The sequence below is a fragment of the Winogradskyella maritima genome (genome assembly GCF_042650215.1).
Classification (GTDB): Bacteria; Bacteroidota; Bacteroidia; order Flavobacteriales; family Flavobacteriaceae; genus Winogradskyella; species Winogradskyella maritima.
Map to the genome: position 1 here is coordinate 1 of NZ_JBHSAT010000023.1, position 57,671 is coordinate 57,671.

General features: G+C 37.5%; 61 protein-coding genes and 1 tRNA gene (1 of these 62 running past the window's edge). 41 read left to right on the forward strand and 21 right to left on the reverse strand.

Annotation, left to right across the window (positions count from 1 at the left end; all coding sequences use genetic code 11):
• Positions 1–482: 482 nt before the first annotated feature.
• The 6 genes from ACFOSX_RS13060 (at position 483) to ACFOSX_RS13085 (ending at position 5,780) form a co-directional block, all read left to right on the forward strand.
• Complete coding sequence (locus tag ACFOSX_RS13060) at positions 483–1,277, forward strand: DMP19 family protein (protein ID WP_386102000.1); 795 nt, start codon at positions 483–485, stop codon at positions 1,275–1,277.
• Positions 1,278–1,435: 158 nt separating this feature from the next.
• The gene (locus ACFOSX_RS13065) at positions 1,436–2,434 is read left to right on the forward strand and encodes a hypothetical protein (protein WP_386102003.1); all 999 of its coding nucleotides are present in this window, start codon (positions 1,436–1,438) and stop codon (positions 2,432–2,434) included.
• A gap of 382 nt (positions 2,435–2,816) precedes the next feature.
• Entirely contained in the window at positions 2,817–3,608 is a 792-nt protein-coding gene (locus ACFOSX_RS13070; protein WP_386102006.1) for a DUF6090 family protein, read from the forward strand.
• A gap of 38 nt (positions 3,609–3,646) precedes the next feature.
• Positions 3,647–4,363, forward strand: a complete 717-nt coding sequence (locus tag ACFOSX_RS13075) for a hypothetical protein (protein WP_386102009.1) — start codon at positions 3,647–3,649, stop codon at positions 4,361–4,363.
• Positions 4,364–4,558: 195 nt separating this feature from the next.
• A complete protein-coding gene (locus ACFOSX_RS13080; RefSeq protein WP_386102012.1) occupies positions 4,559–5,293 on the forward strand; it encodes a DUF6090 family protein in 735 nt (244 codons plus the stop codon).
• 139 nt (positions 5,294–5,432) lie between these two features.
• A complete protein-coding gene (locus ACFOSX_RS13085; protein WP_386102015.1) occupies positions 5,433–5,780 on the forward strand; it encodes a hypothetical protein in 348 nt (115 codons plus the stop codon).
• A gap of 96 nt (positions 5,781–5,876) precedes the next feature.
• Here the strand turns inward: ACFOSX_RS13085 and trxB are convergent, their stop codons facing one another.
• Positions 5,877–6,860, reverse strand: a complete 984-nt coding sequence (trxB, locus tag ACFOSX_RS13090; protein ID WP_386102018.1) for a thioredoxin-disulfide reductase — start codon at positions 6,858–6,860, stop codon at positions 5,877–5,879.
• A 161-nt stretch (positions 6,861–7,021) separates the two neighbouring features.
• On the opposite strand from trxB, the gene ACFOSX_RS13095 reads away from it, so the two are divergent.
• The 3 genes from ACFOSX_RS13095 (at position 7,022) to ACFOSX_RS13105 (ending at position 9,980) form a co-directional block, all read left to right on the forward strand.
• On the forward strand, positions 7,022–7,501 hold the full coding sequence (locus ACFOSX_RS13095) for a hypothetical protein (RefSeq protein WP_386102021.1): 480 nt from the start codon (positions 7,022–7,024) through the stop codon (positions 7,499–7,501).
• 226 nt (positions 7,502–7,727) lie between these two features.
• Positions 7,728–8,759 carry a helix-turn-helix domain-containing protein gene (locus ACFOSX_RS13100; protein ID WP_386102024.1) on the forward strand — a complete coding sequence of 344 codons (1,032 nt, stop codon included), beginning with the start codon at positions 7,728–7,730 and terminating at the stop codon, positions 8,757–8,759.
• A 171-nt stretch (positions 8,760–8,930) separates the two neighbouring features.
• On the forward strand, positions 8,931–9,980 hold the full coding sequence (locus ACFOSX_RS13105; RefSeq protein WP_386102027.1) for a helix-turn-helix domain-containing protein: 1,050 nt from the start codon (positions 8,931–8,933) through the stop codon (positions 9,978–9,980).
• Here the strand turns inward: ACFOSX_RS13105 and ACFOSX_RS13110 are convergent.
• Positions 9,957–10,661 (reverse strand): SOS response-associated peptidase family protein, encoded by a 705-nt coding sequence (locus ACFOSX_RS13110; RefSeq protein ID WP_386102030.1) that lies wholly within the window; start codon positions 10,659–10,661, stop codon positions 9,957–9,959. The two genes, ACFOSX_RS13105 and ACFOSX_RS13110, sit on opposite strands and share 24 nt — an antisense overlap.
• A 202-nt stretch (positions 10,662–10,863) precedes the next feature.
• Here ACFOSX_RS13110 and ACFOSX_RS13115 point away from each other — a divergent pair, with 202 nt between their 5' ends.
• Positions 10,864–11,916 (forward strand): helix-turn-helix transcriptional regulator, encoded by a 1,053-nt coding sequence (locus tag ACFOSX_RS13115; RefSeq protein WP_386102033.1) that lies wholly within the window; start codon positions 10,864–10,866, stop codon positions 11,914–11,916.
• 21 nt (positions 11,917–11,937) lie between these two features.
• Here the strand turns inward: ACFOSX_RS13115 and ACFOSX_RS13120 are convergent, their stop codons facing one another.
• The 6 genes from ACFOSX_RS13120 to ACFOSX_RS13145 all read right to left on the reverse strand — a co-directional run bounded on the left by ACFOSX_RS13120 (position 11,938) and on the right by ACFOSX_RS13145 (position 15,524).
• On the reverse strand, positions 11,938–12,477 hold the full coding sequence (locus tag ACFOSX_RS13120) for a hypothetical protein (RefSeq protein WP_386102036.1): 540 nt from the start codon (positions 12,475–12,477) through the stop codon (positions 11,938–11,940).
• A 51-nt stretch (positions 12,478–12,528) separates the two neighbouring features.
• Positions 12,529–12,663, reverse strand: a complete 135-nt coding sequence (locus ACFOSX_RS13125) for a hypothetical protein (protein ID WP_386102039.1) — start codon at positions 12,661–12,663, stop codon at positions 12,529–12,531.
• 143 nt (positions 12,664–12,806) lie between these two features.
• Complete coding sequence (locus tag ACFOSX_RS13130; protein WP_386102042.1) at positions 12,807–13,256, reverse strand: ferritin-like domain-containing protein; 450 nt, start codon at positions 13,254–13,256, stop codon at positions 12,807–12,809.
• 133 nt (positions 13,257–13,389) lie between these two features.
• On the reverse strand, positions 13,390–14,469 hold the full coding sequence (locus ACFOSX_RS13135) for a DNA topoisomerase IB (RefSeq protein ID WP_386102045.1): 1,080 nt from the start codon (positions 14,467–14,469) through the stop codon (positions 13,390–13,392).
• A gap of 13 nt (positions 14,470–14,482) precedes the next feature.
• Positions 14,483–14,917, reverse strand: coding sequence for a hemerythrin domain-containing protein (locus tag ACFOSX_RS13140; RefSeq protein WP_386102048.1), 435 nt, complete (start codon positions 14,915–14,917; stop codon positions 14,483–14,485).
• Positions 14,918–14,924: 7 nt separating this feature from the next.
• Positions 14,925–15,524, reverse strand: a complete 600-nt coding sequence (locus ACFOSX_RS13145) for a hypothetical protein (RefSeq protein ID WP_386102051.1) — start codon at positions 15,522–15,524, stop codon at positions 14,925–14,927.
• A gap of 192 nt (positions 15,525–15,716) precedes the next feature.
• On the opposite strand from ACFOSX_RS13145, the gene ACFOSX_RS13150 reads away from it, so the two are divergent.
• Positions 15,717–16,319 (forward strand): DUF2652 domain-containing protein, encoded by a 603-nt coding sequence (locus ACFOSX_RS13150; protein WP_386102053.1) that lies wholly within the window; start codon positions 15,717–15,719, stop codon positions 16,317–16,319.
• 50 nt (positions 16,320–16,369) lie between these two features.
• Here ACFOSX_RS13150 and ACFOSX_RS13155 read toward each other — a convergent pair whose 3' ends face one another.
• From ACFOSX_RS13155 to ACFOSX_RS13165, 3 genes are read right to left on the reverse strand one after another with little or no spacing between them, the layout of a single operon-like run.
• On the reverse strand, positions 16,370–16,573 hold the full coding sequence (locus ACFOSX_RS13155; protein ID WP_386102056.1) for a DUF6327 family protein: 204 nt from the start codon (positions 16,571–16,573) through the stop codon (positions 16,370–16,372).
• A gap of 3 nt (positions 16,574–16,576) precedes the next feature.
• Positions 16,577–16,912, reverse strand: a complete 336-nt coding sequence (locus ACFOSX_RS13160; RefSeq protein ID WP_386102059.1) for a hypothetical protein — start codon at positions 16,910–16,912, stop codon at positions 16,577–16,579.
• Complete coding sequence (locus ACFOSX_RS13165; protein WP_386102062.1) at positions 16,905–17,258, reverse strand: YtxH domain-containing protein; 354 nt, start codon at positions 17,256–17,258, stop codon at positions 16,905–16,907. The genes ACFOSX_RS13160 and ACFOSX_RS13165 overlap by 8 nt, the downstream gene beginning before the upstream one ends.
• A 166-nt stretch (positions 17,259–17,424) precedes the next feature.
• Between ACFOSX_RS13165 and ACFOSX_RS13170 the strand changes: the two genes are divergently transcribed.
• Together ACFOSX_RS13170 and ACFOSX_RS13175 are read left to right on the forward strand one after the other, a co-directional pair.
• On the forward strand, positions 17,425–18,789 hold the full coding sequence (locus ACFOSX_RS13170) for an NAD-dependent succinate-semialdehyde dehydrogenase (RefSeq protein ID WP_386102065.1): 1,365 nt from the start codon (positions 17,425–17,427) through the stop codon (positions 18,787–18,789).
• A 12-nt stretch (positions 18,790–18,801) separates the two neighbouring features.
• The gene (locus ACFOSX_RS13175; protein WP_386102068.1) at positions 18,802–18,954 is read left to right on the forward strand and encodes a hypothetical protein; all 153 of its coding nucleotides are present in this window, start codon (positions 18,802–18,804) and stop codon (positions 18,952–18,954) included.
• A 114-nt stretch (positions 18,955–19,068) separates the two neighbouring features.
• Here ACFOSX_RS13175 and ACFOSX_RS13180 read toward each other — a convergent pair.
• Positions 19,069–19,143: transfer RNA gene (locus ACFOSX_RS13180), tRNA-Pro, on the reverse strand.
• Positions 19,134–19,382: a GIY-YIG nuclease family protein gene (locus ACFOSX_RS13185; protein WP_386102071.1), complete on the reverse strand. Its 249-nt coding sequence runs from the start codon at positions 19,380–19,382 to the stop codon at positions 19,134–19,136. Before ACFOSX_RS13185 ends, ACFOSX_RS13180 begins: the two co-directional genes overlap by 10 nt.
• Before the next feature lie 323 nt (positions 19,383–19,705).
• Between ACFOSX_RS13185 and ACFOSX_RS13190 the strand changes: the two genes are divergently transcribed.
• The 18 genes from ACFOSX_RS13190 (at position 19,706) to ACFOSX_RS13275 (ending at position 39,792) form a co-directional block, all read left to right on the forward strand.
• Positions 19,706–21,883, forward strand: coding sequence for a TonB-dependent receptor family protein (locus tag ACFOSX_RS13190; protein WP_386102074.1), 2,178 nt, complete (start codon positions 19,706–19,708; stop codon positions 21,881–21,883).
• Between the two features lie 36 nt (positions 21,884–21,919).
• The gene (locus ACFOSX_RS13195) at positions 21,920–23,044 is read left to right on the forward strand and encodes a PQQ-dependent sugar dehydrogenase (protein ID WP_386102077.1); all 1,125 of its coding nucleotides are present in this window, start codon (positions 21,920–21,922) and stop codon (positions 23,042–23,044) included.
• 3 nt (positions 23,045–23,047) lie between these two features.
• Positions 23,048–23,491, forward strand: coding sequence for a c-type cytochrome (locus ACFOSX_RS13200; RefSeq protein WP_386102080.1), 444 nt, complete (start codon positions 23,048–23,050; stop codon positions 23,489–23,491).
• A gap of 47 nt (positions 23,492–23,538) precedes the next feature.
• Entirely contained in the window at positions 23,539–24,144 is a 606-nt protein-coding gene (gene udk, locus ACFOSX_RS13205; RefSeq protein ID WP_386102083.1) for a uridine kinase, read from the forward strand.
• Positions 24,144–24,470 carry an FtsB family cell division protein gene (locus tag ACFOSX_RS13210; protein ID WP_386102086.1) on the forward strand — a complete coding sequence of 109 codons (327 nt, stop codon included), beginning with the start codon at positions 24,144–24,146 and terminating at the stop codon, positions 24,468–24,470. The genes udk and ACFOSX_RS13210 overlap by 1 nt, the downstream gene beginning before the upstream one ends.
• The gene (locus ACFOSX_RS13215; protein ID WP_386102089.1) at positions 24,463–25,815 is read left to right on the forward strand and encodes a methylmalonyl-CoA mutase subunit beta; all 1,353 of its coding nucleotides are present in this window, start codon (positions 24,463–24,465) and stop codon (positions 25,813–25,815) included. The genes ACFOSX_RS13210 and ACFOSX_RS13215 overlap by 8 nt, the downstream gene beginning before the upstream one ends.
• Positions 25,816–25,824: 9 nt before the next feature.
• The gene (locus ACFOSX_RS13220) at positions 25,825–26,463 is read left to right on the forward strand and encodes a hypothetical protein (protein WP_386102092.1); all 639 of its coding nucleotides are present in this window, start codon (positions 25,825–25,827) and stop codon (positions 26,461–26,463) included.
• A complete protein-coding gene (gene scpA, locus ACFOSX_RS13225; protein WP_386102095.1) occupies positions 26,463–28,586 on the forward strand; it encodes a methylmalonyl-CoA mutase in 2,124 nt (707 codons plus the stop codon). Before ACFOSX_RS13220 ends, scpA begins: the two co-directional genes overlap by 1 nt.
• 79 nt (positions 28,587–28,665) lie before the next feature.
• A complete protein-coding gene (locus tag ACFOSX_RS13230; RefSeq protein WP_386102098.1) occupies positions 28,666–31,521 on the forward strand; it encodes a M16 family metallopeptidase in 2,856 nt (951 codons plus the stop codon).
• A 132-nt stretch (positions 31,522–31,653) separates the two neighbouring features.
• Positions 31,654–32,421, forward strand: a complete 768-nt coding sequence (locus tag ACFOSX_RS13235) for a ParA family protein (protein WP_386102101.1) — start codon at positions 31,654–31,656, stop codon at positions 32,419–32,421.
• On the forward strand, positions 32,421–33,323 hold the full coding sequence (locus ACFOSX_RS13240; RefSeq protein ID WP_386102104.1) for a ParB/RepB/Spo0J family partition protein: 903 nt from the start codon (positions 32,421–32,423) through the stop codon (positions 33,321–33,323). Before ACFOSX_RS13235 ends, ACFOSX_RS13240 begins: the two co-directional genes overlap by 1 nt.
• Before the next feature lie 37 nt (positions 33,324–33,360).
• A complete protein-coding gene (locus ACFOSX_RS13245) occupies positions 33,361–33,915 on the forward strand; it encodes a DUF5683 domain-containing protein (RefSeq protein WP_386102107.1) in 555 nt (184 codons plus the stop codon).
• Between the two features lie 2 nt (positions 33,916–33,917).
• A complete protein-coding gene (dapB, locus tag ACFOSX_RS13250) occupies positions 33,918–34,616 on the forward strand; it encodes a 4-hydroxy-tetrahydrodipicolinate reductase (protein ID WP_386102110.1) in 699 nt (232 codons plus the stop codon).
• Between the two features lie 68 nt (positions 34,617–34,684).
• Positions 34,685–36,325: a signal peptidase I gene (gene lepB, locus ACFOSX_RS13255; RefSeq protein WP_386102113.1), complete on the forward strand. Its 1,641-nt coding sequence runs from the start codon at positions 34,685–34,687 to the stop codon at positions 36,323–36,325.
• The gene (locus ACFOSX_RS13260; protein WP_386102116.1) at positions 36,318–37,622 is read left to right on the forward strand and encodes an AAA family ATPase; all 1,305 of its coding nucleotides are present in this window, start codon (positions 36,318–36,320) and stop codon (positions 37,620–37,622) included. The genes lepB and ACFOSX_RS13260 overlap by 8 nt, the downstream gene beginning before the upstream one ends.
• Positions 37,622–38,857 carry a tetratricopeptide repeat protein gene (locus ACFOSX_RS13265; protein WP_386102119.1) on the forward strand — a complete coding sequence of 412 codons (1,236 nt, stop codon included), beginning with the start codon at positions 37,622–37,624 and terminating at the stop codon, positions 38,855–38,857. Before ACFOSX_RS13260 ends, ACFOSX_RS13265 begins: the two co-directional genes overlap by 1 nt.
• Positions 38,858–38,860: 3 nt before the next feature.
• Complete coding sequence (locus tag ACFOSX_RS13270) at positions 38,861–39,484, forward strand: WbqC family protein (RefSeq protein ID WP_386102122.1); 624 nt, start codon at positions 38,861–38,863, stop codon at positions 39,482–39,484.
• A complete protein-coding gene (locus ACFOSX_RS13275) occupies positions 39,481–39,792 on the forward strand; it encodes a DUF6122 family protein (protein ID WP_386102125.1) in 312 nt (103 codons plus the stop codon). The genes ACFOSX_RS13270 and ACFOSX_RS13275 overlap by 4 nt, the downstream gene beginning before the upstream one ends.
• On the opposite strand, the gene ACFOSX_RS13280 is transcribed toward ACFOSX_RS13275, so the two are convergent.
• The 8 genes from ACFOSX_RS13280 to ACFOSX_RS13315 all read right to left on the reverse strand — a co-directional run bounded on the left by ACFOSX_RS13280 (position 39,781) and on the right by ACFOSX_RS13315 (position 46,797).
• On the reverse strand, positions 39,781–40,800 hold the full coding sequence (locus tag ACFOSX_RS13280; protein ID WP_386102128.1) for an endonuclease/exonuclease/phosphatase family protein: 1,020 nt from the start codon (positions 40,798–40,800) through the stop codon (positions 39,781–39,783). The two genes, ACFOSX_RS13275 and ACFOSX_RS13280, sit on opposite strands and share 12 nt — an antisense overlap.
• 2 nt (positions 40,801–40,802) lie before the next feature.
• On the reverse strand, positions 40,803–41,675 hold the full coding sequence (locus ACFOSX_RS13285; RefSeq protein ID WP_386102131.1) for a rhomboid family intramembrane serine protease: 873 nt from the start codon (positions 41,673–41,675) through the stop codon (positions 40,803–40,805).
• Between the two features lies 1 nt (position 41,676).
• Positions 41,677–42,441: a rhomboid family intramembrane serine protease gene (locus tag ACFOSX_RS13290; protein WP_386102134.1), complete on the reverse strand. Its 765-nt coding sequence runs from the start codon at positions 42,439–42,441 to the stop codon at positions 41,677–41,679.
• A 3-nt stretch (positions 42,442–42,444) separates the two neighbouring features.
• Entirely contained in the window at positions 42,445–44,316 is a 1,872-nt protein-coding gene (gene mutL / locus ACFOSX_RS13295; protein WP_386102137.1) for a DNA mismatch repair endonuclease MutL, read from the reverse strand.
• Positions 44,316–44,597 (reverse strand): riboflavin synthase subunit beta, encoded by a 282-nt coding sequence (locus ACFOSX_RS13300; protein WP_386102140.1) that lies wholly within the window; start codon positions 44,595–44,597, stop codon positions 44,316–44,318. Before ACFOSX_RS13300 ends, mutL begins: the two co-directional genes overlap by 1 nt.
• Positions 44,598–44,962: 365 nt before the next feature.
• Positions 44,963–45,523: a hypothetical protein gene (locus tag ACFOSX_RS13305; protein ID WP_386102143.1), complete on the reverse strand. Its 561-nt coding sequence runs from the start codon at positions 45,521–45,523 to the stop codon at positions 44,963–44,965.
• 20 nt (positions 45,524–45,543) lie between these two features.
• Positions 45,544–46,026 carry a 6,7-dimethyl-8-ribityllumazine synthase gene (gene ribH / locus ACFOSX_RS13310; RefSeq protein ID WP_386102146.1) on the reverse strand — a complete coding sequence of 161 codons (483 nt, stop codon included), beginning with the start codon at positions 46,024–46,026 and terminating at the stop codon, positions 45,544–45,546.
• Positions 46,027–46,029: 3 nt separating this feature from the next.
• Positions 46,030–46,797 carry a tetratricopeptide repeat protein gene (locus ACFOSX_RS13315; RefSeq protein WP_386102149.1) on the reverse strand — a complete coding sequence of 256 codons (768 nt, stop codon included), beginning with the start codon at positions 46,795–46,797 and terminating at the stop codon, positions 46,030–46,032.
• A gap of 139 nt (positions 46,798–46,936) precedes the next feature.
• Here ACFOSX_RS13315 and recF point away from each other — a divergent pair, with 139 nt between their 5' ends.
• The 10 genes from recF to ACFOSX_RS13365 form a co-directional block, all read left to right on the forward strand.
• On the forward strand, positions 46,937–48,016 hold the full coding sequence (gene recF, locus ACFOSX_RS13320) for a DNA replication/repair protein RecF (RefSeq protein WP_386102152.1): 1,080 nt from the start codon (positions 46,937–46,939) through the stop codon (positions 48,014–48,016).
• Entirely contained in the window at positions 48,013–48,441 is a 429-nt protein-coding gene (locus tag ACFOSX_RS13325; RefSeq protein ID WP_386102155.1) for a lipocalin family protein, read from the forward strand. Before recF ends, ACFOSX_RS13325 begins: the two co-directional genes overlap by 4 nt.
• A complete protein-coding gene (locus ACFOSX_RS13330) occupies positions 48,441–48,740 on the forward strand; it encodes a DUF721 domain-containing protein (protein ID WP_386102158.1) in 300 nt (99 codons plus the stop codon). Before ACFOSX_RS13325 ends, ACFOSX_RS13330 begins: the two co-directional genes overlap by 1 nt.
• A 68-nt stretch (positions 48,741–48,808) precedes the next feature.
• Positions 48,809–49,336, forward strand: coding sequence for a CIA30 family protein (locus tag ACFOSX_RS13335; protein WP_386102161.1), 528 nt, complete (start codon positions 48,809–48,811; stop codon positions 49,334–49,336).
• A 63-nt stretch (positions 49,337–49,399) separates the two neighbouring features.
• A complete protein-coding gene (locus ACFOSX_RS13340; RefSeq protein ID WP_386102164.1) occupies positions 49,400–51,802 on the forward strand; it encodes a penicillin acylase family protein in 2,403 nt (800 codons plus the stop codon).
• A gap of 6 nt (positions 51,803–51,808) precedes the next feature.
• Positions 51,809–52,162, forward strand: coding sequence for a hypothetical protein (locus tag ACFOSX_RS13345; protein WP_386102167.1), 354 nt, complete (start codon positions 51,809–51,811; stop codon positions 52,160–52,162).
• A gap of 82 nt (positions 52,163–52,244) precedes the next feature.
• A complete protein-coding gene (locus ACFOSX_RS13350) occupies positions 52,245–54,452 on the forward strand; it encodes a RelA/SpoT family protein (protein ID WP_386102170.1) in 2,208 nt (735 codons plus the stop codon).
• A gap of 37 nt (positions 54,453–54,489) precedes the next feature.
• Positions 54,490–54,942: a Fur family transcriptional regulator gene (locus ACFOSX_RS13355; RefSeq protein ID WP_386102173.1), complete on the forward strand. Its 453-nt coding sequence runs from the start codon at positions 54,490–54,492 to the stop codon at positions 54,940–54,942.
• A 13-nt stretch (positions 54,943–54,955) separates the two neighbouring features.
• On the forward strand, positions 54,956–56,230 hold the full coding sequence (locus ACFOSX_RS13360) for an adenylosuccinate synthase (protein ID WP_386102176.1): 1,275 nt from the start codon (positions 54,956–54,958) through the stop codon (positions 56,228–56,230).
• Between the two features lie 32 nt (positions 56,231–56,262).
• Positions 56,263–57,671 carry the 5' portion of an OstA-like protein gene (locus tag ACFOSX_RS13365; RefSeq protein ID WP_386102178.1) on the forward strand. Its footprint extends 460 nt past the window's final position, so the window shows 1,409 of its 1,869 coding nt (coding positions 1–1,409); its start codon is at positions 56,263–56,265; its stop codon lies off the right edge, out of view.

Here is a 57,671-nt window from a genome sequence, read left to right on the forward strand (position 1 = left end):
AGAGAGGGGATTTTCAATGTTGACGAAGTCTAGGCTTCTACGTGTATAATAACCTTGATCCTCTCTTTTGTCTTTTCTGTTTATAACTCTAAATTTAATGGATTGTAAACTTAAGACGTGTATAATTCATTGCTAGTTCTAGCCTACTTACGAAAGTCCTCGCGGACTTTCTATCTGTGATTTATTTGCTAACTTAGTGCCTAATGTCGTTTTTATCCTGTTTTATTCAGGATAAAAACGACAGAATGATTAATAAATTAGCTGAAATAGCTTATGCTTGTTTTATTTGTTACGTACAAAAAAGCTTACTATTATAATTACTAGCTTCAATCTCATTTGTCCAAATTTTGCTAATATTTTTAGCTTTTAATGCTACTTCTGTGATTTTTTTACTTTTCATAAATGCTACACCGAATTGCTTCATCAGCGGGAGTCATACGCACATCAGCCATCAACGGCGCTTGAGCACAAGGTAACTCAACATGTCTCTGGCTACCTGTCTGCCTCTGGCGGGAACGCTCCCGACGCTTCGGGATGGCACGACCCAATCTGTATTTGCGTTTTTATGTAACTTGCAGTTACAACAAACACAAATCCAGGGTCGCACTGCGCGTAGCCCTTCCGTTAGCCACAATGTAACCAAACCAATGAACAAAAGGATAATAACGATAATGATTCTAACATCTATTTTAAGTTTTTTCGGATGCAAAAAACAACCTGAAAAATCTAAAGACGAAATTGAAATGGACAAAATATTAGATGATTGGAACAATCGGAAAATATATAAAGTTCTTACATCTGAAATTATCAATAAAATTCCTGATGACGAACTTGAACAAGCTGTTTTCGATAATATCTATGAAAATATAAAAAATGACTTTGATAATGAATTTGAAAATCTAAATAAATTATCAAATGGACAACAAGCGTTTTGGTCAACTTGGATTTTAGAAGGAGAAGTTAATAATGGAGGATTTAACCAATTCTATTTTAATTCTAGTGGACAATTTTTTAAAATGGCTGAAATAGGATTTAAAACAATTGGAGCGGAAAAACATGCGGAATTAACTACTCGTGCGAATAAAATATATGCAGAGAATAAAGAGCGTTTAGAGGAATTTGATGACGGAACTATGGAAAGTTTCAGTGAATCTTATAAAGACAATCCTTTAAATAAACTTGATGATGAATTTTACGAATTAGGAGATATAGAAAGTATTAGCGATTTACGAATTAAATATATTCGAGAAAACGTAAAAGAATTTACAACTGAATAAATAACACAGTGGCTAAAACCGTGTATAATACATTTCTAGCACTCGCCCACCTACGAACCCCGAAGATTCGGGAGTCCCAAATTTTCTATTCAGTTAGTATTTACTAAATTAGTTACGGAAACCTGCAACACCATTAAGATGCATCTGAACAACACATTATGAATAAATTTTCAATAATCTTGCTAACGGTGTTTCTAAGCGTGAGTTGCAACGCACAACATATCCCAACCAAAGCTGAAATTGTTGAACATTACGGATTTCAACAAAAATCCATTAAGGCTAACAATGATGACATTGTCTTTTACACCTATAAGAAAGGTAATCAAGCAAAAACCAAACTTATCGTTTATCTACAAGGTAGCGACCCAAGTCCTCAATTTTCTTACCGAATTAAGGATGGAAACGTTCAGAAACTCTGCTGGCTTAATGGAGAATTTAAAACTATTTCCGAAGACTATCTATACGTAGTGATTGAAAAAATTGGTTTTGAAAAAGCTATCAATGAAGATGACATACCTAAACCAAAAATCTATCAAGAGAAGAATTCTTTAGACAATAGAGTGTCAAGAGCAAATGCTGTTATTGAACACCTAACATCCAAAACTGATTTTGAGAAAGTTATTGTCTATGGCCATTCCGAAGGTGCTCCGGTTGGCGCTAAATTAGCGAGCATAAACACCAAAATTACACATCTAGGGTTTTGGGCCGGAAATGCTTTACCAGATTATTACGATTTTATACTTGAAAATAGGATAGAGTATTACAAAGGCAAAATTTCTGATTCCGTAGCGCAATCTCGAATCGATAAGACCATTGACGCATTTAAAAACCTAGTTAAAGACTATTTAAATACCAGCGGTAGTGGATATACCAACCTAAGATGGTGGTCCTATGCAGAACCACCAATTAATAACTTGCTGAAATTAGACATCCCTATTTTCGTTCAGGTTGCAACAATGGATAAAAGCGCACCAATTGAAAGCACTTATCTTATTCCGTTGGAATTTGCACGATTGAAAAAATCAAACCTTACCTATAACGTTTGTGTAGGTTGTGACCACGGCTTTAATCTGAAACACAAAGATGGAAAGGTAGAACGAAAATGGGGCCAAATTTTTGAAGACTTTATTATCTGGACTGAGAAAAACACGCACTAAAACTGTTAAATTACTATTCGTTTTCATTCTATACCACCTTGTGGTTACATTACTTAAGTCGTAACAAATGTTTCTCTGAATTTTCCATTCAGAGGTGATGAAATTAAAAGATTCTTAGATGATTATGGGTTATTATGTGATTGATGATAAAGGTTAAAACTACGGTGGTTTAGAACTAATTAAGGTAATAACCCACCGTACTATCTATAACAAATTCTAATCTCTACATATACCTCTAATTTCATTGGCTTAGCACTACTTAAAACGCAGAGTTTTTAGAAGGCAGTTTGTATATGGTTTTTAGTACCTTGCAGTACAACAGACACAAAATCAAGGCTATACTTAGCTAAGACTTGTCGTTGTCATCAATACCAACCAACCAATGATTAAGTTTTTCCGAAACATAAGACTAAGACTCCTTTCTGAAAACTCGCCAGAAGGACGGACAAGCAGATTCAGCAAGTATCTACTTTATGCCATCGGTGAAATTATTCTCGTTGTCATCGGGATTTTGATTGCTTTACAGATTAATAACAACAACGAGTTAAACAAACAAAGAGCAAAAGAAGTACAGTTTTTAAAAAATCTTAAGGCAGATTTAGTTTTTGAAGAAAGCGAACTTGAACGCTATATCGGTATTAGAGAAAGTATAGTTAACTCCGCCCAAACGGCACTTGAACACTTTAATGGTAAGCCGGTAGAAAATATTCAAATGTTTAATTACCATACATTTAACGTGGGTATATGGCAAGAATTTCAGAGAAACAACAACACGTATTTAGAATTATTGAATTCTGGAAATTTAACCATCATTTCAAACGACTCCATTAAAAATGGTCTCCTAAATTTAGACTTAATTCACAAACAAATTATATCCTACAGAGACCATTTAAGACATGATTTAGAACACTATTTCTACAATCCTTGGTTCAATACTGTAGATTTAGACCCGTTGGCTAATAGCTTCCTGTCTTACGCCAATAATGGAGCCTTTGATAATACCATAGAACTTTCGAGACCTGAATTAGAACAACTTTTAAATAACAAGTTATTTAAAAACGGATTTGTTTTAGCCGTATTCACCAATGCCTTAATTATTGAAGATTACAAAAGCATGAAAGAATTAAACAAAACTGTAGTTGAATTGATTTCCAAAGAAATTACAAAAGACTAACAATGCTAAAATTCTTCCGAAAAATACGCTATGACCTTATGGAGAAAAATAAAACTGGAAAGTATTTGAAATATGCAATCGGTGAAATTATACTTGTAGTTGTCGGAATTTTGATTGCCTTGCAAATCAATAATTGGAATGAAGAAGTTGGTAAAACAAAAGTTGAAAAGGAAATTATACAAGAGATAATATCTGATCTAAAGGAAAGTAGAAAACAACTCATAGAACTGTCAAAAAAGGATAGCGGAACATTACCTAGATATATAAGGTCAATGAAGTTGGTTGAAGACTATTTTATTGACCAACCAGTTTACAATGATTCTATGGCTATTCATTTTACCCGAATCTTTAATTTTTCGAATATAGATTACAAAATAACAGGTTACGAAACACTTAAGTCCCTTGGATTTAATATAATTAAAGATAGACAGATAAGAGAGAATATAGGTATATACTTTACTCAAACTGTACCTCAAACTTATAGACAGTTTGAATTAGTGAAACAGGAACAATATGAATATATAACTGAACATCAAAAAAAAGACTTTAATACAATATTTTTAGAAAATTCTACTGGAAGTAAAGTTATTCATGTGCCCATTGACTACAAAAATTTAAGACTAAATAGAGATTTCAGACAAGCTGTAAAAATGTATCGTTTTATCACTGATTTATACTTTGAAAACACTATAGAATCTCTAAGTGAAACTAATAAACTGATTTCAACGCTAGAAGAACATCTCAACAACTATTGAAGAGATAAAATTTGCTTGTAAAATTCAATAAGGAAAGGAAAAATAACAAAAGTACAACCACTATCCAATGCTAAAATTCTTACGGAAAATACGTTATCGAAACACAATTTTGTTTAAGCAAAACCAAATGTCCACAGGACATTTGGTGGAGATAGCTTCCGAAACTTCGGGACGGAAAAAACAGAAACTATAAATATGATTAAGTTCTTCAGAAAGATTAGAAAATCGATGTTAGACCAAAACAAAACCTCACGCTACCTTAAATACGCCATAGGAGAAATAATTCTGGTTGTCATTGGTATTTTAATCGCTTTATCTATTAATAATTGGAATGAAAATAGAAAATCGAAAAAAGTAGCTAACGAAATCTATCTGAACTTACAAAACTCACTCGTTCAAGATTCAACTGAAGTTCAGCGTATAATTAAATCACAAAGTAAGAGCTTAAACGTACAGAAGGAGTTGATTTTAAATCAAGCGAGTCAAGAGTCCATTGCATTTGAAGACACTAATCTTAGTCAATTGATTTCAGATATAGGATCGGGAGTCTATAGTTTCTTCCCAAAGACTGGGATTTATAACTCAATCGTCTCCAATAACTCAATGGACCTCATTAAATCAAAGAAAGTAAAGGCCTCATTAGTCAATCTCTATGACCATCAGTATGAGAGACATGCCATCATGGATGCCACAATCGAAAATAAGTACCATTTCCAACTATTTCCTGTCATTTATAAAAAAATTGGCTATTTACAGAATGTAGATGAAAATCCTGACCCTTTATTATTCAAAGAACATTACGAAGAATTAGTTGCTGAATGTAGAAACGTTTATGGCATTTTAAATTCAAATAAAAATTTGCTCATTCAAATCAGCAAAGATATAGATGTACTGTTACAATTAATTAGAGCTGAACTTGAAAAAAACTGAATGTAACAGGCCAAAACCTTCACATTTAAAAAAAACAAACTACGCTTAAAATTAGATTTCAGTTAGAGTTCTTTGGGTTTTTAGAAACCCTATTGTGATGCTTTTTATCAAATAACTTATCTTTATAAAAAAACATATCATGAAAAAAGCACTCCTACTCTTGAGCCTAATGTTTCTTGGAAGTAACATAAGCCTTGCACAAGACATTATTGAATTAGAACCTACTGACAGTATGTCCATAGCAGGTAAAGGCCCTGGACAAGATGCCGCTATCAATCCCTATTTGGGAATGGATTCTGTAGCCATAGTAGAAAATATTGGTAAGAATGAATTTTCAATTCGGCTTCAAAAAAAGGGCGCAATTCTTAAAACCATAAGCATTAAGAAAGGCGAAAAGAAAAAGGTGGAGCTCTTAAAAGGTGTTGAAATGTATTTTGACGCTGAGGACTATGCCAAAGCAAAGGTGGAATTTAAACCTATCAGCTAGCGAGATAATTTATAATAGGATATCACAAAAAAACTGGGTTTTAAACACACTCATGATGTTTAAATCCCAGTTTCCTATTCTTTGTGTATAAGATGTTTAATTATACGTCGGCGTAGACACTTCAAAACTAGCATCCTTAGCTGCGAGGTAACGTTCAGCATCTAAGGCAGCCATACAACCTGTTCCTGCTGCAGTAATAGCTTGTCGGTAAACATGGTCTGCCGCATCGCCACTTACAAACACACCTTCAACATTGGTTTTACTGGTTCCTGGTGAAGCATTAATAATATAGCCTGTTTCATCCAAATCCAAGTAGCCTTTAAAAATATCGGTATTTGGCTTGTGCCCAATAGCCACAAAGAATCCAGTAGCGTCAATAGTCTGCTCCTCACCCGTCTGATTGTTCTTTACTCTTACACCAGTCACTACTTGACCATCTCCTAAAACTTCTTCAGTTTCAGTATTGAAAAGGATTTCAATATTTGCCGTATTCTTTACACGCTCTGCCATAATCTTAGACGCTCTAAAGACATCACGGCGCACCAACATGGTTACTTTTTTACAGAGCTTAGATAAATAATGTGCTTCTTCACATGCAGAATCTCCAGCACCTACAATTACAACTTCCTGATTTCTATAGAAGAATCCATCACAAACCGCACAGGCAGAAACACCACCACCAAGCTTTAAATATTTTTGTTCTGAAGGCAATCCTAAATATTTTGCTGAAGCGCCTGTTGAGATAATTACAGTTTCAGCATGAATCTCTTTGGTTTCGTTAATCCAAACTTTGTGGATTTCGCCGTTGAAATCAACTTTGGTCACCCATCCGTGTCGTACGTCGGTTCCAAAACGTTCAGCTTGCTTTTGCAATTGTATCATCATTTCTGGTCCTGTAATCCCATCCGGATAACCAGGAAAATTCTCTACATCATTGGTAGTAGTCAACTGACCTCCAGGTTGCTCACCTTGGTATAATACAGGAAACATGTTAGCTCTTGCGGCATAAATCGCCGCCGTGTAACCCGCAGGCCCAGAGCCTATAATTAAACATTTTACTTTTTCAATAGCGTCTGACATAATCGTTCAATTTTATACAAACAAAAGTAGGATTTTAGGTATAGAACTTACAGAGAAGTTATTAACATGGTCAATGGTAAAATCAATTCAAACTATGACAAAAATAGAATTGACAAAAATTTTGTAACTTATTGAAAATACCATCATTAAACTCACAAACCATGAAAACTTTAGTATGGATAGCATGTTGCCTAAGCCTTGTGGCTTGTCAACAAAACAAAAACACTGATTCTGATAGCACAATAACTGTAGATTACGAAGACACTGTTGTGAATGAATTATCTATTGAAGGCAACTGGGAAATGACTGGTTACTACAATTACAAGGACGACAAAGTTGTAGATTCTTTTGCCACCGATGCTGGGCACCGCCAAATTAAAATGTATAGTAAGGACAAAGTAATGTGGTGTAAATTGGTTCCAGCAGACTCTTCTGAATGGTTTGCCTACGGCACTTTTAAAACTACAGACAGTACGTTGGTTGAAACTATGGATTTTGGCTCACAGACGATGAACAATATTATTGCTGAGAATAATGAATTTAAATTCAGGTTGGTTTTGGATAATAACAAATTCTCCCAGATTGCTGTGGATGAAAGTGGGCATTTTGTCTATTCTGAAAATTATAAACGTATTAAATAAAAAAGCGAACATCAAAGTGTGATGTCCGCCTTTCTGGGTTACCAAGCCCTAACTAAACTAATAAATTTGTTGACTAAAAAAATTTATTACCGCTAAATTTGCTTTGTAAAATTAATGCAACTTATCGCCTCAAAAGTGCTGAATCGATATCAAAATTAACCTTATGCGTTTTTTTAGATATTTTCCCAAGAACTGTCCCTACCTTTAACTATAATTTTATAGCAAAATGTATACATCCATAACCGTAAAGGCTGATAACGCCAAGAATATTGTTAAGCAATTAGAGAAGGCTTTTGAAGGTTCCCTGGAGTCCGAAAACAATGAACATTGTCTAGAAATTCCAGAAAAAAGAGGTTCGGGTTATTTAAAAGCTACAATTTTTGAAAATGGCTTATCTGTAATAGAAGCTGATTTTCTCCTGAATAAATCACTAAAGATTGAATTGAAAAAAGAGAGTACCAACCCCCTTTCTATCCTTTTTAATTCTGAATCTTCAATTACCCATATAGAATCTTCATCCAACACAAAGACAGACATCAATAAGTTTGAAAGTATTATGTTCTCTAACGATATGAAGGATTTCAACACATTAGTGATTGATAAAGAAAAAGCCACGTGTTTTATCATGTTGGTGATTAACCGTAGAAAGTTTGAGCCTAAAGTGTGTGATTTTTTAGATTCCATGCCTCCAGAAATTGAAACTATTTTTCAAGATTTAAACGGAGTAAATCTATTCTGTTACAAAGGATTTTATTCCTTGGAAACTGCAGAGGCTATTGACAGTATAAAAAATACAGATAAAGAAGGGCTTCTGAAGTCTATCTTTATAGAAAGTAAGGCGTTTGAAATGCTGGCCTACCAATTACAGCAATTCTCCGATGACCAAAATGATCCTGAAAAACGGGAAATCTTAAGAAAGTCCACACTTGATAAAGTGGAAAAAGCAGCCGAATTGGTTAAAAACGATTTGGCAACAACTATGAGTGTTAACCAACTCGCCAAAAAGGTTGGGCTGAATCAAAACACTTTACAATCGGGATTTCAGCGCTTGTTTAAAAGTTCTGTTAACGATTACATCAAATCTAAACGCATCGTTAAAGCCAAGGAACTCATAGAAACTAGTGATATGAATATCACTGAAATCACCTATGCCGTAGGTATTAACTCCCGAAGTTATTTTTCCAAACTCTTCAAGGAAAAGTATAAAATGACCCCTAACAAATACCTAAAACAGAGCAGAGAAAATCGTTCTGCATAAGCTATTTTCTTAACTTTTGTTTAACCTTTAATACCTTCGGTTAGACACAAAACGAGTCTATTTTGTTATTCTTTGTTGCAAAATTGCTAAGGCATTTTTGACTATTCCTGTTTTTTTGTACTTCGAAATTAAAGGATAATAAAATCCATTAGAAATAGTATTGGGTAATTTATGAATACATATCATATTGATTTAGCACTCAATCAACCATATTTAGAACAACTAAATTTTCACTTAAACGGAGAACTTACCAGCTCCCAAAATGAAGTGGTTCTAACATTTAATAATAGTTTAGGAAAAGGAAAAGTACAAGCCACTTTTTTTAATAAGGGTATGGCATTGTATCGTTACCAGTTACAGTTTATTGATGATACTGAAATTATTTGTTCTGGCGATGCATCTAATCCTTTAGCCTTTATTTATATGACTGCAGGTTCAATATCTTACAATCCATATAGTGATAATGTAGAGCCAGTTTCTATTGAACAGTACCAAAACTGCATTCTTAGAAATAATATTAGTGCTCGCGACATATTTATTTTTCAAGGACAAACCACGGTTGAATTGACCATTGTGAAAGTCGTAGCTGAAACTTTTATACAACATAAAAATCTTGAAATATCGACTATAAATGACGAGTTAAAAGATATACTAGTCACTCCTGAAGAAGATTTGCCTCTTGTACATTTGGGCAATTTTAATCTAGGTCTTAAAGATATGATGGCTAAACCTGCGTCTATAAAAATGTCCCCTTCTGTAAGACAGCTCGATTTGGAAAGTAAATGCTACCGAATCATTGCAACGCAATTAAGTGACTACCAAAAGTCTTTGCAACAAAATAGTTATCCCAATTTCATCTCCAAGTCTGACCTTATTAGACTTAAAGCCATAAGCGATTATATATCGGAAAATATCAACGAATTTAAAACTGTAGCAGAACTCTGTTCTAAATACGGTTATACACAGCGCAAGCTTCAGGCTATGTTTAGATTATATCATGGTATGTCCATTAATTCATTTGTAAAGCTGAAGAAGATGGAAATGGCAAGAGACCTTATTGAAAACAGTAACTATTCTATTTCAGAAATTGTATATCAGATTGGTTATAAGAGTCGTAGTTATTTCTCAAAACTGTTTTTTGATAGCTACGGTATTCTGCCTATGAAGTACAGGGAGAAATTCAAAAAGCAAGCACAATCATTTCAGAGAAAGAAGCGGTAATTTTTGATAATGTGCCGGTTTTAGAATATCATCGAAAATGATGTTATTCTTAAAAAATTCTTTAGAAATTGGATGAGCCTTAAGCTCAGGACTAACAAAATCCTTCAATAGCTCACGGTTTATCTCACCTTTTCCCTGTAACCAAAACTGTGAGGTTATGTCATCTAATACTATCGGCATGCTGTTACCAAGATTGTGAATGCTCTTATACCTATTTTCCGTTTGGCTTGTTAAAACCGTAGTCGTAAAGAAACCATCCTCGAGTTTTGTATAAATTCCGGCTAAGGCAAAAGGATGTTTGTCTTTTCGGTATACATAGAATGGATAAACTTCGCCTTTATGCATAAAGCTGGTGAAAAATCCAGTAACTAAAATACTACAGCGATTATACTCAGAAATATCTTTTACCCATTGGCGCTTATTTAAATCATCAACGTCAATATTTAAGGTATTGTCTAAAGTTTGAAAATCCTCCCAATCTTCCCTAAAATCTGGAGGTAAGATTCCCCAGATAGCATGGTTTATTTCTTTAGGACTCGTATTTCTGATTATAGGTATGGATTGCTCCTGTAAGCCATTTATTATAGGTTCACTTTCATACAAAAACGGGTACTTGAACTTGGCATTGAACATCTGCTCAACGCGTTCTAATTCTGCCGTTATGGAAAGTTTATAAAACACACTATAATTTTAATGCAAGTACGGCATTGATGTGCTTTTAAATTGTTCATAAAGCACTAAAAAGTGACCCAATAAAAGTTTAACACAACCTTATTATTTTTTCACTTTGGCTGTAAACCGTTACAGATAACCTCAATCGTGTTACCGTCCTAGCTATCAATAGGTTAAATTTACAGTATAAAGAAATTAAACAAATATCATTATGAGTCAGCAATTATTTAATATGGAGTCCCAGCTCAAGACATTGGAGTTGAGTGATATAAGGGGTCCTAAGCCATTGGCTCATGTATATGACCATAGCTTAAGCCATGACCTTGGTAAAGGTCTAATTCGTTTTTTAAAATTAGATTTAGGTTTTAGAGTCGTTGAAATAGACGCACACTTTAGTAGCAACATTGAATTGAGATTATACGATTCTGATTCATTTCTCTATTTTATTTATGTGAACGAAGGTATTGTCTACCATAAATTTGAAGACCAAAACAAAATAGCTCATGTTGAAGAACTCAGCCCAGCTATTGTAGGAAGCCATAAATCCAGTACCAATGTACTTTATTTAAAAAATAACAGACCTGTGAAACTTAATATGGTCTGTATTGATAAGGAGGCGTTCTTTAAAGCACATCACCCAAGTCCGAATTTAATTACCACTAAAACAGATGACTTATTAAAGTCGCTCAACATGTTGCATGACTATTTGTATTTATGTTCTAGCAACCTCAACCTGTCTGAAAAATTAAGAGGAATAAGAACCCTAGAGCGTTCTGAAGAGTTTTTGGATTTATTGGACTTAAAAAGCCAGTACCAAATGGTATTGGGAATTTATCTTAATCAATTCTACCAAGAACTTTACGTAAAGCGTGTGAAATCGACTTTAAGTAACCAAGAGTTACAACATGTACGAAAACTAACGGAATATATTGTTGATAATCCTGAAGTACAACATACCATTAAAAAGCTCTGCTTTCAATCCACGCTTTCTCCTGCAAAATTACAGGAAGGATTCAAGTCTATGCATGGCACTACGGTATCTGACTTCATTAGAAACGTAAGATTGGATAAAGCAAAAATGCTGTTCAGTACCACGGATTACAATGTTTCTGAAGTCGTTTACATGATAGGAATTACAAGCCGAAGCTATTTCTGCAAAATATTTAAAAAACGATTTGGTATCAGCCCAAGTGTTTATAGAAACGAACACAAGGATGATATTTCCTTGAATGATTTAGTTACTATAGAAGATAATAACAGCTAAGAATTCTAAGCTTTTTTAATTTTATTCTTCTTCAGAATCAGCATCATCTAAAATAATATCGGAGGTTTCTTGATTAAGTCCAGCGACTCTAATCACGCGACCTACGGTATTATATAGCATAAGAATTACTACAACCATAAATCCACTTAAAAAAGAGGAACAAGCTAGAGTCAACCAATAAATAGTCACATACCAATTGGTAGGGACATTTTCAGATTCCACAATAGGAATATTAAACATCTGAAACAGAACAATTGCCGTGATAAACAATATGGTATCAAAGCGTGCCACGTTAATAATTCCGAAATAAAAGCTATCCTTCAATTTAGCGTCTAGTCCAGCACTTATACCGATAACGGTAAGCAACAATGCCAAAATAGTAGCAGAACCTAAAATAACTGTATTACAGAGCATATTGATACCCGGTATAGACGATTCCAATAAGTTTCGTGCTTCATAACCCGATAAATTTCCAAGGGAAAAAATACCGATACCAACAAACAACATTGTTAATAAACCTCCATAAATAGGGCGTTTATTTTGTAATAAAAATTTCTTCATAGCGCATAAAAAAAGGCCTTAATATCTTAAGACCTTTATGTTTTAATGTTTTTAATCTACTGCATCCTCAACATCATCCGCAACATCTTCGACATCGTCGGCAACATCGTTATTGGTTTCTCTACAGCTCGTTAAGGCTGTTGAAAACGTAAACATAAGGACAAATACTAAAAGTAATTTTTTCATATCAGTTGGTTTTAATTAATATAATTTAATAAATGTCGAAATTACTCCGTAGAATTCCGTGCTCTAAAGCAATAAGCATTGGCCTAAAAAAAGAAAGCCGAGCAATGCTCGGCTTTCTTCAATCTTTCTTTTTCAATATATTATTATCTGATGTCTTCCATTCTTTTAATGTTAGACAGATCATTCTCAATAGAATTTTTCTGAGTTTCCAACAAAGACTTTGTACTTGCTGGCAAGCTTGTCTCGTTTAAAATCTCACAATATTCCTCTACAGATGCTTTCTCGCCTCTAATGGCTTCTTCTAACATTGCTTCAGAATCTTCATTAGAAAATAATGCTTTTACATCCATCCAAGAACGGTGTAATGCACCTGTTACACTTCCGCCTTTATCAACTTCCTGTCCAAAGCTTCTAATTTCAGACTTTAACTCATGTCCAAAATCGTAACGCTCTTGCGCTTTTCTGTTGAAAAAGTTTTTCAATGCCGTTTCACTCGTGTTCTCGGCGGCCTTTTTATAGCCTTTTTCAGCGTCGTATGTTTTTTCTAATAATTCATTTAATTTGTTTCCTACTTCTTCTGTATATGTACTCATTTTCATAATTTTTAAATGTGACAATTAGATGATGCTTGTCACGTGGCATCTTTATCTTACACTACTAAAATACAATGATTAAAGCGTTGAGATTTGTTCTAAACCTTAGTCTATTGACGCTAAAAAGTTTTAACTAAATTTTGGGATGATAAGCCTTAATTAATTGAAGCATGGCTTTCTCAGAGGCAGAGAAATATGGGTCGTTTTCAATACTATCTGCTATATTGAATGCTGAAGCTATACTACCATCTTTGTAACTATTTACGATATGAGGATGTAAATAGTATTTCCGCAACACCGTGCGTGTATTACCTAATGCCTGGCGCGCTTCATCAACAGCGGCAAGTAAGTTTTTATCAATAGTCTTTTCATCTTTAGGTATGCCTAAGAATTTTAATGTTTCAAAGGCGATGATTGATGCACCCCAAGTTCTATAATCCTTTGCAGTAAATAATTGTCCTGTTAAGTCGTGAATGTATTGATTAACCATGGAGCTTTCAATGGTCTGCTTAGTTCCCTTTTCATCATAGAATTTAAATAGTTCCCAACCGGGAATTTCTTCGCACTGGTTAACTAAGCGGATGAGCTTTTTATTTTTCAATGTAATGCTGTGGGCTTTGCCACGTTTACCAACGAATTCAAACTTCAACTTATTTTTAAAAAGATTTACATGCTTGGTCCGCATGGTAGTGAGACCATAAGTTTTATTTCGCTTGGCATACTGTTCATTTCCTATACGTATATGCGTTTCTTCCATTAATCGAACTACGAGTGCCAAAGTCTTCCGTTGTGTCCATTCTTTTAAAGCCAAATCTTTATCAACTTGTGCTCTAATTTTTGGAAGCTTAGCGCCAAACGCCGACATCTTAAAGAATTTTGTTTTATTCCGTAAAGCATTCCAACGTGGATGGTAACGATATTGTTTACGGTTTTTGGCATCACGCCCAACGGCTTGCAGATGGGCCCGTTCATCATAAGCAATCCTCACATCGGTCCAATTTGGAGGAATGACCAATTGATTGATTCTATCGAGAATTTTCTTAGAACTTATTTTTCGTCCAGAGTGTCTATAAACAAAAGACTTGCCTTTCCGTTCTCGGGTAACGGTAAGCAAGTCGTCTGATGTATATATTAAATCAAAGCTATCAACCATATCTTGTGGCTCCTTATAAAGTTGCTTCACAACATCTAGATTGATAGCTTCGGTGTTCATAATTTTGACTATTCTATCGGTGTTCTTTCATATAGTTTGAATAGGATTTTGCTAATTCCGATTTCTGGGTTTCAGACAATGTCTTACCCGCCAATTGAAAAAACGTATGTTCCTCATCTTCCAAATGATGCTCCACCTTGTGTTTAAGGTCTTTTGCAATTTTTAACCAAGCTGAGGAATCTTGCTCAGTATCTTCAAGCTTTGCAATTAACTCATCAATTTCATGATGCTCTGCAATACCATGTCTGGAGTGCTCTTGCATCATGTCGGTAGAAATTAAAGGTTTGTAGAAATGGCGCTCCTCTGCATTGGCATGGACTTCCAGTTCTTGCTTCACTTTCTTAAAAAGCTTTGTACGCTCTTTTGTGTCTCCAGATGTTTCAACGAGCTTGTCTAATAAGTCGCGCTGAATATCATGGTCGTGTCTAATGGCTTCAAAAATAGTCATCCGTAATTTACTTATAGATTACTGTAAACCCGTCGTTTCCTAAACGTGCTTTTAAATCATCCATATTTTTAAAATACGTATATCTTGTATTGAAAATACGGTCTGGTCTTTCACCAACAACGTAATACTTCACGCCTAAATCCGGAGCATTAATAGTTACTTGGTCAGATACTCTCATCTTTTTATCATCAATTGAGGTATCACCTTTTTCCAATTCAGAAATAACGTAAAGGTTATCGCCTTTAGCCCAAATCTGCTTGATGTCAAGATTGTGCTCAAAATCGGTAACTTCAGCTTCAACAGCTATTGTACGCTCCTCTTTTTCACCCCAATCGTTATCGTCATCTTCTGGCATATCTACATCGATATAAGGTACTTCAATCTCTTCTTCCTCCATTACAATAACCACTTTTGGTACTTCAACCATTTTAGTTGTTGTGCCTACATTAACGTCTGCCCAATCTACATCGAAGGTTGGTAGTTGTCCTGCTTCTGCATCAATGTCAACATCGACGTCTGGCAATTCCATTTCTTTTTTCTGGTCAATATTACAACTGGTTACAAAGGCACCCATTGCAAGTATCATTAGTGTGTGTTTAAATTTCATGTTGTTTAATTTTTTTGGTTGCTGTCAATAGTTTTTCTAATGACTGATGTAAATGTACCAAGGTTAAAGCCCACCCCTTAGCGCAAATAGAGAGATTGTTAACTTTAAAAATATATAAGATGATTATAGTGTCAATATTGGTTAGCTTTGACTGATAACGCGATGTAACTATATATCGAAACACTACCAATTATGTTGATTTGTATACCAGACATCAGTGGATTTACCAAATTTATGAGTGAGAATGACAAGGGCTTAAGTTCTAAAGTCATTCCATCCTTACTAAATGATATTATTTACTCTAATGAAATTGGCTTAAAGGTTTCAGAAATTGAAGGTGATGCCGTCCTCTTTTTTAAACAAGATGAATTACCTTCTATAACAGAGTTAATGGCGCAGTGCTCAAAATTTTATCTTAATTTTTACGCCAAACTAAAAGTGTTGGGACATCGGCTCGAAGGTATCGAAGGTTCCGATGATTTGGCTAAAGCTTTGGGCTTAAAAATTATTTGCCATCTGGGGACCGATATTGAAGCGGTAACCATTGGCAAGCATATAAAACTTATGGGAGAAGATGTAATCATTGCTCATAAGCTTTTAAAGAATAATATTGAAAGTGATGATTATGTGTTATTATCGGAATCACTTTACAGCAAATATTCAGAACAACAACTACAGGAGGCTATTGATTGGACAAATGAAATCAAAGATGGTGATTACGAGTATGAACACATCGGCATAAAACATTTTAAATATATCGACCTTAAGAGTCTTCGGGTTAAAAAGGCCATGTAACAAAAAAGTGGGCTAATGCCCACTCTCAAATTAATTTATTTCATACTTACTTACCTAAAGAATCGCTTTACTAACATCCATATACCATATTTTCCTACAAATTTGGCAATGGAAGATATCCAACCCGAAGGGCTAACATCCTCGACCAATTCATTCTTAGTCAGTTTTAATTCTTCCCAGGCAATCTGACGTTCTAGATTGAGACGTTTTAGGTCAACTTCAATTTCACTAAAATTTTTATACCGTTTCATCATCGCCTAAAATTTATCTGCCATTTTATTAAGAACTAGTGTGTTGATTCGCTTGCGCATCAAATAAATAATGACCCCAAAAACCAAGGCAATTCCACCAACCGCTAAACATCCTTTTGTTGTACTACCAAAAGCTTCACCCAGTTCTATGGCTCCTGCAATGGCAAAAAATATAAGACCTATAAATACAAACGCACCAATAGCCAGCAACTTTACCATCATACTGATGGAAACCGATAACTGTTGAAAGATTTTTAGCTTTAGATATTGGCGTGTGGTATTTACATACCTTTCACCAATATCCATCGCCTTATCTGATGTCTCATTAAGGGAATTAAGCATTATCTCCTTGGACTACTTTATTTTTCTGAAGTCTTTTGTTTCTTGCTTTCAAATCCTGAAGTTTAGACTCTAATGAAGTAATTACATCTTCAGCTTTGTAACTTGCGCTTGTTAGAATTGAATCCATTTTTTCATCAAAAGTCCCTTTTTTATCTACGTAAGTTTCTGCTACTTTAGAACGTACTTCAGTTGCCTTTGTTGCTAAATTATCTTTAGCGTTAATTGCTTCCTCTGACAAACGCTGACGTGTAATACTTCCTTTATCTGGGGCAAACAAAATGCCTAAAGTTGCGCCAATGGCGGTTCCTGCCAATAATCCTAGTACTGTATTGCTACTCTTGCTCATTATAATATATTTTATTGTGTTAATCAGGTACAAAGATGACAAAAACCATACAATTGGGTTGACGCAGAAGAAAATTAGATTAACTGTTTTACCTAGGCTTTTTCAGCTAATTTAAATTTGAATTGAACTAAGCCGATATTTTATTCTGAAGTAAATTGCTATCCATATGAAAAAGACCATAAAAACGCAGAACCCTTATTCAGGCAAAACGCTTGAAACATACAAGTATATTTCAGACAAAGAGCTAGATGAAAAATTAGCTTTAGCACAAACTACGTTTGAAGAATGGCGACATACAGAATTAGAAGAGCGCTCTGCCCTTTTGCTAGATGTTGCCGAACTTCTGGAAACCAAAAAGCGAACTTATGCCGATTTAATGACGGCCGAAATGGGAAAACCCATAACGCAAAGTATCGCAGAGATTGAAAAATGCGCCTTACTCGCACGTTTTTATGCCAAGAACGCTGAAAATTTTCTTGCGGATGCCATTATTGAAACCGATGCACATGAGAGCTTTATCAGCTATGACCCACTAGGCATAATTCTCGCAGTAATGCCATGGAATTACCCCTTTTGGCAGGTATTTCGGTTTGCATTACCAACACTAACGGCAGGAAATACAGCCGTTTTAAAGCATGCATCCAACGTTACAGGATGTGCCTTAGTGATTCAGGATATTTTTGAAGAAGCGGGCTATCCTAAAGGTTGTTTTCAAACTTTATTGGTCGACCATGACCAGATTGAAACCGTCATCAAAGACGAAAGAATCAAAGCCGTATCTTTAACAGGAAGCGAGAAAGCCGGTAAAAGTATTGCGGAACAAGCCAGCGCTCAATTAAAGAAATCGTTATTAGAATTAGGCGGAAACAACGCCTGCCTAATTTTAGGAGATGCAGATCTCGACAAATATATGGATACCATTTTCAAAGCACGTATGCAAAATACAGGACAAAGCTGTATCGCCGCAAAACGCTATATTGTAGTGGAAGAAATCTATGATGAGTTTATGGAGCGTCTCAAGTCAAAATTGAAGAAGCTAAAAATAGGCGACCCTACAAATCCTGAGACAGAACTTTCGGTATTGGCACGACCAGATCTTGCTGAAGATCTCAAGAAGCAGGTTGACAAATCCATTGAGATAGGCGCTGAACTCATTTCAGGTAACACTATGGACGGTGCATATTTTGAACCGACCATACTGACTAACGTTAAGCCAGGAATGCCTGCCTTTGATGAAGAAACCTTCGGTCCGGTTGCATCTATCATTAAAGTAAAAGATGAAGACGAAGCCTACAAAATGGCAAGCACTTCAAAATTTGGACTAGGGTCAATGGTGTTCACCAAAGACTTTGAGTCGGCACGCTATCGTATTTCAGACATAGAAGATGGTGCATTTTTCATAAACGATATGGTAAAGTCGGATCCGAGACTGCCCTTTGGAGGCACCAAGATATCGGGTTATGGACGGGAGTTATCCAAAGAAGGAATTTTAGAATTTGTAAATAACAAAACCGTATATATAAATAAATAAATTAACACGACTATGAAATTTGTAAAAGAAGACGACGAAGAACGCAGAGACTATATTCTTCAAAAAGATGAAAAAACAAAAAAGACAGCCACCTTTGTAATCATTGCATTAGTAATTTTAATTATTGCTGTGATTGCATCTGGTATCCACTTTGAGTATTTTTAGAGCTATAAAATTAGGATTAACTTCTTATATCCTATTTGATGTCTTTACTCAATAAAAATCTTTTGACATCCCTAAATACAAAAAGCCAACAATATCAAATGTTGGCTTTTTTTGTCGGGGTGGCAGGATTCGAACCTGCGACCTCCGCGTCCCAAACGCGGCGCGATAACCGGGCTACGCTACACCCCGAATTGGTTATCTTCTAAATATCTTTTGGCTCCACGTTTTTTAATTCGCTTTTCCAAAAGCAGTGCTTCAGACCGTGTTTCGACTAAAATAGTCACTTTAAGAGTCCAAGGAGCACGTGATTTAGTGGACTTTACTAGTCCATTATTGTGTCTTATCAATCTATCATCGATATCCTGTGTTTGACCCACATAATATCTTGAACGTTTCTCACTATATAATATGTAAACTACATAATCCATAGTTTTGGGTGGTCACGCCTCTAGCGTGACGACCTCCGCGTCCTCCCGAAGCTTCGGGACGGCGCAATAACCATTTTGGTGAGACTTGCCACGTTTAGCGTGGTACACCCCGAAATGGTTATCAAATTAGGATTGCAAATATAGAGATATTATCTACTTTAGCAATAAGATTCATCTAAAAAATAGTACGCCTCATCAAGACTTCGTTTTTTAATTATTACCTACTCATTTTCATACTGTTTGCTAGCTTCTCAAGTCTCAATGCTCAAACCGAAATACGAGGAAAAATTACAGAAGTCCTAAATGACGAACCTTTATCTGACGTGGTGATACTTAAAGATGACAGACAAGTGTCCCGCAGTGATGCTAATGGCCGTTTTAGTTTGAATGATTTCGGGACATATAAATTCCAACGTAGCGGATACGTCACAAAATCGATAAACATTCAATCCCCAGCGTTCATTACCGTAGAGCTACAACCACAACCCGAGAATTTGGATGCTGTGATTGTAAATTCTAGTGTTATTCCGCAAGCCCTAAAAAAGTCTATCGTGGCGACTTCGGTTATTTCAAAAGCTGACCTAGAACGAGGGAATAACATCAATTTCAATGAAGCCCTAAATCGTGTTCCTAGCGTATTTATGCAATCGGGAGCGCTGAACACAAACCGTATTACAATTAGAGGCATCGGAGCACGGAACCTTTTCGGCACTTCAAAAATAAGAGCTTACTTCAAAGATATACCGTTGACCAATGGCAATGGCGACACCACCATCGAGGATTTTGAACTGGCCTCCATCGGAAAAATTGAAATTGTAAAAGGTGCGTCCTTCAACGGTTTCGGTGCAGGTTTGGGCGGGACTATTCAATTATCTCCAAATCCATTAGAATTTAATTCTCAAAGCACCAATGCCGAGTATTCCTTTGGCTCTTTTGGGCTTTCAAAATATGTGCTCAACTATAATTTAGCTAATCAAACCAACAGTTTAAAAGCCATTTACAGTTCAACAAAGAGTGATGGTTATCGGGACAACAATGATTACAACAGACAGACCATCAACCTATTTTCAGACCATTACTTCAACGATAACAATCAGATATCAGTACTGGCGAGTTATGTAGATTTAAAAGCTTTTATCCCAAGTTCTTTAAGTCTGGATGATTTTCAAAATGACCCTACCAAACCCGCCTTTACTTGGGGCCAAGCGCAAGGCTTTGAAGACTCACAACGTTTTATTATCGGCGCCAATTGGACTCATAATTATAAAAGCAACCTCAAACATATTACGAGTGTTTTTGGCTCAACTCGGGAAGCTTACGAGCCTCGCCCTTTTAATATTTTGGAAGAAAACACCAATGGTTTTGGCCTGCGATCTAGGCTTCTAGGAAAACTTAATTTTGAAAAGACCAAATTGCAATACACATTAGGAGGTGAATATTTCAAGGATAATTACACCTCAAAAACCTTTGAAAATTTATATCAGGATTTCCCAGTAGGAACAGGTTCTGTGCAAGGTGACAACCTTTCAAACTTTAAAGAAAAGCGAAGTTATTACAACCTCTTTACCGAAGTACTTTTTGAAGCCACACCGACAACTAATATCGTCGCAGGATTAAATTACAACCAAACACAATATACGTTAGACGACCGTTTTCCGACTTCAGAAGGAAATCCATACCAATCGGGTGAGTTTAAATTCAACGGTATTTTGTCCCCAAAACTCGGTGTGTCGCAAGAGCTCTCAAAATCAGTGACAGCATATACCAATATTAGCAGAGGATTCTCGCCTATTACACTTGCTGAAACCTTTTTGCCAGATGGACAAATAAATCCCGACTTACAACCCGAAATTGGATGGAATTACGACCTTGGACTAAGAGGTTCTATTCTAAAAAACAGGTTGTATTTTGATGTTACCGTCTTTAGATTAGACATCGAAAATCTGCTTGTATCAAGGCGTGTGGCCGAAGACCAATTCATTGGCATCAACGCTGGAGAAACAAAACACGATGGATTTGAAGCACTACTAAATTGGAAGGTTCTTAACAATGAAAACTTCAAAATGACTGCTTGGACAACATACACGCTAAACAACTTCAAGTTTAAAAGTTTCATCGATGGCGACACTGATTTTTCAGGGAATGAGTTAACGGGCGTTCCTGACCAAGTTTTCAATTTTGGGGTGGATGTCTCATCAGTATTCGGAATATACGGGAATATTAATTATCAGCATGTCGGCGAGATGCCGATTACCGATTCAAATTCCATTTATTCGGATGCTTATAACTTAACCAATCTTAAAATCGGGTTTCAAAAAGACATCCTTCAAGATTTCAATTTGAATATATTCGTTGGCATCAACAATCTTTTCAATGAAAAATATGCATCTCAATTATTGATTAACGCTCGGGCTTTTGGCAACAATCAACCACGATACTACTATCCTGGATTACCCATAAATTATTTTTCTGGGATAAATCTTAGCTATCGTTTTCCATAAATAATGGTTAACTTTAACCTTTAAATCCTGAGCATCATGAAACATCGATTTGTCTTATTCTTTATATGCATCATAGCATTGAGCGCCTGTGCACAGCAAACGCAATCTACTGTTACAGCTGATGAACCAACTGAGGTTAACTATGATATTGAGGTCGTTGTTCCTGATTTAAACATTGCCTGGGGCATGGCTTTTCTACCCGATGGCGGTATGCTTATTACCGAAAAAGCCGGAGAGCTTCTCCACTTTAAAGATGGAGAAACCACAACTATAGATGGTCTTCCAGATGTATACCTTCGTGGGCAAGGCGGATTGATGGATGTAGAATTACACCCTGATTACGAAAATAACGGCTGGATTTACATTTCGCACGCTTCAGAAGAAGGTGAAGAAGATGGCGGTAATACCGCTATCATCCGTGCTAGGTTAAACGGCACAGCCTTAACCGACGTTGAACAATTGTATAAGGCTGGACCGAATTCTAAACGTGGTCAGCATTTTGGTTCTCGTATTCGGTTTGATGATGAAGGTTTTATGTATTTCTCCATTGGCGACCGTGGTAATCGTGATGTGAATCCGCAAGACATCACGCGCGACTGTGGTAAAGTGTACCGCTTGCATGACGATGGTAGTATTCCGGAATCCAACCCATTTGTTGATAACGCCGACGCTAAAAAAGCGATATTTAGTTACGGCCACAGAAATCCTCAAGGTATGGTAAAACATCCCGAAACCGGGAAAATTTGGGTACATGAGCATGGCCCGCGCGGAGGTGACGAAATAAACGTAGTGGAAAAAGGTAAAAACTACGGTTGGCCAGTTATTAGTTACGGCATTAATTATGACGGTACTTCGTTTACGGACAAAACAGAAATGGAAGGCATGGAACAACCCTTATTTTATTGGGTGCCGAGTATCGCACCAAGCGGTATGGACTTTGTCACTTCAGATAAATACCCAGCTTGGAAAGGCAATCTTTTAGTGGGTTCCCTAAAATTTGAATATATCGAACGCCTCGTCATAGAAAATAACGTAGTTACCAAACGCGAAAAACTGATTGAAGGCGAAGGCCGTGTAAGAGACGTTAAGCAAGGACCCGATGGATTTATTTATGCAAGTTTAGAAGGTGTGGGTATCGTAAAAATTGTTCCTAAATCGTAATCAATGATAAAGAAATCTCTAATTGCAGTAGTCTCTATTGCATCTTGTGTTGTGTTGTTTCTCAACTGTAAAAATGACAAAGACCTTAGTGTTGTATCATCAGATGACGCTCAAAATCTTAAAACCAGTATTGCCAGAGGAAAAGCTGTTTATAACGATTTCTGCGTCTCGTGCCACTTACCAAATGGCATGGGCGTAAAACGCACTTATCCTCCATTGGCAGGTTCGGATTATCTTCAAAATAAACAAGAAGAAAGTATTAAGGGCATTAAGTTCGGGATGAAAGGTGAAATCACTGTAAATGGTCAAACCTACAACAATGTCATGGCTCCGATGGGTTTAGCAGATGATGAAGTTGCAGATGTGATGAACTACATCAACCATTCTTGGGGCAATGATTTTGGGGAAATGGTTACCGAGGCAGAAGTTTCAAAAATCAAGAAATAATACCGTCGCTTTCCTTAACTTTGTCGCATAATATTTAAGACGTTTTAATGCTTATTATCGGAATTGCGGGCGGAACAGGAAGCGGTAAAACGACCGTAGTCAATACTATTGTCAACGAGTTGCCCGAAGGTCAAGTGGTAGTGATATCACAAGATTCGTATTACAAAGACACATCTCACCTGAGCTATGAGGAACGTGTAAAAATCAATTTTGACCATCCAAGGTCTATAGATTTTGACTTACTCGTAGAACATTTGGCGGATTTACGTGCCGGCAAGTCTATCAATCAACCCGTTTATTCCTTTGTAAAGCACAATCGCACAGGAGACACCATTTTAACCAAACCGAGAAATGTAGTTATTGTTGAAGGAATTTTAATCTTGACCAATCCTGAAATCCGTGAGCTTTTTGACATCAAGATTTTTGTGCATGCCGATAGTGATGAACGCCTTATAAGACGTTTAAAACGTGATATTTCCGAACGCGGACGTGATATTGACGAAGTATTGACCCGATATCAAAACACCTTAAAACCGATGCATCAGCAGTTCATAGAACCCATGAAAGAATATGCGGATATCATCATTCCATACAATAAATACAACACTGTTGCGGTTGAAATTGTAAAAACCATCATCAACGAGCGTTTATAATGGCCAAATTGAACAAAAAATACCTTAAACCTTTTAAGAACATCTTTGTTCTGGCCCTTATAGGCTTTGCGGTTTGGATGATTTTTTTCGATGCTCACTCTTGGCTCCTTCATCACGACCTAAATCAGGATATTGACGCCCTAGAAAATGAAAAAGCCTACTACCGAAGCGAAATGGCAAAGGACAAAAAAGCCATTAAGGAATTGAGTACCGACGACGGTGTGGAGCGTATGGCACGTGAGACCTATTACATGAAGAAACCTAACGAAGATATCTACATCATAGAATACGAAGACAGTATCGCCAAACAGAAAAAAGATGAGTAAAACACTGTTTGATGAGTTTAATCCCGTTTCAGCAAAAGCGTGGAAGCAGAAGATTCAGGTTGACCTTAAAGGTGCTGACTATAATGATGACCTAATCTGGAAAACACCCGAAGGTATTGATGTAAAGCCTTTTTACCATTCTGATGATTTTGAATCGCTACCAACACCGACCAACACAAAGGCGACGCGTTGGAGTATTTGTCAAGCCATCGAAGTCCATGATACCAACACAGCCAATAAAGAAGCCTTAGATGCCATCAATCGTGGTGCCGAAAGCATTTTGTTTGAAGTACAGTCCGAAGATATATCTATCTCAGAATTATGTAGAAATATATCTGAAGATATAGATATTCACATCAAATTCAATGGCCTTTCTGAAACCATAGCAGATGCATGTGCAACACTCAAAAATTGCATTTTACACACAGATATCATTGGCCATCTGGCAGAGACCGGTAACTGGTATAATAATTTAAAGGACGACCATGCTAAGTTTGAAACTATAGTTTCTAAAACAAAAACGGTCAGTATCAGTTTGGGCCTGTATCAAAATGCTGGTGCCACTATGGTACAGCAATTGGCATACAGCTTGGCACACGCCAATGAATATTTAAATCATTTTGAGCAAAACGGAACAAAACTGGAGGACGTTAATTTTATTTTCAATGTTGCCGTCGGTTCAAATTACTTTTTTGAAATATCAAAACTCAGAGCACTTCGGCAACTTTGGGCGACCTTGGCTTCAGAATATAATGCCAATGAAGCGTGTCAAATATTCGCTACCCCAAGTCGAAGAAATAAGACCATTTACGATTATAATGTGAACATGTTGCGCACCACAACCGAATGTATGAGTGCCATTTTAGGTGGTGCAAACACGGTTTGTAATTTGCCGTATGACGCGCTTTACCACAACCCAAATGAGTTCGGGAATCGTATCTCTAGAAACCAACTTTTAGTTCTTAAAAACGAAAGTTATTTTGATGCCGTAGATAACCCTTCAGACGGGTCGTATTACATTGAAAAATTGACTGAACAACTTGCTGAAAAAGCATTAGATATTTTCAAGTCGATTGAAGCTTCTGGCGGATTTTTAAGTCAGTTGAAAGATGGAACAATTCAAAAGAAAATTAGCGAATCTGCACGTGAAGAACAGTCTGAATTCAACTCAGGAAAGCTAACACTTTTAGGCACAAATAAACATCCGAATCCACAAGATAAGATGAAAAACGACCTAGAAAAGTCACCGTTTCTTAAATTTGAAAAACGAAAAACATTGATTCAACCAATTATTCAGAAAAGATTACCTGAATCTTTGGAATACAAAAGATTAAAAGACGAATAAAACATGGTATTGAAAAAATCTATAGTGCCTTTTTTGGCCATTTTTATGGCAGTATCCGCATTGTCCTGTAAAGATTTAGAAAAAGACATTGACGACATAACAAACCCTGCTCCAACTTCCGAAAATATCGGCTCAACGCACTACCTCAATGAAGATGGTATTAAGATTGTTTTGCCAGATGGTTTCAAAAAATTATCAGCTTATGAGTATGAACAAATCCTTAAAAAAATTGCTCCGAAAAAGCAGTTAGATGCGGAGCTGAAACGACTCAAAGAACAACGCACAATGGACGGTAATTTTTACCTGTTTTTTGATGAAGCTTCGGGTTCAACTTATACGGCAAATACAATTCCCTACACGCCGATTTCAAGAAAGGATGCGACCAACTTATTGTCACTCATTAGAAAGAATCAAGAAGAGTTTCTCGAAGACAAAAACACTAACGTTATAAAAGTAACAGCAAAATATAGTGCTGGTGTAAGTGCAGAGGTTTTTAAGGCCATTTTTAAAGTGGACAATACCAAAACGAAAACGTCATACCATCAAACAGGATACTTCATTTCTTCCAACGACAAAACCGTGATGATTAATTTAACCACCAGAGACTTGGTGGATTTTGACCCATACATTCAAAAAATGGTCTTTTAATGGGACGGAAGAATCTTCAACATATTGCTTTAAAATCTAATATTGCTCAGGCTGATATTATTTCAAATGCTACCTTTAAAAGTGCCGAGGATATTGATATTAAACAATGTTATTCTCCCGATGATATCAAAAATCTAGAACATCTGGATTTTGTAGCTGGTATCGCCCCCAATTTGAGAGGGCCCTACTCTACCATGTACGTACGTCGCCCTTGGACCATTCGCCAATATGCAGGATTTTCAACGGCTGAAGAAAGCAATGCCTTTTACAGACGCAATCTGGCCGCTGGCCAAAAAGGGTTGTCTGTCGCCTTTGATTTAGCAACACATCGAGGCTATGATTCCGACCATGAGCGTGTCGTTGGCGATGTTGGAAAAGCTGGTGTTGCCATTGATTCTGTAGAGGACATGAAAGTACTATTCGACCAAATTCCGTTGGATAAGATGTCCGTATCCATGACCATGAACGGTGCCGTATTGCCGATTATGGCCTTTTACATTGTGGCCGCTGAAGAACAAGGCGTAAAGCCTGAAGACTTGGCAGGAACCATTCAAAATGATATTCTGAAAGAATTTATGGTAAGGAATACTTACATTTATCCGCCAACACCTTCTATGAAAATCATTTCGGATATTTTTGAATACACAAGCAAAAACATGCCGAAATTCAATAGTATCAGTATTTCTGGCTACCACATGCAAGAAGCTGGTGCCACCTGCGATATTGAATTGGCGTATACCTTGGCGGACGGATTGGAATACATAAGAAAAGGACTTGAGGCTGGTATGGACATAGACAGTTTTGCCCCTCGCCTTTCGTTCTTTTGGGCCATTGGCATGAATCATTTTATGGAAATCGCCAAGATGCGCGCCGCTAGGATGCTTTGGGCTAAGTTGGTAAAGCAATTCAACCCGAAAAATCAAAAATCGTTGGCGTTACGAACACATTGCCAAACCTCGGGCTGGAGTTTAACAGAGCAAGACCCATTTAACAATGTGGCCAGAACTTGTGTTGAAGCCTCTGCCGCTGCCTTTGGAGGCACACAAAGTTTGCATACGAACGCGCTAGATGAAGCGATTGCACTTCCTACCGATTTTTCAGCACGCATTGCAAGAAACACACAAATATACTTACAACATGAAACCCATATTACCAAAACGGTTGATCCTTGGGCCGGTAGTTATTATGTCGAAAAACTGACCCATGATATAGCCGAAAAAGCCTGGTCTTTAATCGAAGAAGTAGAAGAACTTGGCGGCATGACCAAAGCCATTGAAGCTGGAATCCCAAAATTGCGTATTGAAGAAGCGGCCGCCAGAAAACAAGCGAGGATAGATTCTGGTCAGGATATTATTGTTGGCGTCAATAAATATGAATTGGACCAAGAAGACCCACTTCATATTCTAGAAGTAGACAACCAAACGGTTAGATATCAACAACTTGAAAGTCTGGCGTCAGTAAAGGCTTCAAGGAACACCAAAAATGTTCAAGATGCACTCGCTAAATTGACGGATGCTGCTAAAACAGGACAAGAAAATTTATTAGCTTTAGCCGTAAATGCAGCGAGGGAACGTGCCACATTGGGCGAAATCAGCGACGCATTAGAAAGCGTTTTTGGACGTTATAAGGCGCAAATAAAATCCTTTTCAGGCGTGTACAGCAAAGAAATTAAGAATGACAAGAGCTTTCAAAATGCGAGAGCATTAGCCGACCAATTTGCTAAGCAAGATGGACGTCGCCCACGTATTATGATTGCTAAAATGGGGCAAGACGGACACGATCGTGGTGCAAAAGTCGTTGCTACTGGCTATGCAGATGTTGGCTTTGATGTAGATATCGGCCCGCTGTTTCAGACACCCGAAGAAGCCGCAAAACAAGCGGTAGAAAACGATGTTCACATTTTGGGTGTTTCATCTTTAGCTGCAGGCCATAAAACATTGGTGCCAAAGGTGATCGAAGAACTAAAAGCCTACGGTCGTGACGATATTATGGTTATCGTTGGTGGTGTTATCCCTAAACAAGATTACCAATTTTTATTTGATGCCGGTGCAGTCGCAGTATTCGGTCCTGGCACAAAAATCAGTGAGGCTGCCATTCAGATTTTGGAGATTCTTATTGATTAAACTAACTTTTTAGTTTTCTTAACAGCATAGCTCTAATTTTGTAGTATCTTTCGGATAGTACAAAACTCAATCATCAACTATGAAAAAAATGAATCTTAGGCTTACAAGCCTAACCTTGCTTCTTGTGGCTTTTGTTTTTACAGCAAATGCCCAAACAAAAAAGAATCCTGAAAATCAGTCGAGCGGGAACGTTCCTTCCGACAATCTTCCGATTACTCCAAAAGTAAAAATTGGAAAGCTATCTAACGGACTGACATATTACATTCAGAATAACGGAAAACCCGAAGACAAAGTAGAACTACGATTAGCCATAAAGGCCGGTTCTATCTTAGAAACCGAAGACCAATTGGGCTTGGCTCACTTTATGGAGCACATGAACTTTAACGGTACGGCAAATTTTGAAAAAAACGAACTTGTAGATTATTTACAAGGCATTGGTATTGAATTCGGAGCGGACCTTAATGCTTATACCAGTTTTGACGAAACGGTCTATATTCTTCCTATTCCTAGTGACGATCCTGAAAAGTTAGATAAAGGCTTTCAGATTTTAAACGATTGGGCAGGTAATGCCTTATTGACTGATAAGGATATTGACGAAGAACGCGGTGTGGTTATTGAAGAATACCGTACCCGATTGGGCGCAGCAACACGGATGCAGAACAAGTATTTGGATAAAATTGCCTATAAATCACAGTATGCACAGCGTCTTCCAATTGGCACCAAGGATAATTTGGAAAATTTTAAATATGAAAGTTTAAGACGTTTTCAAGACGACTGGTATCGCCCGGATTTAATGGCCGTTATTGCTGTTGGTGATTTAGATGTAGAAACATTAGAACAAAAGATTAAAGATAATTTTGGTGGATTGACCAATCCCGAAAACCCTAAACCACGACCAGAATTTGGATCTGAAAATCACGAGGGCACTTTTGTTGCCATCGAGTGGGACGAAGAAGCTACGGCCAGTCAGGTTCAGATTTATTATAAGGACAAAGGTGAGCCTCAAAAAACCAAAACGGTTCAAGATTACAGAGACAATTTAGTGCAAGGCTTATTCAATCAAATGATAAATAACCGTTTGAGAGAATATAGTAACAAGCCAAACCCACCATTTATTTTCGGGTTTTCTTATCACGGACAGATCATCGGTAATAAGGAAGCTTACCAGTCGTTTGCGCAAACCCAAGAGACAGGACAAATGGATGCCTTACGTGTTTTGCTGGAAGAAAACGAACGTGTAAAACGTTATGGTTTTAAAGCTTCAGAATTTGAACGTGCCAAAAAAGATAACCTTGCGCGTTTAGAAAACTTTTACAAAAACAGCGATAAACTTGAATCGAATAGAATCGTGAATAGTTATGTTCAAAATTTCTTGAGGGAAAGTCCAATTCCGTCCGAAGAATGGCGCTATAATTACGCTAAGGATGTTTTTCCAACGATTTCTTTATCCGAAGTCAATGCCTTGATTGCAAAATATCTGCATGACGATAATAGATTAGTTGTGATGACTGGACCAAAGAAAGACGGTTTGACCAAAGTCACGGAACAAGAAGTAGTCGATCTTTTAGACGAAGTTAAAAACGCTGATATTAAAGATTATGAAGATGAAGCGGTCAGAGCAGAATTAATGCCCGTAAAACCAGCTAAGGGAACTGTGGCTAAGAAAGAAGTGAATGATGAAGGTGAATTGATTGAAACCACTACCTTAACCCTAAGCAACGGTGCAAAAGTCACCTACAAAAAAACTGATTTTAAAAACGACGAAATCCTAATGAGTGCCTTCAGTTATGGTGGCTCATCACTCTACCCGGATGACGTATTCAAAGAGGTAGTCTATGCCAACGGCGGCTTAACGGAAGCTGGTATCGACGGTCTGAAGAAAAATGACATGACCAAAATGATGTCTGGTAAAATCGTGAATGTCAGGCCTTCAATCGGTGCCTACAGTGAGAATTTCAATGGTTCAGCAGCCCCTAAAGATTTTGAAACTATGTTTCAAATGATTCATTTATACTTTACAAAATTAGACAAGGACGATGAAGCTTTTGCCTCTTTTGTAAGCAAACAAAAAGCGTTTTTGGGGAATCTTGAATCCAACCCAAATATTTCGTTTCAAATTGCATTAGGCAAATTTCTAAATGAAGGCAACCCAAGATATTCAGGCTTACCATCTGCTGAAGATTTAGACAATGCCAATTACGATTTGGCCTATAAAAAATATCAAGAGCGTTTTGCCAATGCAGGTGATTTCCATTTCTACTTTGTAGGTAATGTGGACGAAGCCCAAATTGCCGACTTGGCATCAACTTATATCGCTTCCCTTCCAGCTACGGATAAAAGAGAAACGTATAAAGTTCCTGGTTTTAGACCAAAGACTGGCTCAAACGAATTCATCTTTAATAAAGGAACAGAACCAAAGAGTCAAGTGAGTTTACAATGGTCGGGAGAGACAAAATACGATGCGGACGAAGCACGTGCATTAAATGCTTTAGCCGAAGCGCTGAGCATAAAATTAATTGAAAAATTAAGAGAAGAAGAAGGTGGCGTTTATGGCGCTGGAGCAAGAGGCTCTATTTCTAAAATCCCTTACGGAAGCTACAACTTTAGCATCTCCTTCCCATGTGCACCAGAAAACGTCGATAAGCTGATTGATGCTTCTATTGCTGAAGTCCAAAAACTCATTGACGAGGGCCCAACGGCAGAAGATCTAGATAAAGTAAAAAAAGCCAAGCTTTTATCACGAAAGGATCAATTGGAACAAAATCGTTTTTGGTTGAATACCATCAGAAGTGCGGACTATAATGATTCAGACCTGGATAATGTCTTAGAGTACGAAGAAAATGTGAATGCATTGACCAGAGACGACCTTCAAGATGTAGCTAAAAAGTACCTTTCAAAAGGGTATTTAAGAGCGGTTTTAATGCCTGAAAAGTAAAAAATCAATAATTAAAATTCAAAAAAGAGTGGCCATTTCGCCACTCTTTTTTGTTGACCGAATGTTAACAAATCGGCTTTCAATCCTCATAATAAATCGTATTTTTAAACCCTAAATATTCCAAATCGATTAATGGGTAAAATAATAGCAATTGCCAACCAAAAAGGCGGTGTCGGTAAAACTACGACTTCCGTAAATCTCGCGGCCTCTTTGGGTGTTTTAGAAAAGAAAGTCCTGCTTATTGACGCAGATCCTCAAGCCAACGCCAGCTCTGGTTTAGGACTTGATGTTGATGCTGTTGAAATAGGCTCGTACCAAGTTTTAGAGCATACCGTTGAAGCCAAAGAGGCCGTCAGAGCATCCAATGCGCCTAACGTGGACATCATCCCTGCACATATTGATTTGGTAGCCATAGAGATTGAATTGGTAGACAAGGAAGAGCGTGAGTATATGCTGAAAAAAGCGATTACCGAGCTTAAGAATAACTACGATTACATTATCATTGATTGCGCACCGTCCTTAGGCTTATTAACCCTAAATGCACTGACAGCCGCAGATTCAGTTATCATTCCTATTCAATGTGAATATTTTGCTTTGGAAGGCCTAGGTAAACTGTTGAATACTATAAAAAGTGTCCAAAAAATACACAACGTCAATTTAGATATTGAAGGCATGCTCCTAACGATGTTCGATTCGCGCTTACGCCTATCCAATCAAGTGGTGGAAGAAGTTCAGAAACACTTTAGTGACATGGTATTCGACACCATTATCCAGCGTAATGTACGTCTTGGGGAAGCCCCGAGTTATGGCGAAAGTATCATTAACTATGATGTGAGCAGTAAAGGCGCAGCGAATTATTTGAACTTAGCGAAAGAAGTTATCAAAAAGAACGATAAGTAATGGCGAAGGCAACAAAAAAACAAGCACTGGGACGCGGGCTTTCGGCCTTGTTGAAAGATCCCGATAACGATATAAAGTCTGCTGAAGATAAAAATGCAGACAAGGTCGTCGGTAATATAGTTGAATTGGATATTTCAGATATTGAAATGAACCCGTTTCAGCCACGAACCAATTTCAATGAAGAAACACTTCGAGAATTGGCCTCTTCCATTCGTGAGTTGGGCGTTATCCAACCAATCACAGTTAGAAAAATGGCCTTCAACAAATACCAATTGGTATCTGGAGAACGTCGTTTTAGGGCTTCAAAATTAATTGGGAATAAAACCATTCCGGCGTATATACGTATTGCGAATGACCAAGAATCCCTGGAAATGGCTTTGGTGGAAAACATACAACGCCAAGATTTAGACCCCATAGAAATTGCCCTGTCTTACCAACGTTTAATTGATGAAATTCAATTAACGCAAGAACAGATGAGTGAGCGAGTGGGTAAAAAACGTAGTACTATTGCCAATTATTTACGTTTGTTGAAATTAGACCCTATTATTCAAACCGGAATGCGAGATGGATTTATCTCCATGGGTCACGGACGCGCGATGATTAATATTGAAAACCAGATCGACCAACTTGAGGTTTACGAAAAAGTCATTAGTAACAAACTTTCGGTAAGAGCCACTGAAGCCTTAGTGAAACAAATAACGGATGGTAAAGTTTCTGCTTCTAAACCAGACGCACCACAAATGCCAAAATACGTTAAAAAAGGTGTTAAGGAATTTTCGGAGTACTTTGGCCACAAAATAGACGTTAAATTGGGACGTAACGGTACGGGTAAAATTGCCATTCCGTTTCATTCTGAAGAAGATTTCAATCGTATTCTCAAATTGATAAAAAGTGCCAAATAACCGTTTCTTTGTTTTATGTCTGGCATTTTGCCTATCCATGCTTTGTTATTCTCAACAAACTCCAGACAGTACGGTTGTTGCTACACCCGAGGATTTAAACATAAAAACCAATACTACCGTTAGAGAAGCTATTGATCCTTTGGCACCCTCTAAAGCCGCATTTTATTCAGCCATTCTACCTGGATTGGGACAGGCCTACAACAAAAAGTATTGGAAAATCCCAATCGTTTACGCCGCGCTCGGTACAGGGATTTATTTTTACATCGATAACAATAATGAATTGAACCGTTATCGAGACGCCTTCAAGCGACGTTTGGCAGGGTTTAAAGATGATGAGTTTTATGGTAACGGACCAACGCCTTTAATTTCCAACGACGGATTAATTAGGGCGCAACGGCAATTCCGAAGAAACAAAGATATTTCACTCTTAGTTACTGTTGGTCTTTATGCACTAAATATTATCGACGCCAACGTCGACGCCCATTTGTTGCAATACAATGTCGACGAGAATTTATCGCTACGACCTCATATTCGCTATAACCAATTGGAAAGTGCGTCGGACTTAGGACTAACGCTCAATTTTAAATTCTAAGGATGAAAATAGCATTATTGGGCTACGGACGTATGGGAAAAATCATAGAGCAGTTGGCTCTAGATCGTGGTCATACGATTACTTTAAAAGCGGATAGTAAAACTGAGCATTTGGGTTTCGGAGACGCGGATGTTGCTATAGATTTCAGTCTTCCACATACTGCGGTGAAAAACATCAAAAGCGCTATTGACGCCAATGTTCCTGTCGTTTCAGGGACTACAGGTTGGCTAGATAATTACAATGACATCGTTGACCATTGTACTTCAAAAAACGGGGCATTTCTTTATGCTTCCAACTTTAGTTTGGGCGTGAATATTTTTTTTGAAGTCAACCGTGTTTTGGCGCAATTAATGGGAAAACAAAACGATTATCAGCCCTCGATTGAAGAAATCCATCACACTCAAAAACTCGATGCGCCAAGCGGAACGGCCATAACTTTGGCTGAGGCTATTATTGAAAATTCAGATTATTCAAATTGGACTTTAGACCCTAATTCTAAAGATCTTCATATTGAAGCCAAACGCATTGAAGGTGTTCCTGGGACGCATAGTATCATTTACGATTCTGAAGTCGATAGCATTGAAATAAAACACACCGCCCACAACAGAAATGGTTTTGCTTTAGGTGCCATTGTTGCAGCCGAATGGATTCATGATAAAAAAGGCGTCTTCAGTATGAAAGATGTGTTAAACATTGGTTAATTTGCGGAAATTCTGAAACGATTTTAAATAGTTTGCTTCTTATAGCCAACCCTATCAAAACTTAGATTATGACTTGGACAGAATGGTTCATCTTTTTTTGCATTATACAAATCATCCACGGCTTAGGGACTTGGAAATTATACATTAAAGCCGGTCGACAAGCTTGGGAGGCTTTTATTCCGATTTATAATGCCGTAATGCTCATGAAAATTATCAATCGCCCTTGGTATTGGGTGATTCTAATTTTCCTACCCATTGTTAACCTAATTATGTTACCCGCTGTTTGGGTGGAGACGGCAAGAAGCTTCGGGAAAAATTCTGGATTAGACACCTTCTTGGCGATAGTGACTCTAGGATTCTATAATTATTATCTGAATTACGTTGCAGACGTAGAATACATCGAAAATAGAGATCTAAAACCAAAGACAGCAACAGGCGATTGGGTGAGTTCCATTCTCTTCGCAATCGTAGCCGCTACAATTGTTCACACCTATTTCTTTCAACCTTTTGTCATTCCATCATCGTCTTTGGAAAAGTCATTGTTGGTCGGTGATTTCTTAATTGTAAGTAAAATTCATTACGGACCGCGCGTACCTATGACGCTAGTCGCAGCACCCATGGTTCATGATACAATTCCTGTTATTAAGAAGAAGTCCTATTTGTATGATGACCGTTATGAAAGGCGAGAAAAATCATGGAAAAACAAGCTGCAACTCCCCTATTTAAGACTTCCAGGCTTTGAGGATATAGAACGAAACGATTACGTCGTTTTTGGGCAGCCCGCGGATACCTTGCGCGACATGAATGACTTTAGGCCAGACCGTAACTACTACAAACCAATTGACAAAAAAACCAACTTGGTAAAGCGTTGTGTTGGTATTGCTGGAGACACTTTAGAATTGAAAGACGGATGGGTCTATATTAACGGCGAAAAGAATGTATTGCCTGGCAGAGCACAATTGCAATATGCTTATAACGTAAAATTTAAACGACCAATTGAGTCTGACGCTGATGTTAATAGAATAATGGATCTGTTAAAGCGTGCTGATATTGACGATGGACTTGGAAGAACCCAAGACCCAGAGGTATACCTTATCTACGCCGCTTCTGATGATGCCGTTGAAAAGCTGAAGGTTCATCCAGAAATTGCGTCTATTGAGCGTTCTGTGCTTCCTACAGACTATTATGAACGTGATGCCTATGGTCGACCACAGAATTTCCCACAAGACGCTAACTATCCTTGGAACATTCATCATTTTGGTCCCATATACATTCCTAAAGCAGGAACAAGCGTTGACTTGACCGCAGAAAACTTACCGATTTACAAACGACTCATTCAAGAATATGAAGGACACTCTGCGTATTCCAAAGGCAATAAAGTCTACATCGATGGTGAAGTCGCACAAAACTACACCTTTGAAAAAGACTACTATTGGATGATGGGTGACAATAGAAATAACTCCATTGACTCTCGCTTTTGGGGCTTTGTACCTTTTGATCATGTTATCGGAAAACCTGTGTTTATTTGGTTTAGTATTGATGGGATTAATGATGGTTTAAAAAATTGGAAAGTGCGTTGGGATCGTGTCTTTACCACAGCAAGTGGTGAAGGTGAGCGTACGTCCTACTTTATTCCATTTGTATTACTCATTTTGGGTATTACCATTTTTAACCGATGGAGGAAGCGTAAAAAAGCAAAGAATGAATAACGAATTATTGAACAATCTTCTTGAGGCTTTAGAAGTAACACCAAGCAATATTGCTTTGAGGCGTCAAATTGCCAAATTATATATGGATAGCTTTGAGTTTAGCCAAGCTGAGTTGCATTTAAAGGAAATACTTAAAACCCAAGACACTGACGAAAATAAGATTCTATTAGCCAAATGCTACTTTGAACAGTCCAAATTCACATTATCGGAAGTTATTCTAGAGTCCTTGATTTCTGAAAATAGTCCTAAAGTTCATCTAGAACTATATGCAAAAACATTAATCCGTTTAAATCAGAATTCAAAAGCCAGAGAAATTTATGAGAGGATTATAAGTTTAGATCCTAAATATTCAGATGAAGAACTCGATTCGTTATTTAGGTTATCCCACGGCGCAAATGATAGTGATTTTATAGACTCTGATGCAATTAATATCATAAAAAACTTAGGATTGAATTTCGCTGATGTGGGAGGAATGACCGATGTAAAAAAGGAAATTGACTTAAAAATTATCAAGCCTCTTTTGCACAAAGATCTCTATAAAGCATACGGCAAAAAAATCGGCGGAGGTATTTTACTTTATGGGCCTCCTGGATGCGGAAAAACGCATATTGCAAAAGCAACAGCTGGAGAAATTGACGCCAATTTCATCAACGTTGGTATCAATGATATCTTGGATATGTGGCTTGGTAATTCTGAAAAGAATCTACACGAAATATTTGAAAGTGCCAGAAAACATAAACCTTGTGTGGTATTTATTGATGAAATTGATGCTCTTGGCGCAAATAGAAATGACATTAACAAAACAGCTGGACGAACGGTTATCAACCAATTTTTGGCAGAATTAGACGGTTTAGAAAGTGATAATGATGGCGTGTTAGTCATTGGTGCGACAAATGCCCCATGGTTCATAGACCCTGCGTTTAGAAGACCCGGAAGATTTGACAGGATTATCTTTGTTTCACCACCTGATCTTGATGCTAGGAAAAATATCTTTCAACTTCAATTGAAAAATAAACCGACAGATTCTCTAGATTTTGTAAAGCTCTCAAAAAAGACAGAGAAATTTTCTGGAGCTGATATAGCTGCGAGTGTTGATAGAGCTATTGAAATTAAGTTAGAAGAATCCTTTAAAGATGGTATTCCAAAACCATTGACCACCAAGGATGTCTTGAGAGCAATTTCCAAAACCAAACCGTCAACTACTGAGTGGTTTTCCTCTGCCAAAAACTATGCACTCTATTCCAACGACTCTGGACTGTACGATGACATACTTCATTATTTAAAAATTAAAAAATAATGCATGGTAATCCAAATTTAGAAAGAGGAGAGCAGCTCTACAGCATGGGTAGGTTTTCTGATGCTATTCCTTTTCTTAAAGATGCCATGGTTGTTGAAGAGGACAGATTTGATGCTCAATATTTACTAGCCTATTCTTATTTTCAAGTTGATCATATTTCTGAAGCAGAAAAAATTGGTCACGAATTAAGGAAACAACAACCAAATCATAGCGGTATTCTTTCCTTATTGGCCAATATAGAATTGAACAAAAATAATTCAGACCAAGCTTTAAAATTGATTGATGAAGCAATTTCCATAACACCATATGAAGATGATTATTTCGGCATCAAATCTTATGTATATATCCAGAAAAAGGATTTTAAAACTGCTTTAAAATTCGCCAACGACGGTCTTTCCATATATGCAAAAAGTCTAATTTGTTTAAATGCCCGGGCCACCGCACTTACAAAATTAGGCAAGAAAGAAGAGGCAGCTTTAACGATTGAGTCAATATTACAAGACAACCCTGAAAACTCTTATTCTCACGCTAACACCGGCTGGAGTTTTTTAGAAGCGAATAATATCCCAAAAGCATTAGAGCATTTTAAAGAAGCGCTCAAAATTGACCCCAATGATGATTACACAAGGGATGGCATGCTGACAGCAATAAAAGCCAAAAACAAAATTTACAATCTATATCTTAGATACGCATTTTGGATCGGCAATAAGTCTGATAAATATCAATGGGGATTTATTATTGGTATATATGTCATTTACAGGTTTGCCCTTAAAGCAATCAGTGCTTCTGGCTTGTCTGTTTTAGCGGTACCTCTAATCATAATTTATTTGCTCTTTGCACTTGGCAGTTGGCTGATGGAACCACTTTCCAATATGCTTTTACTCATGGACAGCTATGGAAAATATCTCTTAGATCGTAACTCCAAACTAAGTGGGCAGATTTTATTGACCTTATTGGTTGTATCATTGGCAAGCTATGGTATCAATTTTGTCGTGGATTCAGATTTACCGATACTCTTGAGCATTGGATGTTTGGCGAGTATTTTACCACTAACGAGAGCATCATTATCATCTCACAATCAATCTAGAATATTAGGGTTTTCTTACGGAGGTTTAATTTTGCTTATATCTATTCTTGGGCAACCTCTCGGCTATTCTTTTGGTTCCGTTACCTTAGCCTTAGTAGTACTATTTGTAGCGTTTACTTGGCTAGGCAACTTCATCATTAAGTACTAGAAAATGAAAGCTTTAATATCATTAACCGCTTTCCCTAATCTTTCTCATTACTCAATCTATTCAAACTTTAATGAGGTTGAAATTGAAGCTCAAGGCACTTATCAGAAACAAACCTTTAGAAATAGGTATGACATCTTTGGGCCCAACGGGAAGCTACCACTGACTATCCCGGTAATTTACAGTAGTAAGAACAAACAACTTTACAGAGACGTCAAAATATCAAATGTTGAAAAATGGCAGAGCCAACATTTAAAATCTTTAATGACAGCTTATAATTCTTCTCCTTTTTTTGAATATTATATTGATGATTTAATGCCATTATTCAATACGACTTATAATTTCTTATTTGAGTATAATCTTATTTGCAATGAAACACTAAATGCGTGTGTTCAAATCGATAAAGATTTGGAATTAACAACTCAGTTTAAAAATCAAAATGGAGCGACCTTCGATTTCAGAAATCTAGCAAAACTCAAAACTGTAATACCTTATAACTTTAAAAGCTATACACAAATGTTTTGTGTGAAACACGGTTTTCTCCCTAACTTAAGCATCCTCGATTTACTCTTCAACGAAGGCCCAAATACGCTTAATTATCTAGAGCAACAAACCATAAAAACCGAATGACACGTTTTGCCATTCATTACGGGATTCATTTTTTAGTGCCTTTGGTCATTGCGCTTAGCCTTCAAAAAAAGTGGTTGCGCTATTATCTCATTATGCTCGCTGCCTTTGTTATTGACCTTGACCATCTTTTTGCCACACCCATTTTTGATGCCAACAGGTGTAGTATAAATACCCATGTTTTACATAGTTATTATGCCATGGTAGTTTATTTAATATTACTTATTCCGAAAAGAACACGGTGGTTTGGAATTGGTTTAATCATCCATATTTGTGCAGATTGGATAGATTGTGCACTCCTAAATCTTTAAGGTCGCCTCAATGGGAAAATGATCCGATAGCTTGGTATCAGAGTAAGTCTTAAAACCATTAACGGAAATGGACGGATCAGCAAAAATAAAATCGATCCGGAGTGGGAAAAACTTTAAATTATAGGTTTTACCAAAGCCGTTACCAGCTTCATCAAAGGCATCTACTGCTTCCCCCTTTAATTGGGAATAGATGTAAGAATAGGCCGTATTATTTAAATCCCCACTAATTACCGTTTTGTATGTACACTTGGCTTTATGCGCCAAAAACTGCTTCACCTGCATTTCCTGAGTTAAAAACGTTTCCTCTACCTTATTGAATAAATGCTCCGAAGATTCCTTCTGAAGTTCTTCCACTTCAGGATTAATTTTTGAAGATTGTAAATGAATATTATAGACTCTCAAGGTATCACTTCCTTTTTTGATATCCACATAAATCGCATTATTCGCCGTATCCTTAAAATCAACAGAACCCGCATCGACAATAGGAAATTTTGAATAAATGACCTGCCCTACTTTGAGTCCAGCATCGGTCAGTTCTTCATGTTTATAGTAATCTGGAAGACTAAAATCCTCATGGTTTTTATACTCCTGAATGCAAAGTACATCTGGTTGCGTTGTGTCTACAAACTGCTTGATGTCAGACGCCACATTCTCATTGGGCAACCAATCGTAAAGATTGAAGAGTCGTACATTATAATTCATGACTTTAAAATTGCCTGAATCTTCAATCTTTTTGGAGCTGGTGAATTTATAAAGCGAAAACACATAGCTATAGCCAAGGAGCAACACGATGAAGGACAATAGAAGTTGGCGTTTTACTTTTAAAAGCCAATACACCAAAAATAGAATATTGATAATAATAAGTATCGGAACCCCAAGGCTCAATACAGATAATAAAGTAAATTTTGAGGGCGATACAAAAGGCAAGAGATAAGAGAGCAATAGCAAGACAGCAGCCACCGAATTGGCGAAAAACATCAACTTATCGTACCATTTTAAGCCTTTCATAATTAGTCTTTGCCTGCCTTGAATAAAAATTCCTTTTCCTTCGCCGATAAACTATCATAGCCACTTTTGGAAATCTTATCCAATATCTCATCAATTTGCTTCTGCTTGTCCAACGCAGAACTTGTGCCTTTATTTGCAGTTGTACTTCGTTTTGGCTGTGATTTTCGATGTACGGTTTTTAAATTAGATTTTGGTTTAAACCAGCTCGCCACGTTGTCTGCCATACGCTCAAAGCCTTTACCGATATCTGTTCCTTTGGCCAATCTAGACGCATAGAGATAGCCTAAAAAGTAACCGCCAAAGTGCGACATAAGTCCTCCTACATTGACTCCCATCAGTATCCTAATCAAGTCATAAGCCACAAAACCCATGGCAATGTGTCTCCACTTTACGGTAATAATATTAAACAGACGTATTTCCGAATTCGGCATATAAACTGCAATAAACATTAGCATAGCAGATACACCAGCGGAAGCTCCAATCAAAGTGCCTCCAAAACCTAGACTTACTGGCAATAAATTAGCGAATGTTATGAAAAACATACCACCAGATAATATTCCTAGAAAGTAAATATTTAAGGCCAATCTCTCTTTAAACAAATTCACAATTGTTCTAGAGAAATAGAATAGAAATAGCATATTAAAAATTACATGAAAAAAATCGGCATGTAAAAACCCGTAAGAAAGAATGCTCCAAGGTTGGAAGATAAAATTGGACAATTCTGAAGGCAAACTGAAATATCTAGAAAGCCAATCAATGCGAAGCACATTTACAAGAATCAAATTCAAAATAAATAGCACAGCGTTAATCACTATGATTTTACCAAAAGCATCAAGTCTATTGAATTTGTATTTTAAGTCTGAAGTGCCGTTCATCTTAGTTCCAACGATATTTGTCCATACTATTTTTTTTCCAAAATAAATAAATGAGTGCTCCCACAATCGCACCTCCTAAGTGAGCTACGTAACCAGTACCTGTTGACCCTATCAAAGAAGATCCTGTGAATATTGCCATAAAAAAATCTGAACCAATTAGACCAACAACTAAATACTTTATTTTAATTGGTATGGGCGGGAAAAGAAGCATAATTTTTCTTTCGGGAAACATTAAACCAAGAACTGCAAGTATACCCATCACTGCTCCTGAAGCACCAGCACTTCTACTATTAAAATTAACGACTAAATGTTTGAACTGTGTTTCACTTAAAATATTTTGCCATCTAAGGTCGTATCGACCTAGTTTCGAATTTAGAACCTCGAGGACTTGGGCTTTATCAAATCCATTTGACGTCAATTCATTTAAGGCCAACGAAAACTGAATGTAATCTACAGAAAGAGCAATTAAATTACCCCCAAGTCCTGCCGATAAAAAAAGAAACAAAAACCTTTTGGTTCCAAGAACCTGCTCAATCATAATACCTGTAAAAAACAGCATTAACATGTTCGAGAATAAATGACCAATATCAAAATGGATAAAGATACTCGTAACTAATTGCCAGAAGCCAAAAGAGTCATTCAGTGGAAAAAATTCAGCAAACCAATCATAAAATAATGTCCCACCGCCAACAGTCAAGGTGCCGATAAACATCACAACGTTTATAATGATAAGATGCTTTACCGCATCTGTGATTCCTAATCTCATATATTATAACATAAATTTTTTATCGATATCCTCTATCCCTAACGTGACAAACGTACTGCGATTGTTTGGTGTTACCGATGGTTCTTTGCAGGCAAAAAGTCTATCGAGCAAATCTTGTTGTGCTTCTTGACTTAAGGTCTGTCCATTTTTAATGGCCAATGTTTTGGCAAGTGATTTTGCCAATAAATCTGATGACGAAAAATTCTGGTCTGGGACATCATTTTCCACATCGCTAATCAGCTGTTCCAATACTATGGACACTTCGCTATCTGGAACACCTACCGGAACGCCTGTCACCACAACAGCATCCTCCTTAAATTCTGAAAAAGCAAAGCCCGTACTTTCTAAATCTGATTGTAATTGTTTTACAATACCGAGTTCCGAAGTTGAAAAATGCAATTCCAAAGGAAACAGCAACTGTTGTGTTGTGGCTTCCTTTAAGGTTAAGTGTTTTAAATAATCTTCATATAAAATACGTTGATGCGCTTTGTTTTGGTCGACCACTAGCATGCCTGATTTCAATGTGCTTACAATATATTTTTGACGTAGTTGAAAGGTCGTTTTTTCGGTTTCAATGGCATCAGACTTAAATATTTCTTGGTTGGTACTGTCGCTTTCAAAACTTAAGGATTCAAAATCAACTAGATTCTTATTGCCTTGTGATTCCAGTCCAACATACAGACTTTCCCAATGTGGCGCTGTTTCCTTTTTGTAAGTTGGCGCCGTCATCGTTTCAGAACCGCCACCAGACGATTTTGCTGTTTCATCCCTAAACGGATTGAAGGAACGGTCGACTTCAATCTTAGGCATTTGTCCTTGTTTATTCTTGTAATTATACGGCGTATCCAAGTTGGCATTGCTATCAAAATCGAGCACTGGTGCAATATTAAACTGTCCCAAACTGTGCTTCACTGCCGAACGTAATATGGCGTAAAGCGTATGTTCATCATCGAACTTTATTTCAGTCTTTGTCGGATGGATATTGATATCAATCGTCTTCGGGTCGACCTTCAAGTTTAAAAAGTAACTCGGATGGTAACCGTCTTTCAGCAAGCCTTCAAAAGCAGAATTGATTGCGTGATTGAGATACGGGCTTTTTATAAATCGGTCGTTGACAAAGAAAAATTGTTCGGATTTCGTTTTTCGGGAATATTCGGGTTTCCCAATAAATCCTGAAACCACCAACACCTCTGTCTCTTCGTCCACAGGCACCAATTTTTCGTTGGTCTTATTCCCAAAAATATTGACGACACGTTGCCGATAATTACTCACTGGTAAATTAAAAAGCTCACTACCGTTGTGATACATGGCGAAGGCAATGTTGGGATGCGCCAAAGCCACGCGATGAAACTCATCCGTGATATGGCGTAATTCTACGGTATCTGATTTTAGAAAATTGCGTCTCGCGGGAATATTAAAAAACAAGTTCTTCACCGCAACCGAAGTCCCTTTTGGCGTTACAACAACTTCTTGTGATTTTACCTCACTGCCTTCTATACAGATTTCGGTACCAAGTTCATCCGTTTCTCGCTTGGTTTTTAATTCTACGTGTGCAATCGCAGCAATACTTGCCAAAGCTTCACCTCGGAAACCTTTGGTGTTCAGTTGGAATAAGTCTTCTGCTGATTTTATTTTAGAGGTCGCATGGCGCTCAAAACTAAGCCGTGCATCGGTAGCACTCATACCTTTACCATTGTCAATCACTTGAACCAAGGTTTTACCAGCATCCTTTAAAATCATAGAGATGTCTGTGGCATCGGCATCAATAGCATTTTCTAAAAGTTCTTTAACGACCGAAGCTGGCCGTTGTACCACTTCGCCCGCAGCAATTTGGTTAGCAACGTGGTCTGGCAAGAGTTGTATGATGTCTGTCATTAGCCTTTAAAGAAGATGGATAAATCGAATTCAATAATGAATAAAAAAAGTAAAACCAAAACACCTATGATAATGAGTACGCGACGATTCGCGGTTTGATTAGGATTGTATTTGTAGTCGTCAACAGCCTGATTGATCTTTCCTTTCAACCCTTTGCTTGCCCCAACGGTAGTTCTTTGGTCATCAAACTTATGCTTTACTTCATAAGGACTGCCGTCACCTTTATAATATCTTGGTGTGTAATTATACTTCCGATTTTGCTTTAGCTTAAATATTCCCATGATTCACTCTATTTGCTATATCCATCGAGGATATAAATTAGTATAAAAATTGCAATCAGCATAACTAATAAACCTGGCAAAGACAAAAGAAACCCGCCTTTACGCTTTCGTTTTGGCTTTAAGTCGTTCCATTGGGTCTCTAAATCCGACGACTCCGATGCTTCCCTTTCCTGTTGAAAGCGCGACTTATAGTTAAACTTTTTTGGTTTTCGCTGATTGAACAATACGCAATTGCAATTTTATGAGCTAACCTTTCAAAAATACTTAAATTACAAGGAACTCGCTTGTTGCAACTACTAAAAATTGTTAACAAGAACTATGCCTTTTAAATAATATCAAAAAAGAAATTAAGGGTTATCACGAATTTACCCTATCCAAGAATTCAAGACTTTTACTTCTGCCCAAACCCCATTTTTATTCTTGTAGATTGCAGTTCTGCCACCTCCACATAATCCGTGTCCACAAAAATTTGCAAATTCAACAAGAGCAAGGCTGTAGTCTTCATTAAAGAAAGGTTTTGACATAGAGTAGTAGCCATATTCACAACCCATTTCAAATAACCCTGAATTCACCATTTCATCCTCTGAAACAATGTTATTATACATTTCTATTTGACTCTCCTGTATAATATTCATATCAGGAAACAATTCACTTCCCATTTTGAAGTTTGAAAATAGCTCGAATTGCTTTTCAAAATGATCCAAATCCTGAATCTTTAATTCAGTTATAAAAAAGTCTTTTAAATCTGGTAACGAATTTAAAAAATGACTTTGAAAATCCTCTGCAATACAACGGCTGGCTAAACCGTCTTTTGATGAAAACACATCTAGCAATACCTCTTCACTTTTCTTGATATCTTCTGTTCTTGATATGTCTTTACAACCAAAAAACAGGATACATATAGATATTATAAATGATATTTTCAAATTGAACCGATTTTGAAAGGCTACTTTTGATTTAAAGCTACCATCTTAATCGCTGTGATAGCTGCTTCAGTCCCTTTATTACCGTGCTTACCGCCCGAGCGTTCTAAGGATTGTTGCATGGTATTGTCAGTCAATACACAAAAAATGGTAGGTTTATCGTAAAGAATATTCAAATCTTTTATGCCTTGCGTGACACCTTGGCACACAAAATCGAAATGCTTGGTTTCCCCTTGGATAACACAGCCAATGGCAATAACAACGTCCACATTTTGCTGTAGCATTTTTTTAGAGCCATAGATGAGTTCGTAGCTTCCAGGGACATTCCAACGGGTAATATGGTCTTGCGTTGCGCCGCAATCCAAAAGTGCTTCAAGCGCACCATTGTAAAGACCTTCCGTCACTTCTGTGTTCCATTCTGAAACAACAATCCCAAACCGAAAGTCTTTCGCGTTTGGGATTGTAGATTTATCGTAGTTCGATAAATTATGATTTGCGGTTGCCATATCTTATAAGCTCGCTTGGGCTTTTCCGATTAACACATCCACCTGAGCTGCTTCCGTAGAACCAGAAAATTCGGTTTTAATGCGCTCTAAATAATCCAAGGCTTTTTGATTTTCTCCTAAATCCATTGCAATACGCGCTGCTTTTAATAAGTAGATTGGCGTTGCAAATTCATTATTGTTTGCCTTGATAGCTTTTTCGTAATACTCTAAGCCTTCTGCTTTTTGATTTAACTGTACAAAAGCATCACCAATCGCTCCTTTAGAAATAACGGATAGCATTTTATCATCAGACTCAAAATCGCTTAAATACTCAATGGCTTCTTGGTATTTATTCATATTTAAGTATGCTGTACCAGCATAGTAATTTGCTAAGTTCCCAGCTGGTGTACCACTGTATTCATCAGCGATATCCAACATGCCATATTTTCCATCAGCACCATTTAATGATAACATCAGTAGCGAATCTTGCTCCGCGGTGTTGGTCATAGCATCATTAAAATACGCCTTGGCGTTTGCCATCTCGTTCATCGCATCTTTAGCTGCTGGCTCTGCAATAAATTTTTGGTATCCCATATAGCCTAAAACCAATACGGCGGCTACGGCGATAAAGCCAAAAATGTATTTTTGGTTAGCGACAACCCACTCTTCCGTTTTGTTTGCCGACTCATCAAGGGTATTAAAAACCTCAGCAGTTGTTGATTGTTCTTCAATCTCTTCAACCTTTTCTTTCTTGGTCTTCGGTTTATAGCCTCTTTTCTTATATGTTGCCATTATTCTTCAATTTGTGCGTGCGCAAAAATAAAATTTTTATTGGGATTTAAAAGCCTATTTATTTCTTATTTTTCAATAATTTGCAGGTCCTTAAAACGCAGTGAAATCGCACTAAAATCAAGCAAAAGCGACAATTTATATGATTCTTAATTCCCTTTCACTTTTAAATTACAAGAATTTTGAAAGTCAGGCATTTCAATTCGATTCCAAAATCAATTGTTTTGTTGGGGCCAACGGTATCGGTAAAACCAATGCTTTGGATGCGATTTATCATTTGGCTTTTGGGAAGAGTTATTTTAATCCGGTCGCTCTTCAAAACATTAAACACGGTGAGGAGTTCTTTGTTGTGGATGGCGGATTTACCAAGGATGATAAGTCTGAAAAAATCGTGGTTTCACTAAAGCGCGGTCAGAAAAAAGTCATAAAACGAAACGGGAAAGCCTACGAGAAATTCAGTAACCATATTGGATTTATCCCTTTAGTGATTATATCTCCTGCAGATAGGGACCTCATTAGTGAAGGCAGTGATGTCCGCCGAAAATTTGTGGACAGTGTCATTTCTCAAAGTGATAAAGCCTACTTAAGCGAACTCATAAGCTATAACAAAGTGCTAGCGCAACGGAACGCCTTGCTAAAATATTTCGCAGTCAACAACACCTATAACAACGATACCATAAGTGTTTATAACGACCAGCTGAACACTTACGGGCAACAGATTTTTGAAAAACGAAAGGCTTTTTTAGACACGTTCATCCCAATTTTTAAAGAACGTTATAGCGCTATTAGTCATGATAAAGAACAAGTGAATCTGAACTACAAAAGTGATTTACACGAGTCTGATTTAAAATCACTTTTAGAACAAAGCATCAATAAAGACAAGGCTTTACAGTACACAAGTGTTGGTGTTCATAAGGACGATTTAAACTTTATGATTGAAGATTTTCCAATTAAAAAATTCGGAAGTCAAGGGCAACAGAAGTCCTACTTAATTGCCTTAAAATTGGCGCAATTCGATTTTATAAAACAGCAAAGTGGCGTCCCTCCCATTCTGTTGCTCGATGATATTTTTGATAAATTAGACGAAAATCGTGTGGCCCAAATCATCAGCATGGTAGATGATGAAAACTTTGGACAACTCTTTATCAGTGACACGCATCCGGAGCGCACAGAAAATGTGGTAAAGCAAATTCATCAATCTTATAAAATCTTTGAATTATGAGACGTTTATTAATTGGTCTTTTATGTGTTTCAACCTTAATTTCTTGTTCCAAAGACCCTTCAGAAGCGCTTGCGCACATAAATGGCTATTGGAGTATTACCGAAGTTACCAAGGCTGACGGCAACAAAATGAATTATCAGTTTAATGAAACCATTGATTATATTTCCATTAATGATAGTTTGAAGGGTTTTCGAAAAAAATTAAAACCAAGTTTCAACAATCAATACAGCACTTCCCAAGATGCGGAGTCGGTTACTGTGAAACTAGAAAATGATAGTCTGAATCTCTATTATTCCACACCGTACAATAGTTGGAAAGAAACGGTTTTACAAGCCGACGAGAAGAGCTTAATTGTGATCAACCAAGATGGTATTACCTACCGCTACAATCGCCATGAATCTTTAAAACTAGACCTCGACGAGTAATGAGCAAAAAACGACATAACGAACACCAATCCATAACCGACGTTTTAAAAGCTTTCGTCAGCGAAAACAATTTGCAGTCGGGCTTAGACAAGGTAGATATCCGTGAAGCTTGGGCACAACTTATGGGAAATGGCGTTAATAATTACACCACCGCAGTGGAGCTCAAAGGCACAACGCTTTATGTTAAATTGAGTTCTAGCGTTTTACGCGAAGAACTGAGTTATGGCAAAGAAAAAATAGTAACTATGCTTAATGAGGCTGTAGGAAAACCAATTGTTGACTCGTTGATTTTAAGGTAATCGGATTAAAATTTTCCGTTAACGACCACACCGTTTGCGCCATGTTGGCATAACTTCGCAATAAAAATATGCGTTTTTTTATCCTTATCCTATTAGCTATGAGTGTATCCCAACTGATTATTTTTGATTTTTCTGAAAATGCGAGCCTCGATAATTGGCGCATCGTCGATGATGTGGTTATGGGTGGTCGTAGCGATGGAAAATTTGCGCTTAATGAAGAAGGTCATGCAGAATTTTATGGCGATGTGTCTTTGGAGAACAATGGCGGTTTTTCTTCGGTTAGGTATCAAACGGAAAGCATTAATATCGATGGTTATTCCCACTATAAAATCAGATTAAAGGGCGACGGAAAAGTCTATCAATTTAGATGTAAATCCAGTCAAAATCAGCGCCACTCCTACATCTACGAATTTGAAACCACTGGCGATTGGCAAACAGTTACAATAGGGTTTGATACGATGGAAGCCACTTTTAGAGGACGGCGCCTCAACATTCCAAATTTTGATGGTGACGGTGTTTCAGAAATCGCATTTCTTATAGGTAATAAAAAAGAACAATCCTTCAAATTACTTATTGATAAGATTTGGGTAGAATAAAAGGTTTGAGCTAAACTTCGGTTTCAAAATTTAGTATTTTAGGTCTCTCATATTTTGTGACCTATGAAATTATTCAAACTTGTGCTCTCCGGACTATTGACCGCGCTTGTCTTTTTCCTGCTAAACAATAAATTGGGTTCAATCCCGCCGTTAGGGAAATTCTTGAATCCTGCGACGGGCATTTGGCAAAATGAAACCGACGAAAAACTTACAGGAACCGTTAAAATTGAAGGCCTCAAAGACCAAGTCAATGTCTATTATGACGCCCAATTAGTCCCACATATTTTCGCTCAAAACAATTACGATTTATATAAAGCACAAGGCTACATCACTGCAAAGCATCGGTTATGGCAAATGGAATTCCAAACGCACGCCGCCGCTGGTCGACTCTCTGAAATTATTGGAGAAGGCGCACTTAATTATGACAGGGAACAAAGACGTATCGGCATGGGTTATGGCGCTGAGCAATCCTTAAAAGCCATGGAAGCTAATCCAGAAACAGCTGAACTCATCAAAGCTTTTGCGGAAGGGGTCAATAGTTATATTTCTAGTCTAGATGCACACGTTTACCCTGTAGAATACAAATTACTCGATTATGCACCTGAGCCATGGACCACCAAAAAAACGGCTTACCTTCTGATGTACATGACCAAGATGTTGGCTGGTGGTGATTCTGACTTAGAATACACCAACCTCTTACGAAAATTGGGCAATGAGAGATTTGATAAGCTTTTCCCAGATTTTTATGAGGATTTAGATCCCATTATTCCTGAAGATACCGATTGGAGTTTTATTGATGAACCCATAACTCCGACCCCACAATCCGAAATGCCTCTAGATAGTATTTCAAAAACCCGAAATATGCCAAATCCAGATAATGGCAGTAATAATTGGGCAATTTCGGGTGATTTATCTTATAGTGGCAAACCCATTTTGGCCAATGACCCCCATTTAGGACTTAATCTCCCGAGCATTTGGTTTGTGATGCAATTGGCTACGCCAGAACATAATTCCTTCGGCGCCACGTTACCAGGTGCGCTTGGCGTGGTATCTGGATTTAACCAATTCTGCTCTTGGGGAGAAACCAATGCCACACGAGATGTCATTGATTACTACAAAATTAAATTCAATGGTGACAAATCAGCTTACGAGCACGATGGCCAATGGAAAAAAGTGGAGAAGCGGATTGAAGAGATTGCCGTAAGAGGAAGCGAAACTTTTTTAGACACGGTATATTACACCCATCACGGTCCTGTTACCTATGATGAAAACTTTTTAAGCGAAGACGAGAAGGCCAATTACGCCATGAAATGGGTCGGGCATTTGGGAGGTAATAATCAATTAACCTTGATTAAAATGAATCGTGCTAAAGGTTATGATGACTATGTTGATGCCATTCAGCATTTTGTGGCGCCGGCCCAAAATTTTGTGTTTGCCTCTACCGAAGGCGATATCGCGCTTTGGATACAAGGCCAACTCCCTAATAAGTGGAAAGGTCAAGGAAAGTTCTTATTGGACGGTACCAATCCTGAGCACGACTGGCAAGGATTTATACCTCAGCAATTTAACGCCCATGTTAAAAATCCTGAGCGCGGTTTTGTGAGTTCTGCGAATCAGCATCCGGTTAATGAAGATTATCCGTTTTACGTTTTTAATGATGGTTATGAAACCTACAGAAATCAGGTGATTAATGATTTCTTCAGATCGAAGGACAAATTCAATATTCAGGATTTTAAAGACCTTCATAATAACAACTACAACATGAAGGCGGCAGATTTGTTACCGACCATGTTGATTTACCTTCAAGATAAAGAGCTTTCGGAAGACGAAAAAGCCATTTATGAGCAAGTCAAAAGTTGGAATTTTAATAACGACCTTGAAGAGGTTGGCCCATCAATTTGGCGACGTTGGTGGTATATTTTGTACAATATGATCTGGGATGAATTTGAATCTGAAGACGAAGCCTTAGACACACCTTTCGCTTACCAAACCATTCATTTATTGAAAACCGATGGCGAGAACGAATTCATGGATATTTTGGAGACACCAGAAAGAGAAACTGCCACTGATTTATTCCTGCTAAGTTTTAAACAAGCGGTTACGGAATTAAACGAATGGAAAGCCGAAAATGGTGATTATAATTGGCAAAATTACAAGCGTACTCGTGCTGGACATTTACTCCAAGGCCTACCAGCGTTTTCTCGTTTTGACATCCCTATAGGTGGTGATAGAAATATTGTAAACGCAACTTCTGAAACACATGGGCCGTCTTGGCGTATGATTGTTGAGATGACCTCACCACCAACCGGATTGGGCATTTATCCTGGCGGGCAATCGGGTAATCCTGGCAGTCAGTTTTACGATAATTATATTGATGATTGGGCCAAAGGCGAGTATAATTCGCTCTTATTTATGCAAAAGAATGAGCCTTCAGATAAAATTATCGCTACTCAAATTCTAAACTAAAACATCATGTCTAAAAAAACATATAACTTTTTACTGACCCTAATTTTTGCCGGTATCTCCTCGTTTCTATTACCATGGTGGTCCGTGATGTTGGCGGCGTTTTTGGCAGGATTGGTTTTTCCCATTAGAGGTTGGACAGCCTTCTTAGTTCCTTTTCTCGCCGTATTCTTATTCTGGTTGGTATACGCCTTTGTAATGAGTGCTGACAACGATTACATCTTAGCGAGAAAAATAGCGACCTTGCTATATCTTAAAGGCAACGCCTGTCTTTTAATGCTAGTTACCGCGTTAATCGGTGGGATTGCAGCCGGAATTGCAGGGATTTTTGGGAGTAATCTTCGGAATTTAGTTTCAAAATAACTGCATTTTGAATCTTATTTTCGGTCTGAATTAAGTCCGAAAAACAATTGTGCATTAGCAAGGATATCCTTAATTTAGTTTTATGACTGAAGCGGCCATAGAACAAGAAAATGCAGCGATTGCCAAAGCTTACAAAGAGCTATTAAAGGTAAGCTACCAAACCCTGACCAAAGATGACAAAAAACTCATCCGACAGGCGTTTGAAGTTGCTGTTGACGCTCACAAAGAACAGCGTCGTAAATCTGGCGAAGCCTACATCTTTCATCCTATTGCTGTCGCTAAAATCGTTGCCCAAGAAATTGGCTTGGACGCCACAAGTATCGCTGCCGCCCTTCTTCATGATGTGGTTGAAGATAATCCCAACTATACATTAGATGATATTGAAAGCTTGTTTGGAGAAACGGTAGCGAGGATTGTTGATGGATTGACCAAAATTTCGAGCCTAAAGAAAGACATGGATGTCTCACTACAGGCGGAGAACTTTCGGAAGATGTTATTGACGCTTAATGATGACGTGAGGGTGATTATCATCAAAATCGCCGATCGTCTCCATAATATGCAAACCATGGACAGCATGCGTCCGGACAAGCAGATTAAAATTGCTTCCGAAACGCTATACATTTATGCACCCCTTGCCCATAGAATTGGATTATACAACATCAAAACTGAGCTTGAAGATTTAGGCTTAAAGTACACACAGCCCAATGTCTACAATGACATTTTCAAAAAAATAAAAGCCAGTAAGGAGGAACAAGACGAGTACATTAAAGCATTTTCAAAAGTTATAAAAGACTCGTTAGATGCTGAAGGAGTCGATTACGAAATTAAGGGTCGCCCAAAATCTATTTTCAGCATACATCGAAAGATGATGAAACAGGGTGTCACCTTTGAGGAGGTATACGACAAGTTTGCAGTGCGTATTATCTATGCATCCGACGTTGCGAGTGAAAAATTTATCGCCTGGAAAATATATTCCATCGTAACGGATCACTTTACACCGAATCCTATCCGATTGCGCGATTGGATTTCCTCCCCAAAATCTACGGGTTATGAAGCTTTACATATTACCGTCGTTGGCCCAAATAGTAACTGGGTTGAAGTTCAGATTAGGAGTGAGCGCATGAATGAGATTGCCGAAAAAGGATACGCAGCACACTACAAATACAAGAATACTGATGAGAAAGACGACAGTTTGGATCTTTGGATTAATCGTCTTCAGGAGGCTTTGGAAAACAACGAAGCTAATGCCGTGGATTTTGTAGAGCAGTTTAAACTAAACCTCTATTCAAAAGAGATTTTTGTCTTTTCTCCAAAAGGCGATTTAAAATCACTTCCAAAAGGTGCAACACCATTGGACTTTGCTTTTAGTATTCACACAGAAGTCGGCATGAAAACCAGAGGCGCCAAAGTCAATGGCAAACTTGTTCCATTAAGCCAAGAATTGGAAAGTGGTGACCGTGTTGAGATATTAACTTCGGATAACGCTAAACCCAACACCAACTGGTTAGATTATGCAACAACGGCCCGTGCCCGAAGTAAAATTAAATCCTACCTCAACGCTGATAAAAAGGAGATGGCTGCGGAAGGTAAAGAGTTGTTACGTCGAAAGTTGAAGCAATTGAAAATTACGCTTAATGAGGCTTCGGTTAATGAGATGGTGAACCATTTCAAACTTAAAACTTCTTTAGATTTATTTTATCGTGTCGGCATCGGCACCATTGATAACACCATGCTAAAGGGTTACGCTTCATCCCGAAGCAATGCACTGATGAGCTTTATTAAAAGTAAAATCCGAAAGCCAGAAGTTCCTAAGGATGTTGATAAAGACGAGATTACGTCTAAATACGATATGCTTGTTTTTGGTAAGGAGGAAGAGCATTTGGACTATACCTTGGCCCAATGCTGTAATCCAATTCCTGGTGACAAAGTATTTGGTTTTTTAACAATAAACGATGGCATTAAAGTTCATAAAAAGAATTGCCCGAATGCTTTGAGTCTTCAATCTAATTATGCCTACAGGATTATGCAGGCCAAATGGATTGATTCCTCACAGCAAGAATATACCTCGCAAATCACACTCTCTGGATTGGATAATCTTGGGTTAGTGAACGAGGTAACCAAGGTCATTTCATCTAACATGCACGTTAACATGAAAAGTTTGAATTTTTCCAGCGATGATGGCATTTTTAATGGTAAGATTACCGTAGTGGTTAAGAACAAAACTATGTTGAAAAAACTCATGGATAACCTTAAAAAAATTAATGGTATTGATAAGGTTACTAGAGTTTAAAATTGTGTAAATTTGCTCCCGAACTTGCGGGATTGATATGAATGCAAAAACAGAAGAAAGCAACCAAGACATCGTAAAAAATGTATTTACGCAATTCTTGGAACAAAAGGGTCACCGAAAAACACCCGAACGTTACGCTATACTTCAAGAAATCTACGACAGTGAAGAACATTTTGATATAGAATCCCTCTACATTAAAATGAAAAACAAGAACTACCGCGTTAGTCGTGCTACACTTTACAACACTATTGAATTGCTTTTAGAATGTGCATTGGTGCGTAAACACCAATTTGGGCAAAGTCAGGCACATTACGAAAAAAGCTATTTTGATAAACAGCACGACCATGTCATCTTAACCGATACGGGCGAGGTTATTGAATTTTGCGACCCACGCATTCAATCCATCAAAAAAACTATTGAGGAGGTTTTTGATATAGAAATCACCAACCACTCCCTCTACTTTTACGGCAACCGAAAACAAACCGATTAATTAAGATTATATAATGGCAGTAGATTTACTACTAGGATTACAATGGGGAGATGAAGGCAAGGGAAAAATTGTCGACGTACTTACCTCCAAATACGATATTATTGCACGTTTTCAAGGCGGTCCAAATGCGGGTCACACCTTGGTGTTTAACGGTAAAAAACATGTATTGCATACCATTCCTTCAGGTATTTTTCATGACGACACCATCAATCTTGTAGGTAATGGTGTAGTGATTGACCCCGTTATTTTCAAGAAGGAATTAGATAAACTTGAAGAGCAAGATGTTGACTACAGAAAGTCACTTTACATCTCTCGAAAAGCCCATATAATTTTACCCACCCATCGTTTATTAGATGCAGCAAGTGAAGCCTCCAAAGGAAAAGCTAAAATTGGTTCAACCTTAAAAGGAATCGGACCAACATACATGGATAAAACTGGAAGAAACGGTATCCGCGTCGGTGATATTGAACTGGCCGATTGGAAAGATAAATATCGTGCCTTAGCCAATAAGCACGAAGCCATGATTGCCTTTTACAATGTAGATATTCAATATGATTTAAAAGAATTGGAAACAGAATTTTTCAAAGCGATTGATACTTTAAAATCTTTAAAATTCATTGATTCTGAAGAATTTGTTCATCAAGCTCAAAAAAGCGGAAAGAAAATATTAGCAGAGGGTGCACAAGGGTCTTTATTGGATATCGATTTCGGAACTTATCCTTTCGTTACATCGTCCAATACGACGGCTGCGGGAGCCTGCACAGGCCTAGGTGTAGCGCCTAACCAAATTGGTGAGGTCTTTGGTATTTTTAAGGCGTATACAACCCGTGTTGGCTCAGGCCCTTTTCCAACAGAATTGTTTGATGAAGACGGCGAAACCATGGGACGTGTTGGGCACGAATTTGGCGCAACCACAGGTCGACCAAGACGCTGTGGCTGGTTAGATTTAGTAGCTTTGCGTTATGCTTGTCAAGTGAATGGTGTAACACAATTGATTATGATGAAAGGTGATGTGCTTTCAGGTTTTGAAACCTTAAAGGTTTGTACGGCTTACAAGTACAAAGGAGAAACCATCACACATCTGCCGTACAACATCGAAGAAGACAACGTCACACCGATTTACACGGAAATTAAAGGATGGTCGGCGGACTTAACAGGGATGACAGAAGCCTCACAGTTACCAGAAGAACTCAATAACTATGTCAGTTTTCTAGAAAAAGAATTAGATTTACCGATTACTGTAGTTTCTGTTGGGCCAGACCGAAAACAGACCATTCACAGAAACTAATTGACGCTAATTATCTGTTAAAAAACCAGATAGTGCATACTAAAGCGGTTTCGCTTCGGTTATTTGCAAAACACTTTATGGGTTTAAACCGATTTACATATTGCTTACTCGCCGTATTTATGCTCTTGAGCGCAAGTCTCTCAGCACAGCAATCCGAGCGTATCTTAATTAAATATGCGGGAAAAGGATTCACCGATGAAAATGCAGAGCCTGGCGCCATTACCTTTTTACGCGATAATACCCAACAAGTACACTTTGTCCACAATGGCGTTGACATGTGGTGCGACAAAGCTATTTATTACGAAAATCAGAACTTTATAGAAGCCTTTAGCAACGTGAGAGTAAAGCAAGGCGACACCATTACCATGACCTCCAAATATGTTGAATATAGCGGTCAGACAGAATTGGCTTTTGCACGTGGTGATGTAGTTTTAAAAGAACCTAAATCCACATTAACGACAGAAAAATTGTATTTCAATAGGGTCAATCAGCAAGCCTATTATGATACTTCGGGGAAAGTGGTGAGAGACTCTTCAGGAACCGTAACTAGCCAAATTGGGCGTTATTACCTTCAGACTAAAAAATACCAATTTGTACAAGATGTTGTTTTAGTAAATCCTGAATACACCTTAGAAACTGAACGCTTGGATTTCTTTACAGAGAACGGTCATGCTTATATTTTTGGACCATCTACAATAACTGGAGAAACCAACAAAATCTATTGTGAGCGCGGGTTTTACGATACCAATGAAGACTTCGGTTATTTTGAACGTAATGCGAAAATTGACTATGACAACCGACGGATTGAAGGCGACAGTATGTACTTTGACCGAAACCGAAGTTTTGCCTCCGCTACAAACAATATCACGGTAACAGATACTATAAACAACAGTATTGTTAAAGGGCATTATGCTGAAGTATTCCGTGAAAAAGATTCCGTTTTTATTACCAAGCGAGCATTGGCAATTACGGTTCAAGATAATGATTCCATATACATGAAGAGTGATACATTGATGCTCACGGGACCTGAGGATGCACGGATTACGAGAGCGTTTCATAATGTAAAATTGTATAAGAGTGACTTGGCCGGAAAAGCCGACTCCATACATGTGAATCATAAAACGGGACTAACGCAACTCATCAATTTATCACGTTTTGATTCGGGCGACGCCTTTGCCATAAAAAGACGCCCCATTCTTTGGAATATGGGCAACCAGATGACGGGTGACACCATTCATCTCATATCCAACGTGAAGACGGAAAAGTTAGATTCTCTTAAAGTATTTTTCAACGCATTTTTGATCAGTAAGGATACCTTATCGGACGACGGCTATAATCAGATTAAAGGAAAGGAATTAATTGGTTTATTCAGGGATAATGAACTCTATAATGTATATATAATTAAAAATGCTGAGGTCATTTATTACAATTATAATAACGA

Excerpts from the sequence above, each read along its gene's own strand:
- udk (WP_386102083.1), top strand. The coding sequence starts at position 23,539 with ATGCTTATTATCGGAATTGCGGGCGGAACAGGAAGCGGTAAAACGACC.
- ACFOSX_RS13275 (WP_386102125.1), top strand. The coding sequence starts at position 39,481 with ATGACACGTTTTGCCATTCATTACGGGATTCATTTTTTAGTGCCTTTG.
- ACFOSX_RS13355 (WP_386102173.1), top strand. The coding sequence starts at position 54,490 with ATGAATGCAAAAACAGAAGAAAGCAACCAAGACATCGTAAAAAATGTA.
- ACFOSX_RS13325 (WP_386102155.1), top strand. The coding sequence starts at position 48,013 with ATGAGACGTTTATTAATTGGTCTTTTATGTGTTTCAACCTTAATTTCT.
- ACFOSX_RS13340 (WP_386102164.1), top strand. The coding sequence starts at position 49,400 with ATGAAATTATTCAAACTTGTGCTCTCCGGACTATTGACCGCGCTTGTC.
- ACFOSX_RS13210 (WP_386102086.1), top strand. The coding sequence starts at position 24,144 with ATGGCCAAATTGAACAAAAAATACCTTAAACCTTTTAAGAACATCTTT.
- ACFOSX_RS13195 (WP_386102077.1), top strand. The coding sequence starts at position 21,920 with ATGAAACATCGATTTGTCTTATTCTTTATATGCATCATAGCATTGAGC.
- trxB (WP_386102018.1), bottom strand. The coding sequence starts at position 6,860 with ATGTCAGACGCTATTGAAAAAGTAAAATGTTTAATTATAGGCTCTGGG.
- ribH (WP_386102146.1), bottom strand. The coding sequence starts at position 46,026 with ATGGCAACCGCAAATCATAATTTATCGAACTACGATAAATCTACAATC.
- ACFOSX_RS13060 (WP_386102000.1), top strand. The coding sequence starts at position 483 with ATGTCTCTGGCTACCTGTCTGCCTCTGGCGGGAACGCTCCCGACGCTT.
- ACFOSX_RS13100 (WP_386102024.1), top strand. The coding sequence starts at position 7,728 with ATGTATACATCCATAACCGTAAAGGCTGATAACGCCAAGAATATTGTT.
- ACFOSX_RS13290 (WP_386102134.1), bottom strand. The coding sequence starts at position 42,441 with ATGAGATTAGGAATCACAGATGCGGTAAAGCATCTTATCATTATAAAC.
- ACFOSX_RS13215 (WP_386102089.1), top strand. The coding sequence starts at position 24,463 with ATGAGTAAAACACTGTTTGATGAGTTTAATCCCGTTTCAGCAAAAGCG.
- ACFOSX_RS13240 (WP_386102104.1), top strand. The coding sequence starts at position 32,421 with ATGGCGAAGGCAACAAAAAAACAAGCACTGGGACGCGGGCTTTCGGCC.
- ACFOSX_RS13130 (WP_386102042.1), bottom strand. The coding sequence starts at position 13,256 with ATGAGTACATATACAGAAGAAGTAGGAAACAAATTAAATGAATTATTA.
- mutL (WP_386102137.1), bottom strand. The coding sequence starts at position 44,316 with ATGACAGACATCATACAACTCTTGCCAGACCACGTTGCTAACCAAATT.
- ACFOSX_RS13280 (WP_386102128.1), bottom strand. The coding sequence starts at position 40,800 with ATGAAAGGCTTAAAATGGTACGATAAGTTGATGTTTTTCGCCAATTCG.
- ACFOSX_RS13085 (WP_386102015.1), top strand. The coding sequence starts at position 5,433 with ATGAAAAAAGCACTCCTACTCTTGAGCCTAATGTTTCTTGGAAGTAAC.
- ACFOSX_RS13185 (WP_386102071.1), bottom strand. The coding sequence starts at position 19,382 with ATGGATTATGTAGTTTACATATTATATAGTGAGAAACGTTCAAGATAT.
- ACFOSX_RS13315 (WP_386102149.1), bottom strand. The coding sequence starts at position 46,797 with ATGGCAACATATAAGAAAAGAGGCTATAAACCGAAGACCAAGAAAGAA.
- ACFOSX_RS13360 (WP_386102176.1), top strand. The coding sequence starts at position 54,956 with ATGGCAGTAGATTTACTACTAGGATTACAATGGGGAGATGAAGGCAAG.
- ACFOSX_RS13065 (WP_386102003.1), top strand. The coding sequence starts at position 1,436 with ATGAATAAATTTTCAATAATCTTGCTAACGGTGTTTCTAAGCGTGAGT.
- ACFOSX_RS13260 (WP_386102116.1), top strand. The coding sequence starts at position 36,318 with ATGAATAACGAATTATTGAACAATCTTCTTGAGGCTTTAGAAGTAACA.
- ACFOSX_RS13175 (WP_386102068.1), top strand. The coding sequence starts at position 18,802 with ATGAAATTTGTAAAAGAAGACGACGAAGAACGCAGAGACTATATTCTT.
- ACFOSX_RS13160 (WP_386102059.1), bottom strand. The coding sequence starts at position 16,912 with ATGCTTAATTCCCTTAATGAGACATCAGATAAGGCGATGGATATTGGT.
- lepB (WP_386102113.1), top strand. The coding sequence starts at position 34,685 with ATGACTTGGACAGAATGGTTCATCTTTTTTTGCATTATACAAATCATC.
- ACFOSX_RS13270 (WP_386102122.1), top strand. The coding sequence starts at position 38,861 with ATGAAAGCTTTAATATCATTAACCGCTTTCCCTAATCTTTCTCATTAC.
- ACFOSX_RS13335 (WP_386102161.1), top strand. The coding sequence starts at position 48,809 with ATGCGTTTTTTTATCCTTATCCTATTAGCTATGAGTGTATCCCAACTG.
- ACFOSX_RS13265 (WP_386102119.1), top strand. The coding sequence starts at position 37,622 with ATGCATGGTAATCCAAATTTAGAAAGAGGAGAGCAGCTCTACAGCATG.
- scpA (WP_386102095.1), top strand. The coding sequence starts at position 26,463 with ATGGGACGGAAGAATCTTCAACATATTGCTTTAAAATCTAATATTGCT.
- ACFOSX_RS13170 (WP_386102065.1), top strand. The coding sequence starts at position 17,425 with ATGAAAAAGACCATAAAAACGCAGAACCCTTATTCAGGCAAAACGCTT.
- ACFOSX_RS13150 (WP_386102053.1), top strand. The coding sequence starts at position 15,717 with ATGTTGATTTGTATACCAGACATCAGTGGATTTACCAAATTTATGAGT.
- ACFOSX_RS13120 (WP_386102036.1), bottom strand. The coding sequence starts at position 12,477 with ATGAAGAAATTTTTATTACAAAATAAACGCCCTATTTATGGAGGTTTA.
- ACFOSX_RS13080 (WP_386102012.1), top strand. The coding sequence starts at position 4,559 with ATGATTAAGTTCTTCAGAAAGATTAGAAAATCGATGTTAGACCAAAAC.
- ACFOSX_RS13350 (WP_386102170.1), top strand. The coding sequence starts at position 52,245 with ATGACTGAAGCGGCCATAGAACAAGAAAATGCAGCGATTGCCAAAGCT.
- ACFOSX_RS13135 (WP_386102045.1), bottom strand. The coding sequence starts at position 14,469 with ATGAACACCGAAGCTATCAATCTAGATGTTGTGAAGCAACTTTATAAG.
- ACFOSX_RS13125 (WP_386102039.1), bottom strand. The coding sequence starts at position 12,663 with ATGAAAAAATTACTTTTAGTATTTGTCCTTATGTTTACGTTTTCAACA.
- ACFOSX_RS13165 (WP_386102062.1), bottom strand. The coding sequence starts at position 17,258 with ATGAGCAAGAGTAGCAATACAGTACTAGGATTATTGGCAGGAACCGCC.
- ACFOSX_RS13200 (WP_386102080.1), top strand. The coding sequence starts at position 23,048 with ATGATAAAGAAATCTCTAATTGCAGTAGTCTCTATTGCATCTTGTGTT.
- ACFOSX_RS13345 (WP_386102167.1), top strand. The coding sequence starts at position 51,809 with ATGTCTAAAAAAACATATAACTTTTTACTGACCCTAATTTTTGCCGGT.
- ACFOSX_RS13300 (WP_386102140.1), bottom strand. The coding sequence starts at position 44,597 with ATGGGAATATTTAAGCTAAAGCAAAATCGGAAGTATAATTACACACCA.
- ACFOSX_RS13115 (WP_386102033.1), top strand. The coding sequence starts at position 10,864 with ATGAGTCAGCAATTATTTAATATGGAGTCCCAGCTCAAGACATTGGAG.
- ACFOSX_RS13095 (WP_386102021.1), top strand. The coding sequence starts at position 7,022 with ATGAAAACTTTAGTATGGATAGCATGTTGCCTAAGCCTTGTGGCTTGT.
- ACFOSX_RS13075 (WP_386102009.1), top strand. The coding sequence starts at position 3,647 with ATGGAGAAAAATAAAACTGGAAAGTATTTGAAATATGCAATCGGTGAA.
- ACFOSX_RS13140 (WP_386102048.1), bottom strand. The coding sequence starts at position 14,917 with ATGACTATTTTTGAAGCCATTAGACACGACCATGATATTCAGCGCGAC.
- ACFOSX_RS13105 (WP_386102027.1), top strand. The coding sequence starts at position 8,931 with ATGAATACATATCATATTGATTTAGCACTCAATCAACCATATTTAGAA.
- ACFOSX_RS13145 (WP_386102051.1), bottom strand. The coding sequence starts at position 15,524 with ATGAAATTTAAACACACACTAATGATACTTGCAATGGGTGCCTTTGTA.
- ACFOSX_RS13155 (WP_386102056.1), bottom strand. The coding sequence starts at position 16,573 with ATGATGAAACGGTATAAAAATTTTAGTGAAATTGAAGTTGACCTAAAA.
- ACFOSX_RS13330 (WP_386102158.1), top strand. The coding sequence starts at position 48,441 with ATGAGCAAAAAACGACATAACGAACACCAATCCATAACCGACGTTTTA.
- ACFOSX_RS13245 (WP_386102107.1), top strand. The coding sequence starts at position 33,361 with ATGCTTTGTTATTCTCAACAAACTCCAGACAGTACGGTTGTTGCTACA.
- ACFOSX_RS13230 (WP_386102098.1), top strand. The coding sequence starts at position 28,666 with ATGAAAAAAATGAATCTTAGGCTTACAAGCCTAACCTTGCTTCTTGTG.
- dapB (WP_386102110.1), top strand. The coding sequence starts at position 33,918 with ATGAAAATAGCATTATTGGGCTACGGACGTATGGGAAAAATCATAGAG.
- recF (WP_386102152.1), top strand. The coding sequence starts at position 46,937 with ATGATTCTTAATTCCCTTTCACTTTTAAATTACAAGAATTTTGAAAGT.
- ACFOSX_RS13070 (WP_386102006.1), top strand. The coding sequence starts at position 2,817 with ATGATTAAGTTTTTCCGAAACATAAGACTAAGACTCCTTTCTGAAAAC.
- ACFOSX_RS13285 (WP_386102131.1), bottom strand. The coding sequence starts at position 41,675 with ATGAACGGCACTTCAGACTTAAAATACAAATTCAATAGACTTGATGCT.
- ACFOSX_RS13235 (WP_386102101.1), top strand. The coding sequence starts at position 31,654 with ATGGGTAAAATAATAGCAATTGCCAACCAAAAAGGCGGTGTCGGTAAA.